Origin of the sequence: Acidisphaera sp. L21 (assembly GCF_009765685.1) — a bacterium.
Classification (GTDB): domain Bacteria; phylum Pseudomonadota; class Alphaproteobacteria; order Acetobacterales; family Acetobacteraceae; genus LMUY01.
The window spans coordinates 1-44673 of sequence record NZ_LMUY01000018.1 but is presented as its reverse complement, the minus strand read 5'-3'; the positions used below and the strand labels follow the sequence as shown (position 1 = coordinate 44673).

Below are 44673 nucleotides of genomic sequence, written 5' to 3'. Positions count from 1 at the left end.
TGACACGGGCGCCCTTTCGCTCTTTCGCCGGGCTGCCGGCCGGGGCGATCCTGGTTGCGGAGTGGCTGACCCCAGCGGATGCGGCCCTGATCGACCCGGCCCGCGTGGCTGGCGTGGCGACGGAGGAGGGCGGGGCCGACGGCCACACTGCCATCATGTTGCGCGCGCTAGGCATCCCGACCGTGCTGGGTGCGATGGGGTTGACGGCGCATATGCGCGCTGGCGGATTGGCCGTGATCGATGGGTCGGCCGGGCTGGTGATCCTGGACCCGACGCCCGCGACCGTGATCCAGGCGCGGCGCGGCGTGCTGGCCTTTGCCCGTCGCCGCCAGCGCTGGGGCCGGCTGAGGCGGCTGCCAGCCGTCACGCTGTGCGGCACGCCGGTGGAACTGCAGGCCAATCTGGAAATTCCGGCAGAATTGCCGCTGATCGCGCAATCGGGCGCCCATGGCGTCGGTCTACTCCGCAGCGAGTTCCTGTTCATGAACCGGGACGAACTACCGGACGAGGATGCCCAGGCCGAGATCTACACTACGGCGGTAGAGGCGATGGCCGGTGACCCCGTCACGATCCGGGTGCTGGACTGGGGCGGCGAGAAGGAGATCGAGGCACTGTCCAGCGCCGGGGCGGTGCCCGACGCTGCCGACTCCAACCCGGCGCTGGGCATGCGCGGCATTCGTATGCTGCTGCGCTACCCGGCGTTGTTGGAGACCCAATTGGCGGCAATCCTGCGCTCCGCCACGGCTGGCCCGGTGCGTGTGATGCTGCCGATGGTGACCAATGTGGCGGAGGTGCTGCAGGCCCGGGCGATCTATCACCGGGTGGCAGACCGGTTGCGTAGCCGGGGCATGAAGCTGCCGGAAGTGCTGCCGCCCCTCGGCGTGATGATCGAGGTGCCAGCGGCGGCGCTGTGCGCGGATGCATTGGCGCGGGTGGCCGATTTCTTCGCCATCGGCAGCAACGACTTGACGATGTACACTCTGGCCGCCGATCGGGCGGAATCCAGTGCCACCGACATCTACAACTCGCTGCACCCGGCCGTGCTGCGCCTGGTGCGAATGACGGTGATCGAGGCGAACCGCGCCGGCATCTCTGTTTCGGTGTGCGGGGAGATGGCGGCGCATGCCCGCAATATCCCGCTGCTGCTGGGGTTGGGCCTGCGCTCCTTCTCGATCGTGGCGACCGCGGTGCCGCGGGTGAAACAGGCGGTGCGGACCGCCAACATCGCGGAGTGCGATGCGTTTGCCACCGAGATCATGGCGCAGAGCGACCCAGACGCCGTGACCCGGCTGATCACCGCGCATCACGCGCGGCTCTAGTCGACCCACAAGGCCAATAACTCAATTGGCCTACCAATATGTGGGATGGACGCTGCGGATGCGCGTCGTTAGAGATAATTCAAAGACAATGCCTTGAGGAGTTCGTCCCCGTGAGCCACCCGACACAAGCGCCGCTTGCCGGCACCGGTGTGACCGCCCTGCATCAGGTTCACGCGAACCTTGCGCCGCCCGCTTTGGTGGCAGCATCCATGCGTCGCAGCGAAGGCCGCCTGTCGGCCGATGGTGCGCTGATGGCGATGACCGGCGTGCACACTGGCCGATCCGTGCAGGACAAGTTCGTCGTCGACGAGCCAGAGACCACCAACGACATCTGGTGGGGCAAGATCAATCAGAAGCTGCCCGGCGAGAAGTTCGAGGGGCTGCGTGGCCATGTCGCCAGCTATCTGGGCGCGCAGCAGGAGCTGTTTACGCAGGACCTCTACGCCGGTGCCGACCCAGCGCATCGTGTGCGGGTGCGGCTGGTTACCTCCTCCGCCTGGCACGCGCTGTTCGCCCGCAACATGTTCATCCGCCCGCCTGCGGCCGAACTGGCCGGGTTCGAGCCGGATTACGTCATCCTACATGCCCCGCATTATCAGGCCGAGCCGTCGCGCGATGGCGTGCGGACCTCGACCGCCGTCGCGCTGTCGTTCAGCCGCAAGCTGATCGTGATTGCCGGGACCGAGTATGCGGGGGAGATCAAGAAGTCGATCTTTACCGTGATGAATTACAAGCTGCCGGCCGAGGGCGTGCTGCCCATGCACTGCAGCGCCAATATGAACGACAAGGACGAAGTCGCCCTGTTCTTCGGCCTGTCCGGCACGGGGAAGACGACGCTGTCCTCCGACCCGCATCGCCCGTTGATCGGCGATGACGAGCATGGTTGGGGCGAGAACGGCGTCTTCAACTTCGAAGGCGGCTGCTACGCCAAGGTCATTGACCTGAGCAAGAAGGCCGAGCCGGTGATCTGGGCCGCGACCCATCGCTTTGGCACGGTGCTGGAGAACGTGGCCGCGGACAAGGCGGGGCATCTGGACTTGACCGATGGCACCGCCACCCAGAACACACGCGCCTGCTACCCGATCGACTTCGTGTCCAATGCCAGCAAGACCGGACGTGGCGGGCAGCCGAAGCACGTGGTGATGCTGACATGCGACGCGTTCGGCGTGTTGCCGCCGATCGCCAAACTGTCTGCCGGGCAGGCGATGTATCACTTCCTGTCCGGCTATACCGCCCGCGTCGCCGGGACGGAGAAGGGACTGGGTGGGGAGCCGCAGGCGACGTTCTCCACCTGCTTCGGCGCGCCGTTCCTGCCGCGACGGCCGGATGTGTATGGCAAGATGCTGGCCGAGTTGATCAAGCGATACGGCTCAGATTGCTGGCTGGTGAACACGGGCTGGTCTGGCGGCGCCTATGGCGTGGGCCAGCGCATGCCGATCCAGCACACCCGGGCGCTGCTGAACGCCGTGCTGGATGGCACCTTGGCGCAGGTCAAGTTCGTGAAGGACCCGGTGTTCGGCCTGATGATGCCGACCGGCGTGCCGGGCATCCCGGATGAGGTGCTGAACCCCCGCGCCGCCTGGGACGACAAGGCAGGCTACGACAAGGCGGCCCATCACCTGGCCGCCTTGTTCGAGAAGAACTTCGCCACGTTCCAAGACGGGGCAAGCGAGGACGTGAAGAACAGCGCCATCCGCGCTGCCGCCTAATTCGACCAGGCGCTCCTTCGTGGACAACGGGGGAGCGCGGCTTCGTTCGGCAATGGGCTTATAGCTGCCACAATCAAAGCCCGGCGAAGACGCAATTGAGTGGCCTCTTGTCGCTGCAATCAAGTTGCACAGCGATTAATTCGAGGCCATCCATGTTCCATCCGATCTCGCCCGCCTCGGAGGGCGCCCCTGTTCCAGCATCCGCCATGCAGCGTTGGCTGCGGCGGATCTACTTGTTCGGCCCGGTGGCGCTGTGTATGGCCGCTGCGTTGGTTCTGGCGCTGCGAGCGCTGCCGCTTGCAGGCGGTGCGCGGCTGATCTTTGCCGCAGCGGTTGCGCTCAACGTCGGCTTGCTGGCCCTGTCATCCTGGAGCAGCGTTCTTGGCGTGGCTGCTGTCATGTGGGGCAAACGCCCGGCGGGGCACTGATCGTTAACGGTGTGTCTCACGTCTTGATAAGGACGCCAGAAATACGCACCACCTCCACCGATCATTAACCGCCTTGCCGCATCCTCAGGGCGATCTTATCGACCTTGTGGAGGCGTTCATGGCCGATGCACCTGCCACTTACGCGAATTTACCCGTCCGGAACCATCGTTTGGCAGCGAGCACGTTGGCGATCGGGATGATTGGCGTAGCGCTGTTTGCGGTGCCTTTCGGCCGTCTCGCGCTAGGCGCCAACCCTAGCTTCCTACCAGCGTTCGGCGCCATGACGCTGCTCAGCGACCTGCTCACTGGCTGTTTGCTGCTGTCCCAGGCGCGGTTGGCCAAGACGCGGCCGCCGCTGCAGCTTGCCGTCGCCTACCTCTTCTCGGCCATGATGATCGTTCCGCATTTGCTCTCCTTCCCAGGCGTGTTCGCTGCCGAGCCGGTCATCGGTGGCAGCGCCAGTGCGGTTTGGCTCTGGGCCGCGTGGCATGGCGGCTTCGCGGTGCTTGTGCTCACCTTCGCCATCAGCCGCCCCAGCCCGCTCCGCCGCGCCGACATCGCTCGCATCCTGGGCGGACTGGCCCTGGTGGTGTCTGGCACGAGTGTGCTGGCGACGGTGGGGCTGCCCCTACTGCCGACCATCCTGGTGAATGGCAATTACGACCGGCTGACCACGCTGGGCATCGGCCCCGCCATTCTGGGCGTGACCGCGCTGGCAACGATCCTGGTGGCGGTTCGCCACCGGTTTCGCGATCCGTTGTCGGTTTGGCTCGCGGTGGCGATGCTGGCAGCCACGCTGGATGTGACGCTGACGCTGTTTGGCGGCGGCCGGTTTACCCTGGGCTGGTATGCGGCGCGATCGCTCAGCCTGGTCACCGGCGTCACGGTATTGGCCGCGCTGTTGTCGGACTTCGTCGGCCAGGCCGGCCGCGTGGCGCAAGTCAACAAGCAGCTGGAGCTGATGCTGCGCACGGATGTGCTGACGGGCGTGGCCAACCGCCGGGCCTTCGAGTCTACGTTGAGCGCCGAGTGGCGCCGTGGCCGGCGGGAACAGACGGAAGTGTCGCTGTTGATGATCGATATCGATCTCTTCAAGGGCTTCAACGACCGCTACGGCCACCCGGCGGGTGACGTGTGCCTGCGCCAGGTTGCCGCCGCGTTGGAGGGGCAGGTGCAACGCCCGGCCGACCTGGCGGCGCGGCTGGGTGGGGAGGAGTTCGTGCTATTGCTGCCCAACACCGACGAGATCGGCGCCGCACGCGTGGCCGAACGGGTGCGCGCCTGTGTCGTCGCCCTGGGATTGACCCATGGCGGGTCTGCATTGGGCTACGTCACCATCAGCATTGGCGTTGCCACCAGCCGGCCGTTCGACTGGTCGGACAGCCCGGACGCGCTGATCGAGGCGGCGGACCAGGCGCTGTACCGGGCGAAAGCCGCCGGCCGCAACACCGTCTGCACCGCGGGGCTGTCGGTTCCGGTGCTCATCGCTGCCTGAACCGCTTACTTCCACGTCGCCAGGAAGAACCGGGGCAACTCGTCCGGGAATGGTTTGAAATTCAGCTGGCGCGAAAACGCGTAGGTCGTCACGTAGGTGTTCAGCGGCAACCAGTACATCTGGTCCGAAATTCGTCGCAGGGCGGCAGTGTAGTCCTTCCGCCGCTCATCCGCGTCGGTGGTGGCGCCACCGGCTTGCACCAGCTTCTGCACGTCGACGTCGCGGCTATAATCATTGCCGCCGCCGTCGAAGAACACTGGCAGGATGGCGGACACGTCGTTGACCGAGTAGCTGCCCCAACTGCCGGAGGTGATCGGGTTTTCGCCATTCAGCGCCCGTTGCACCACGACGCCCGTCGGCAATTGGCTCAACCGCGCGTTGATTCCGACCGCCTTCAGGTAGCCCAACACCGCGTCGCTATATTGCGGCAGGACGTAGCTGACCAATTCGGTGTCGAAGCCGTCGGGATAGCCTGCCTCTGTCAGCAGTTTTTTCGCCAGCGCCGGGTCGTAGTCGTAGTGCGTGGCCACGGCCTGGTCGCAGCCGAATTGGGTGGGGTAGCACGCGGCCTCCAACACCCGGCTGCCGCCCTGGACCAATTGCCGGGCGATGGTGGCGCGGTCGATCGCGTGGGCGATGGCCTGGCGCACCTTCAGCTTGGTCATGGGATTGTCGGGCCCGGTTCGGCCGGCGGCATCGAAACTCAGGTAGCCGATGCGCATGCTCTCGGCGCGGATCGCCTGCAGGCTGGGCACGCGGGCAATATTCTCGAACTGGTCCGGGTTGAACTGCCAGATCCAATCAACCCGTCCAGCCAGGATCTCGGTAATCTCGGTCGTTGCGTCCGACACTTCGTGGATGACGATGTTGGCGATCGCTGGATGCCCCTTCGGGCCGTCGAAATAGGCGTCGTTGCGCTCCAGATCGATTTCCGACGCGCCGTCGATCTGGGTGATGCGGTAGGGGCCAGTGCCGACGGGCGCCTTGCTATACCGCCCCGGCCCTACGCGCTCGCGATAGGCTTTCGGCCAGATCGGCAGCGTCATCGCCATGTATTCCAGTGCGGCCGGGAAAACCCGCTTCAGCTTCACGCGCACGTGGAGCTCGTCGATCTTCTCCGCCCCGGCGAGGTAGGCGAAGTTGGAGGGCACCGCGACCTTCGGGTCCGCCAGCACGGTGTTGATGGTGTAGACAACGTCGTCCGCCGTGAACGGGCTGCCGTCGTGGAAGGTAACGCCCTGGCGCAGGGTGAATTCCCACGTCGTGTCATCCGTCTGTTTCCAGGCGGTCGCCAGCAGCGGCTTGATCTGGAACGTGTCGGGGTCACGATAGACCAGCGTGTCCCAGGCCTGGTGCGCCAGGACCAACCCGGTGCGGAGTTGGTTGTAGTACGGGTCCACATTGTCGATCGCGTCGCGCCAGGCGATCCGCAATGTATTGGCCGATTTTTGCGCGTGCGCCGGGGAGGCCGCGATGAAAATCACGACCATCACGCCGATAAGCCACCGCCACGCACGCATCGATATCCCCCTACACGGGCAGAAGCCTAGAAGTGGGACTGACCGACAACAAGCGCCTGAAGCGGATTCTTGTGCATTGCGGTGGCAACATTCCTGCTCACGTCGCGTTGACCTGGCGAACGGCGATCCATGCCGCACACGGGAGTCACAGACATGCTTCGTTACGCCCTCGTATTTGCCGTGATATCCCTGATCGCCGGCTTCTTTGGCTTCAGCGGCCTGTCCGCCGCCACGGCAGGCATCGCCAAGATTTGCTTCTTCATCGCCATCGTGATTTTCCTGATCTTCCTGGTGATGGCGCTTCTCGGGATCAGCCTGTTTACCTAGCGGCTTAGGCAAAGCCTGGCGGGGGGGTGAATCCCCGCCAGGCGCGTTCCAGCAGGGCGGCGACCGCGATGGTGGTGCGATCGCCGAATAGCGGCCCGGCAATCTGCACGCCGAAGGGCAGGCCAGACGTGGTTTGACCCAGTGGGGCGACGCTGGCCGGCAGGTGCATGACCCCGGTCAGCAGCGGCCAGAACAACAGATCGTTGTAGGAAATGTCCTGCCCGTTCACGACGAGCCGGCGACGCCATACTTCGCCCTCGTTCATGTGCCCCCAGGTGGGTGCGCCGAGCGCGGGGCACAGCAGCACGTCCCAGTCGTGGAAGAATGCGCCCCAGGTCCGGCGCATGCGGTGCCGCTGCTCGTTGAGGCCGAGCCATTCGGCGTGGGTCATGTCCACTGCGCCGAACAGGACGGAATTGGCGGTCTTGTCATCGGGGCCGAGTTCTTTCGACCGGGCACGGGTCACCACCCGGTCCGCCTCGGTCGCCCGGCCGCTCAGGGCCGCGGCCAGCAGCCTCAGCGACGTGTTATAGGCAGCGTCGACGTCGATTGCCGGGCGCGCGGTGCGGTCCACGATAGCGCCCTCCCGTTCCAGCATGTTGGCCAGGCCCAGCAGGGCGGTGGTGATTGCCGGGTCAGTGGACTGGCCGGGCTGATCCGCCCATACCGCCACGCGCAATCCGCGTAGCCCGGCGGTGCGTGGCGGCGGTAGTTGGAACTGAAGCGCCGTTTCTACCGCATCCGGCCCGGCCATGACGTCCAGCGCCAAACCCAGATCCTCCGCCGATCGCGCCAGCGGCCCGATGCAGGAGATGTCGGTGGTGGACGCGTTCTCTGCCAGCGCATGGCCATACAGCGGCAGCAGCCCATGCGTCGGCTTGTGCCCGAAGATGCCGCAGGCATGCGCCGGCTGGCGGATCGAACCGCCGATGTCGCTGCCGGCCTCCAGCCCGCAGAACCCGGCCGCGATCGCCGCCGCCCCGCCGCCGGAGGAGCCTCCGGGCGTCGTGTCCAAATTCCACGGGTTGTTGGTGCGGCCGTAATTGGCGTTGAAGCTCTGCCATTCGCCAAGCATGCGCGGGATGTTGGTCTTGCCGAATACGACGGCCCCGGCTTGCATCAGCCGATCTACCGCCAGTGCGTTGCTGGTGGCGATCTTGCCGTGATTCTCCGGCACGCCCCAGCTGGTCGGCAGGCCGGCGACGTTGAAGCTTTCCTTCAGCGTCATCGGCACGCCGTGCAGCTTGCCGGTGATCGGGCCGTTGTCCAATGCCCGCGCCCGGTCCCGTGCCCGGTCGAAATCGCGCACCACAACGGCGTTTACTGCCCCGTCCAATCGCTCCACCCGGGCCAGGAAATAGTCCAGCAATTCCAGGCAGCCGATCTGGCGGTTGCGCACCGCGGCGGCCAGGAAACTGGCGGAGGCGACGGACAGGTCCATGGCGATTACCCCAGCATCGAGTTGAAGGCGCCGCCATCCAGCAGCAAGTTCTGCCCGACGATGAAGCCGGAGGACGCGGCGCACAGGAACACGCAAGCGTCGCCGAACTCCGCCGGGTCACCCACGCGGCCGGCTGGGCTGTTGGTGGCGCGGGCGGCGATCTCCTCCTCCACGCTGCGGCCTGCCTTGGCGGCGGCGGCGGCGTTGGTGGTGCGCAGTCGGTCGGTCAAAAACGGGCCGGGCAGCAGGCCATTGATGGTGACATTGTGCCGCGCCACCTGCCGCGCCAACCCGGCGACGAAGCCCGTCAGCCCGGCGCGGGCGCCGTTGCTCATGCCCAGGGTCGGGATCGGCGACTTCACGCTGCCCGACGTGATGTTGACGATGCGGCCGAATTTCCGCTCGATCATGCCATCCACCGTCGCCTTGATCAGCGCGATTGGGGTCAGCATGTTGGCATCGAGTGCCTTGATCCAATCGTCCCGTTCCCAGTTGCGGAAGTCGCCGGGGGGCGGCCCGCCGGCGTTATTCACCAGGATGTCCGGGTTGGGGCAGGCGGCCAGGGCGGCGGCGCGACCTGCCTCGGTCGTGATGTCTCCGGCAACGATCGTGACGGTGGCGCCGGTCTGGTTGCGAATGTCGGCGGCGGTCTGCTCCAGCGCCTCCGCCCCACGGGCGGTGATTGTGACGGCAACGCCCTCACGCGCCAGGGCCATGGCGCAGGCGCGGCCCAACCCCTTGCTGGCGGCGCAGACGAGGGCCGTGCGGCCGGTGAGTCCGGTATCCATCGAGCGTCTCCTAAATTTGCATCGTCGCCAGGATCTCGCGGATCGAGTCTGGCACCGGCGTTGGCCGCCGGGTCTGTCGGTTCATGTGCACGTGGACGAAATGGCCCTCGGCCGACGCCTCGTCCGCCTCGCCGCGGAACACTGCCAGTTCCCAGCGGACGGAGGAATTGCCCAGCTTGCCCAGGCGCAGCCCAATCGTCAGCACGTCGGGGAAAGCGACCTCGCTGAGGTAGCGACAACTGGTTTCCGCCACCATCCACATCGTGCCGTCGTGGAGCCCGATCAGATCGCGCTCGATCAGCCAGCCGGTCACAGTGGTGTCGAAGAACGAGTAGTAGAGCGCGTTGTTCACGTGCCCCAAGACGTCGTTGTCCATCCAACGGGTAGTGATGAGGCGGAAGGCCCGGTAATCGGCACGGCGGCTGATGGGCGCGCGGGGGCGGGGCGTGTCGGGAGCAATCATGGCACCAATCATGGACAGCAAGCACTTGGCGCGCTAGATGCCCCGCGCCATGACGAAAACACTGACTGCCCTGCTGGTCGCCCTCTCGCTCCCCGGCGTGGCAAGCGCGCATGCGATTTTGATCGACAGCACCCCCGCCATCCGCGCCAGCATACCGGCTGGGCACGAGGCGGTGACGCTGAAATTCAACTCCCGCATCGACCGCGAGCGCTCGCGCCTGACGCTGATCGGGCCCGACAAGTCCGAGACCCGGCTACCCGTAGGTCCCAATGGTCCGCCGGACGTGATGACGACGTCGAGCGACCTGGCGCCGGGCGCCTACACGGTGCGCTGGCAGGTGCTGGCGGTGGATGGCCACATCACCCGGGGCGACGTGCCCTTCACCGTGGTCGCGCCCTAGCCCGTGTCGCTTCTCGTCGATCTGTTCGGTTACCTGGAAATCATCATCCATGGGCTGACGATCCTCAGCCAGTCCATGGCGCTGGGCGGTGTGCTGTTCCTGCTATTGCTAGCCCGGCCGCTCGCGGCCGAATTGCCCGGCGGGGGAGTCATTCCGCGCTGGACAGCCAATATCGCCGGCTGGGCGGCGCTGGCCCTGGTGGTGTGCGAGGGACTGACCATCGGGTTGCAGGTCTCGGTCCTGATGGACACGGTGGATCTGTCGTTCCTGGAGGTGATGGGCGCCCACTTCGCCATCGCCGGGTTGGTGAAATGTGCCGCGGCACTCCTGCTGAGCTTGTGCCTGCTACTGTGGCGCAAAACGCCGGCCGCGCTGCTGCTGGCACTCGGTCTGGTGGAGTTGGCGGCCGCGACGCTGTCCACCCATGCCGCAGCGCGGATGACCGACAGTTCGGCGCTGCTGTTCGTCGAGGGGCTGCACCAATTGGGCGCCGCGATCTGGGTCGGCGGGATTCCCTGCTTCATCATGGCGCTGGCACGGGTGCATGACGGCATCGCCTGGCGCCGGGTCAGCGAGCGGTTCTCCCGCATGTCGATGTTCGGCGTGGCCTGTATCCTCGTCTCCGGCATCGCCATGAGCATCGCCTATATCGGGTCGTGGGAGGCGGTGTACGGCACCGCGTTCGGCGTGATGGTGGTGGCGAAGGTGTCGATGTTCGGCGCTCTGCTGGTGCTGGGGCTGGGCAATTTCCTGACCACGGCGAAGCTGCGCGGTAATCCGAACGCTCCGGTTCTGCGTATGAAGCGGTTTGCCGAGGTGGAACTGGGCATCGGCATCTCAATCTTCTTCGCCGCTGCCTCGCTCACCTCCGTACCCCCCGGCATCGATCTGACGCAAGACCGGGTGACCTGGGCGGAGGTGGTGGAACGCAACACCCCGGTGTGGCCACGGCTGCACTCTCCCGGCTACGACGATCTGGCGCTGCCGCAATTGCAGGCGCAGTTGGACACGGAATACGCCAAGCGGCAGCAGGCCGCGCCGCCCGCCTCCATCCCCGGTGATGGCGAGTTGCCGCCGCGCAACGCCGCGGACATTGCGTGGAGCGAGTACAACCACCACTGGGCCGGCCTGTTCGTGGTGCTGATCGGCGTATTGGCGCTGCTGTATCAGGGCGGCGTGCGCTGGGCGAAGCATTGGCCGCTGGCGATGCTGGGGCTGGCGGCGTTTCTGGCCATCCGGTCGGACCCCGAAGTCTGGCCGATGGGCTATGTTGGCATCTTTGAGTCGCTGCGCGACGTGGAGGTGCTGCAGCACCGCATGTTCGTGCTGCTGATCATCGTCTTCGCCGTGTTCGAGTGGAGCGTGCGGACGGGGCGGCTGAAATCGCCCAAGGCCGCGATGGTATTTCCGCTGTTGACCGCAGCCGGCGGCGCGCTGCTGCTGACCCACAGCCACGCCATCTCCAACGTAAAGGACCAGCTGCTGATCGAGCTGACGCACACGCCGTTGGCCTTGGCCGGCATCGGTGCCGGTTGGGCGCGGTGGCTGGAGCTGCGGCTGACGGGACGCCCGGCGCGGATTGCCGGCTGGGTGTGGCCGATCTGCTTCCTGATTTGCGGCGCGGTGCTGTTGATCTATCGCGAGGCCTGATACGCTCGGGCCGGCATGGCCCATGCCTCATCCCCCATCGCGATCTACGCCGCCGTTGCCGGCAACCTACTGGTCGCTGCCACCAAGTTCGCCGCGGCGTTCTACACCGGCAGTTCCGCCATGCTCAGCGAGGCGATCCACTCGGTGGTGGACACCGGCAATGGCGGCTTCCTGCTGCTGGGCCGTCACCTGTCAACCCGGCCGGCGACGCGTGACCACCCGTTCGGCCACGGGCTGCAACTGTATTTCTGGACCTTCGTCGTTGCGGTGATGATCTTCGGCGTGGGTGGCGGCGTGTCGATCATCGAGGGGATCGAAAAAATCCGAACCCCGCATCCGGTCGAGAATTCATTCGTCAATTACATCGTGCTCGCCCTGTCGATCGTGTTCGAAGGCGCAAGCTGGGTGGTGGCGCTGCGTGAATATACCGCCACCCGCAGCAAGAGCGACCAGCGTCGAAATTCGCTGCTCGGCTCCGTGGTGGAGAGCAAGGACCCAACCAATTTCAGCGTCCTGCTGGAAGACAGCGCCGCTCTGCTGGGGCTGGTGGTGGCACTTGGTGGCCTGTTGGGCGCCGAGTTCCTGCAGGCCCCCCGGCTGGACGGGGTCGCCTCCGTCGCCATCGGATTGATCCTGTGCGGCACGGCCTGCTTCCTCGGCTACCAATGCCAATCCTTGCTGACGGGCGAGGCCGTGGCGCCAGAGGTGCGTGACGGGATCGAGCGGATCGCCTTGGCCGAACCCGGCGTGATGAGCGCCAACGACGTGTTGACCATGCATTTCGGCCCCAACGACGTGCTGGTGGCGCTGAGTCTGGATTTCGCCGACCACCTCAGCGCCGGGCACGTCGAGGGTGCCGTGTCGCAGATCGAGCGGCGGATTAAGGCAGCGCATCCGGAGGTCAGCCGGGTGTTCGTGGAGATGCAGACACTCGACGCCCACCGCAAAGCGGGCGCCCTAGAGACGCCGGAACACCAGCAGTAGGTTATTTGACGGCATCGGTGTGACGCCGGGCGGTCCGAAACCGGCAGCGCTGGACACCGCCGCAACATCTTCCAACAGGCGCAGGCCCCATCCTGGATTGCGCTGGCGGAGATCGGCGTCGAAGGCGGCGTTGCCGGGTTCCATCGCTTGGCCAGCACGGCGATAGGGGCCGTAGAGCGCCAGCAGCCCGCCGGGCGGCAGAATACGTGCGGCACCGGCAACCAAGCCCTGTGTTGCCACCCACGGAGCGATGTGGACCATGTTGATGCACAGCACGGCGTCTGCATGGCCGACGGGCCAGTTCGGGGCCGTTGCGTCCAACTCGATCGCGGGGCGGATGTTGGGCAGATCGCTGGCCCATGAATCGACGCTTGCGCGGCGTTCCGACCCCAGATCGGTTGGCTGCCAATCCAGGCTGGGTAGGGCGGCGCCGAAATGGGCGACGTGTTCGCCCGTGCCGCTCGCCACCTCCAGCACCAAGCCGGTCGTGGGCAGATGCGGCCGCAATGCGTCCAGGATGGGCTCGCGATTGCGCAGGGCGGAGGGGGCACTCAGCCTGGCGCTATCGGACATTCAGAACGGCTCCGCTGCTCCCTCGGGAACGGGCACGTTGAAGGCCTTGATCGTCATCGAGATCAGCCCGTAATAGCCCAGCACGCCCACCAGCTCGACCGTGGCCGCCGGTCCGAGCAAGGTTTCCACCGTCTTGTAGGTGGCGTCCGGCACCTCCCGATCGTGCAGCAGGTGATGGGCAAAGCGCCACACCGCCTGCTCGTCCTCCTCGACGAAATGTGGGGTGCCGCCGGTGCGCACTGCTTCGACCGCTGCCGGATCCAGCCCGGCCGCAATGGCGATTGGCGCATGGACGTGCCACTCGAACCCGGCCTTCCAGAACGCTCCCGTGGTGATGATCGCCAATTCCGACAGGCGCGGCGGCAGAGAGGTGTGATAGCGGCAGAACGCACCCAGCGCCTGCGCCCGGTCGGCCAGCGCCGGGCTGTGCAACCAGGCGAGCAACGGCCCCTGCACCGTGCCGCGCGGGCTGGCCTTGATGGCGTCGTAGGCCTGCTGCTGCTCGGCCGTCATGCTGCCGGGCGCGAGGTCCGGGAGGCGATAGCTGGTCATATTGCGGTCTTGTCCCCGCCCTTGAGTGACAGGATCTCCCGCGCCTCATCTGGCGAGGCGATGCTGAGGCCCAGCCCTTCGATGATCTGCCGGGCCAGCTTCACCTGCACGGCGGAACTGGTGGCGAGCTTGCCGGGGCCGGCCCACAAACTATCCTCCAGCCCGACGCGTACATTGCCGCCCATGGCCGCGGCGATCGCCGCCACGCGCATCTGCGACGCCCCGGCACCCAGCACAGACCAGCGATACTGATCGCCGAACAGCCGGTCGGCGGTGCGCTTCATGTGCGCAATGTCTTCCGGATGGGTGCCGATGCCACCGAGGATCCCGAACACCGACTGCACGAAGAGCGGCGGCTTCACCAGGCCCCGGTCCAGAAAGTGTTTCAGGTTGTATAGATGCGCGATGTCGTAGCACTCGAACTCGAATCTTGTGCCGTTCTCGCTGCAGGTTGACAGGATGTATTCTATGTCGGCGAAGCTGTTGCGAAACACCAGGTCCCGTGTTGCCTCCAGCGCTGGCTTTTCCCAGTCGTGCTTGAACTCGGTATAGCGGTCCAGCAAGTGATACAGGCCGAAATTGATCGAGCCCATGTTCAGGCTGGCGACTTCCGGCTTGAAGGTAGCGGCGGGCTTCACCCGCTCCTCCACCTTCATGAACGGACTGCCGCCGCTGGTGATGTTGATGACGGCGTTGGTCGACTGCTTCACCCGGGGCAGGAACCGGGCAAATGCCTCGGGCGTCTGGTCAGGCTTACCGGTGATGGGGTCGCGGGCGTGCAAATGGATAATGGCGGCGCCGGCCTCGGCCGCCCCCACCGCGTCGGCAGTGATCTGGTCGGGCGTGATCGGCAGATAGGGCGACATGGACGGAGTGTGGATCGCACCCGTCACGGCGCATGTGATGATGACCTTGCGGGTGGCAGCCATTCGTTCGTTCCCCTGCTTGCTTGCCCAACCCATAACCCGGGGGGCAAGCACATGCCAGGGACTGCCGGGTTAGGCGTGGTGATGCAGTCGGTCGAGCCCTTTGACGAACGCGATCTTGCCCATGTCGCGCCAGGGCGAGATGCCGGGGGCTGCGGGCGAAAGGCCGAACCGGCGGAGGCGATGGTTGGCCCGCAACACCCGCGCGCGCTGCGCGTTCGACCGCAAATCGTAGTTGATGCTGATCGAGACCGATACAGATTCGCCGTTCTTCACCCAGTGCGGCCATTCCACCGGAACGTGCACGCCGATGCCCGGGCGGAAATCGACTGCCCGCGCACTATCCTGATGCTCCGCCCGATACCGCGCGGCATTGAGTTCGCCGGCGTAGAACGCCTCTACCTCCGGTTGCGGAAGGATGTCGCGGTCGGTGCCGTCGAATACATACACCGTCTTGTCCCCGCGAAGCTGCAGCAGGAAGTTGGCGTCCGCATCGATGTGGTAGGCGGTGATACGGCGTGGCGAACTGATCAGCATCGTGGCGCGGCCATGCAGATTGTCGCGCTGCAGTGTGGGGCCGACGCGGGCGGCCATGTCGTCGACGACCTTGCCGAAGATCGGGCCGAATACCGGATCCCGCTCCATATTCTTCAGTATGACGAGCGTGTCCGAGTGTTCGATCCCAGCGATCGCTTCTTCCAGCGACTGCTCGTGCGCCTTGTTGTCCTCCCATCCATCCGCGACGTCGGCAGCGTGGGTGGACCAATACGCGCTGGCTGGCCCCAGCCGGCGGGCGAGGCCCACCAGGTTGTCGAGCTCGTAGAGCCGATGATGATGAAGCCCATGGTCGAAGACAAACGAGTCGCAATTGAACTTCTGCGCGAAGCGGGCGTCGGTGGTCTGTGCGATTGAGTCGGGCATGGTGGCACCCAATGGATTGACCATTAACTTACATTAACCATCCGCTCAAAACAATAAGACAGTCCCGATAACTAATCAGAATCCGTATAATGAAACACTTTGATACACCGCACCCTGAAGCCTGGCTTCGTGTTCTTCCCGATGGGTTGTTCTGTGAACCGGGCGGGTTCTACGTCGATCCCGTGCGCCCGGTTGATCGCGCGGTGATCACCCATGCCCATGCCGACCATGCCCGGCCTGGCCACGCCCATGTGTTGGCAAGCGCGGAAACGCTGGCCATCATGCGGGTGCGGATGGGTGTGGATCGTGCCGGCACTGTTCAGCAGGAACAGCCATACGGGCAGGTGCTGACCATTGGCGAGGTGCGCGTGTGGCTGCAACCGGCCGGGCACGTGCTGGGTGCGGCGCAAGTGGCGATGGAATGGCGGGGCAGCCGGGCCGTTGTGTCCGGCGACTACAAGCGCGCGCCCGACCCCACCTGCGCCCCGTTCGAGCCGATCCCTTGCGACGTGTTCGTGACAGAGGCGACGTTTGCGCTGCCGGTCTTCCGCCACCCGCCGCCTGAGGCAGAAATCGCCAAATTGCTGGCCAGCGTCGCCCTGTTTCCGGAGCGGACCCACGTTGTCGGGGCCTACGCGCTGGGCAAGTGCCAACGTGTGATCGCGCTACTGCGCCGGGCCGGATGGGATCGGCCGATCTATTTGCACGGGGCGCAAATGCCACTTTGTGCGGAGTACGAGCGGTTGGGCGTGCCCCTCGGCGATCTGCGCCCGGCCACGGTCGCCAACAAGGCGGACCTGGCGGGCGCCATCGTCATCGCCCCACCTGGCGCCATCGCCGACCGATGGGCCAGGCGCCTGGCGGAGCCAGTGGTCTGCCTCGCCTCTGGCTGGATGCGCGTGCGGCAGCGCGCCCGGTCGCGTGGGGTGGAGTTGCCCCTGGTCATCAGCGACCACGCCGATTGGGATGAGTTGAACGCCACGGTGGATGAGGTGGGCGCGCCGGAGATCTGGGTGACGCATGGGCGGGAGGAAGCGTTGATCCACGAGGTCGCCAAGCGCGGCGTGCGCGGTCGTGCCCTGCGCCTGCTGGGCTACGGCGACGAAGAAGAGGACCTGCCAGCCCAGGGAGAAGCGGCGTGATGAGGCCGGTCCTAAGGCGCCGCCGATGATCGCGTTTGCCGAGCTGCTGGAGCGACTGGTGTTGACGCCGGGTCGGTTAGCCAAGATTGCACTGCTGCGACGGTATTTCGCGACCGAGCCGGATCCCGATCGTGGCTTCGCCCTGGCAGCGTTGACTGGGGAACTGGCGTTCCAGGCCGCCAAGCCAATGCTGATCCGCGGCCTGGCGGAGGCGCGCACCGACCCGACGCTGTTTGCCTGGTCCTACGATTACGTCGGCGACCTGGCGGATACCGTGGCGCTGATGTGGCCCGCGAAGCCCACCAACCAGCCTGCGCCCGGGATGACGGAGGTGATCCAGACGCTGATCGCCACGCCGAAAACCGATCTGCCAGATATCGTCGCGGGATGGCTGGATGCATCCGACGCCTCCGGCCGTTACGCGCTGTTGAAGCTGATTACGGGCAGCCTACGCGTGGGCGCATCTGCCCGGTTGGCGAAGGTGGCGTTGGCCGAGCTTGCCGGGGGCCGCATCGCACCCGACGAGATCGAGGAGATTTGGCACGGCCTAACCCCGCCCTATCTGCCGCTGTTCGAGTGGCTGGAAGGAACGGCGGAACGACCAGATCCGGCAGGCGCCCCCGTGTTTCGCCCGCTGATGTTGGCGCAACCGCTGGAGCCGCCGGATTTCGCCGCGCTAGACCCCGCAGCGTTTCGCGCGGAGTGGAAGTGGGACGGCATTCGCGCCCAATTGGTGGCGATGCCGGGCGGCCGCCGGGTCTACTCCCGTGGGGCGGAGGACATTTCCAACAGCTTCCCTGAATTGATCGAGGCGATGGATTTCCACGCCGTCCTGGATGGCGAGATATTGGTGTTGCGCGACGGCGTCGTCGCCCCGTTCGCCGATCTGCAGCAACGGTTGGGGCGCAAAGTAGTCGGCGGCAAAATGCTGCGTGACTATCCGGTGCATGTGCGCCTGTACGACATGCTGTTCGATGGTGCGGAGGACCTGCGTGCGTTAACGTTTGATGAACGCCGCGTGCGCCTGGAAGCATGGTTCGCCCGCACGCAACCGGCCCGGATGGATCTGTCCGCGATGATACCGTTCCAGACCATTGCCGAATTGTCGGAGATACGCGACGGCACCCGGGCTGCCTCGATTGAAGGCCTCATGCTGAAGCGCGCCAATAGCCCGTACGTGCCGGGGCGGCCGAAGGGGCAATGGTGGAAGTGGAAGCGCGATCCGCTGAGCATCGATGCGGTGATGATGTATGCGCAGCGTGGCCACGGCAAGCGGAGCTCGTTCTACTCCGATTATACGTTTGGCCTGTGGCGTGAGGACGGGGAGTTGGTCCCAGTAGGCAAGGCCTATAGCGGATTCACGGATGCGGAACTGGTGCAGCTGGATAGGTGGGTGCGTAACCACACCACCAACCGTTACGGCCCCGTGCGGGAGGTGGAGCGCGGCATGGTAATGGAAATCGCCTTCGACGCTGCACAACGCTCGAACCGGCATAAATCCGGCGTGGCGTTACGCTTCCCTCGCGTCGCGCGGCTCCGCTGGGACAAGCCGGCGGCTGAGGCCGACAAACTGGAAACCCTGATGAACACCATCGAAAATCTGAGCCACTGACGTTTCATCAGCCCACCATCGTGTTCACGATGTTGCGACCAAGCCACACGAGGTTTGAAACCGCCAGACTCGTGCATGCTTAACCTCGACGGTGCATCCAACGGTAGTCACGCTGCGTGCAAGGAGAGTGCGAGTTCTCGGGCTAACCGCAAGGGTGTTTGATGCAGGGTTGTGCCGTACTGCGAGCCTTTAACTTGGTTGGTGCGCCAATCGACTTGGGCGATTGTTTTGGAACGTCCGGAACCAACGATAATGCATCCTTCACCAGCGAGGTCCGGGTCGGCTATGTCCGGCACGTAAGCCCCGACTGCCCCGGCGATTGGTGGTCTCGCGAAATCAACATTTCCGAATACCAACTCTACCGATGGCTACGCGACCACGGGGCGGACGAGGGCGAGACCGTGCTGGTGTGCTGGGCGGGCGGGGCCAGCTAGGCCCCACCTGGCGATCTACCCGGCAGAGGTTTTCCAGTCGGCGACATCGATGCGCGGGATCTCGAACTGGTCACGCGTGCGGGAATACCATCCGCCGCTATGCATCCGGCCCACCAGGTCCAATTTCGGCGTGTCGATGTAACAGCGGGCGGCATCCATGACTGCCTCGTCCACGACGTGCATCATCACCACGTGGCCGAGCACGAGATCCCGGTTGCCGGGAAGTTCCACGGTCTGGAAGATCTCGCATTCGAATGCGACAGGGCTCGCGGTGATCCGTGGCGGTGCGATTTTGATAGACGGCGTGGTGGCCAGCTTGGCCTCGGTGGTTTCGCTGACCGTAGGGTCGAAGTCGATGGCGGTGACGACCATGTCGTGCGACATCGCGTCGTTCACCAGGTTGACGACGAACTGGCCGGAATGGCGGATGTTGACCGCCGTATCCTTCCGCTCCCCATCGCGACCGTCGATGCTGATCGCCAGTAAGGGCGGCGACCCGGCGATGGCGTTGAAGAACGAGTAGGGGGCTGCGTTGACCACGCCCGATGCGGATTGGGTTACGACCCAGGCAATGGGGCGCGGCACGACAGTGGCCACCAGAAGCTTGTAGCGGTCCTTGCCGGAGAGCGTCTGAAAGTCGAATTCCATATTGGATCACCTGAGTTCGCAGGGGCGTAGTCTCGCGGCGCCGCAGCATGCTGTCCACCACGGGATGAGAGTCTTGCCAGTCCCCTGCATCGCGCCCATGTTCGAGGTCTTCGCAACTTACTGAAAGGAGGTGATCCAGTGTCTCATTGTCCGATCGCTCAGTCCGCCGCCGTGACCTGGGGTTTCGCCTTGGTACAGAGCCTGGCTTGACACCTCTCGTCTGACGGTGTGACCGTCCGGCACAATGGGAAGGCCTCGGCGTAAGCCGGGGCCTTCTGTGTTTTTGGTGCGTGAACCAAGCAACTTCGACCCTCGGCCCGGCGTCATTCGGGCATGCAAGACAAAGCCGCCCTTGGACCAGTCGTGGTCGCCATTCCCGCCAAGGACGAGGTCGAGCGAATTGCGGCGTGCCTCGACGCGTTGAACGCCCAGATCGGGGCACGGGTGGATCACATCGTGTTGCTGGTCAATAATTCGACCGATGCCACCGCGGCAATCGCCCGCGCCTTCATTCCCGATCCCCAAACCCGCGTGCACGTGATCGAGCGGGACTTCCCGCCCGGCGAGGCCAATGCCGGCCATGCCCGCAGCCTGGCGATGGACCTGGCCGCCGAATTGGCCGGACCGGACGGTGTGCTGATGACGACCGATGCGGACGGGGTGGTCGATCCGGACTGGGTCGCCGCTGCGCTGGACGAGTTGCGCGCCGGGGCGGATGTCGTGGCTGGTTGGGTTGATCTACATCCGATCGAGTGGGGCCAGATCCCCATCGCCTTGCACGAGGATGACGCGCGGGAATGCGCTTATGACGCCCTATCCGATGAGATCCACGCGCGGCTCGATGTTGATCCGGCCGATCCGATGCCGCGACACACCCAGCATTCTGGCGCCAGCATCGCCGTGACCGCCGCTGCTTTCGCCAGATGTGGCGGAGTGCCACTTGTGCCATCGGGCGAAGATCGTGCGCTGATCGCGGCGTTGCGTCGGGTCGATGCCAGGGTGCGTCACTCGCCTGCGGTGCATGTCAGCGTTTCCGGGCGTATCACGGGGCGCAGCCCCGGCGGGATGGCGGACACGATCCAGCGTCGCATGGGCAAACCCGACCCATTTCTGGACGATCGCCTGGAACCCGCCACCGACTGCGTGCGGCGTGCGCTCTGCCGCGCCGAACTGCGCCAGGCCTATCTGGATCCTGCACGGGACCGCTCCGCCCTGGCAGCGCGCCTGGATTTGCCCGCGATGGAACTGACGGCGATGTTGCATACGCGACATTTCGGCCAGGCATGGGACCGGGTCGAAGCGGCATCCCCCGCGTTGCGACGCAACCTGGTTCCGGTGTGGGATCTGCCGACCCAGATGCTGGTTGCCGAGTCGATCCTGCGGCCTAGCCCGGGTGGTCTAGCCGATCCAGCCGGTAATCTGTCTCTCGAATCTGAAGGGCTGGCGTAAGGCCCGTCATTTCGATGAACAACTCGGCCGCCTCGTCCCCGGTACACGGGAAAGACATGGCGCCGAGGTAATTGACCAGAAGGATGACTCCGCCGGGCTGCAAATCGGTTAGGGCTAGTTTGGCGGTGGCGCTGATGGCTGCCCGGTCGAGGAAGTAGAGGATCTCGGAAAACATGATCAGGTCATAGCGGCCCTGTGGCCACTCGCCCGGGATAAAACGACGTTCGAACTGGACTCCAGGGCAATGCTCGCGCGCCTTCACCAGCGCAGCTTCGGAGGCATCGATCGCCCGAAGCGTGCCGCACCGCTCCGCCAACTGGCGGGTGAACACGCCAATTGAGCAGCCGATTTCCAGTGCGTTGGCAAATTTACCCGGTGGAAGGGCGCCGAGAGTGGCGGCGTATTTTGCACGCTCGTAGTCGCTATTGGTAAAATTCCATGGGTCCGGGTCTGCCGTATACAGCTGTTCCAGCCAGGTTTGCGAAACCGGTTCTGTCCAACGGCTCATCGGGGGATGTTCTCCATGCCGAAGATGGCGGCCTCGGTCAGCACCATGTCGGCGGCAGGTTGACGGAGGTAGGTGGAGAGGTCGCGGCAAATCCGCTCCACCGGGTTGGACCGCAGAAAGGCCGCCACACCGAGGGATCGCTGGCTCAATTCCATCACTTCCAGGCAGGCGCGTTCCACCGCCAGACGCGCTTGTCCGACATAGCTGATGGCAGCCGGGATATCATTCGGTTCGGATTCGGCCTGGACCGCGGCCTCCGCCATCCAAAGGCGTGCGGTTTCGGTGGCGATCATGGCCTGGCCGACCCGGGCCTGCTGGTGCGGGTCGCCGTGACGATGGCGGGAGACCAACTGGCTACGCAGTTGCTGGGACAGCGCCTCCAGCCCGCCGAGTGTCACGGCCGAAGTGCGCCAGGCGCCGCAGGAGAAATCCGGTTCGGCCAGATAGTCGTCCGGCTTGCCGAACACGGTGCCGGCGGCACTGTCGAAGGCGACCTGGCCTGTCGTTGCCGCCCGCATGCCGGACAGGCCGCCAGTGAGCGGGCTAGCCGTGAGGCCGGTGCCGATGGGCACATAGACCAGACGGGCACCGCCGGCCTCGTCCAGCGCTGTCACGACGGCGGCGTCGATATGGCCGGCACCGGAGCAAAATTGCTTATGCCCGTTGAGCATCCCGTCGGCGCTGATCCGTAGACCATCGCCCGGCGGGTCGGTGACCCACAGGCCGACCAGTTTGCCGTCCTTCGCGTCCTGCGCCACACGCTGCTGCAACGCCGGGTCAGCCAAGCGGAAGACCAGGCGCAACGCGTTGATATGCGCCTCCACCAGCCGTCCAAGCGCTAAGTTTGCGCGGCCTAACAGGCGCAGTAACGCCAGTGCCCCTAAGGCGCCGTCCGGCTCTGTGCCCAGGCCCAATCCGCCCAGATGTGCAGGGACGATCGCTTGCAACAGCCCAGCCGCCCGAAGATCTTCGATGTCGTCGGCGGGGAAGGTGGCTGAAAGGTCCCACATCGTGGCCCGGTCTTGCAGCGGCACGACGAGTGCTTCCATCCGGGAGAGAAGCGAAACAGTAAGTTGGTTCACCGCCCCCATACGCAAAGCCCCGCCCGGGGTTCCAGGACGGGGCTTACGGATCCGATAGAAAGTGGCGTTAGTCCGCCGTAGCACCCATCTTTTCGGCCAGGCTCGGCATGTTGCTGCGGCGGCGCGGGGCTAGCCAACGCTGCAGCTTGTCCAGGTATAGATAGATCACCGGGGTGGTGTAGAGCGTCAGTATCTGGCTCAGCAGCAATCCGCCCACCATGGCGTAGCCCAGCGGCTTGCGCAGTTCGGACCCGGCGCCGCCCTCCAGCATCAGCGGCAAGCCGCCCAGCATGGCAGCCATCGTCGTCATCAGAATGGGCCGGAACCGCAGCAGGCAAGCCTGGCGAATGGCGTTCAACGGCGTCTCACCATCGCGACGCTCGGCAGAGATGGCGAAATCCACCATCATGATGCCGTTCTTCTTCACGATGCCGATCAGCAGGATCACGCCGATCAGCGCGATGATCGACAGGTCGTAATGGGCGATCATCAGCATCATCAGCGCACCGACGCCGGCCGAAGGCAGGGTCGACAGGATGGTGAGCGGCAGAATGTAGCTCTCGTACAGGATGCCGAGGATGATGTAGACGGTGATAAGCGCCGCCGCGATCAGGTAAGGCTGGCTACTGAGCGAGGACTGGAACGCCTGCGCCGTGCCCTGGAAGGTACCGCGCAACGTTGCTGGCGAGCCCATAGCGGCCATTGCGCCCTGGATCTCGTTCACCGCATCACCCAGCGCCGCGTTCGGTGCCAGGTTGAACGACAGCGTGACCGCCGGAAACTGGCTTTGATGCGACAGTGACAGGGATGACACCGGATTGGTGTCAATCTTCACGAACGAGCTTAGCGGAACAGCCACGCCCGAGGCGGATTTCACATACAGCTTGCCCAGCGTGTCGACCCGGCCCTGCATGTCTGGCGGGACCTCCAGAATCAAATGGTATGAGTTGATCTGGGTAAAGTATTGGGTGATCTGCCGCTGACCGAACGCATCATACAGTGTGTCGTCGATCAGCTGCGGGGTGATGCCGAAGCGGGAGGCCGCATCGCGGTCGATCGTCAACGTCGCGGTGGTGCCGGACATCTGCTGGTCCGTCGCCAGATCCCGGAGGGTCCCCAAGCCGCGCAGCTTGTCCAGCACCTTCGGCGCCCACTGATACAGCTCCGAAAGGTCGGCATCCTGCAGGGTGAATTGATACTGGGTGCGGGACAGCCGGCCGCCGATGTTGATGTCCTGCGCCGGCTGCATGAATGCCTGCGCACCCTCGACCACCCGGGTTTTATCCCGGAGGCGTGCGATGATCTGCTGGGCGCTCGCCGTGCGCTCACTGAACGGCTTCAGCGCGATATATAGACGGCCATTATTGCCGGTCTGCCCCCCAAGGCCCGCACCGATCGAGGACGAATAGGACTGCACGTCCGGATCCGCACCGATGATGGCGCCCAGGGCCTGCTGGCGGCGGGACATTTCCTGGAAGGAGATGTCCTGCGCCCCTTCGGTGATGCCGATGATGACGCCGGTATCCTGTTGCGGGAAGAAGCCCTTGGGGATCTGGACATACAAGTAGCCGGTGATGCCCAGGGTGCAGAAGAACACCATCAGCGTGACGAAGCGGAAGCGCAGGGCGATGTCCAGCGTCCGGCGGTAGCCACCGATCAGCGCATCGAACATCCCTTCGATGATACGATACATCCGCCCGTGCTCGCCGCTGTGATGCTTGAGGAAGCGCGAGCACATCATCGGCGTCAATGTCAGTGAAATGATGCCCGATACCACCACGGCGATGGCCACCGTCATGGCGAACTCGCGGAATAGGCGGCCGACGATGCCGCCCATCAGCAGCAGCGGAATGAACACGGCGATCAGCGAGATGCTGATGGAGATGATGGTGAAGCCGATTTCCCCGGCGCCGCGCAGCGCCGCCTCCATCGGGTTCATGCCTTCTTCGACGTAGCGGTAGATGTTCTCCAGCATGACGATGGCGTCGTCGACCACGAAGCCAACCGCGATGGTGAGCGCCATAAGCGACAGGTTATCCAGGCTGTAGCCCATCACGTACATCACGGCGAAGGTGCCGACCAAGGCCAGCGGCACGGTGATGCTGGGGATGACGGTCGCCCAGAAATTGCGCAGGAACACGAAGATCACCATCACCACCAGGGCGATGGATAGCAGCAGCGTAAACTGCACGTCCTCGACCGAGGCCTTGATGGTCTGCGTGCGGTCGATGATGGTTTCCACACGCACGCTGGGGGGAATGGCGGCCTGCAGGCGCGGCAGCTCATCGCGGATCTTGTTGACGGTATCGATGACGTTGGCGCCGGGCTGCTTGAAGATCAGCAACTGGATGCCGCGCTTGCCGTTCTGCCAGCCGGCGAGTTTGGCGTTCTCCGGCCCGTCGATCGCGCGGCCGATATCGCGAACGCGCACCGGGGCGCCGTTGCGATAGGCGATGATGGCGCCCTCGTAGTGGTCGGCCTTGGTCAACTGGTCGTTGTCGTAGATGGCGAAGGCCTGCCGATCCCCGTCGATGCTGCCCTTGGCGGTGTTGACCGTGACGTTGGTCAGGGTCTGCCGCACGTCCTCCAATGTCATGCCCATGGCGGCCAGCCGCGCAGGGTCGACCTGGACGCGGACGGCGCGCTTCTGCTCGCCACCGATGGAGACCTGGGACACGCCGGAAATCTGGGAGATCTGCTGGCTGAGGATGTTGTCGGCCCAGTCATCCACCTCGATCAGCGGTAGGGTGTCGGACTGGACGGACAAGATGAGGATCGGGCTGTCCGCCGGGTTGACCTTGCGATAGGTCGGCGGGCTGGGCAGGTTCTTCGGCAACTGGCCGCCGGCGGCGTTGATGGCGGCCTGGATATCACCGGCGGCGGCATCGATGTTCCGGTCCAGGTCGAACTGCACCGTCACCTGGGTATTGCCCTGCACGCTGATCGAGGTCAGCTGCGACACGCCGGAGATCTGGGCGAATTGCCGCTCTAGCGGCTGGGCCACGGTCGATGCCATCGTTTCGGGACTGGCCCCGGGTAGGCTGCCGGACACGGCGATGGTGGGAAAGTCCACGCGCGGCAATGGCGCCACTGGCAGCAGCGGGTAGGCGGCGATGCCCACCAGCAGCAGGGCCGCCATCAGCAGCGATGTTGCAATGGGCTTGCGGATGAAGGGCGATGAGATGCTCATAGAATGGTCTAGCCGCCTGCTTTTGCTGGTGTCGCCGAACTTGATGGCGCGCTCAAGGCAAGACGTGTGCCATCGGTGAGCCGGGATTGGCCGCCGGTCACGACCTTCTCCGTGCCTGTCAAGCCTTTGGTGACGATCGTCACCCGGCCGTCATCCTGCCCGGCCTCAATCGGCACCAGCCCCGCGACGTCACCCGACTTCACGACATAGACGTACAGCCCGTTCACCCCGCGCTGCACCGCGGTGGACGGAACGGTGATGACGTTCTTGGCGATGCTGAGCTGTAGATGGGCGTTGATGAATTGGCCGGGCCATAGCCGGTCGTCCCGGTTGTGGAACTGGGCCTTCAGCTTGATTGTGCCGGTGCTAGTGTCGATGGCGTTGTCCATCGTCAGCAGCGTCCCCTCGCTCAGCTTCTCCTTATCGTCGGAGCTGTAGGCGATCACCTTCAGCGGCTCGGTCGACGCGCGCATCGAATCCTGCACGGTGGGGAACACATCCTGCGGCAGGGTGAACAGCATCGAAATCGGATGGATCTGGTTGACCGTCACGATCCCGGCGGAGTCGTTGGCGTGGATCAGGTTGCCCTGGTCCACCAGGCGCAGGCCGACCCGGCCGTCGATCGGGGACACGATCCGACTGAAATCGAGGTTCAGCTTGGCCATCGCGATCTGGGCGTCGTCGGCCTGGGTGGTGGCCGTGGTCTGCGAGACGGAGGCCTGTTGGGTGTCCACGCTCTGGCGGGAGGCGAATTCGCTTTTAGCGAGGTCGGAATAGCGGACCAGATCTCGCTTCGCGTTGCCAAGCTGCGCCATGTCGGCAGATTTCTTAGCGACTGCCTGGTCGTAGGCGGCCTGGTAGGGGCGGGGATCGATGATCGCGAGCAGATCGCCGGGCTTGACGTCCTGGCCCTCGGTGAAGGCGATCTTCTCGACCGTGCCATCGACTCGGGCGCGCACCAGCACGGATTGCAGGGCCTGCACGGTGCCGATACCGCGGGTGATGATCGGCACATCGGCCCGCTGGGCGTTGGCGGTGCTGACTGGGACTCCGGAGGCTTGCTGCGCAAACGCAGGCGCTGCGATGGCGAGTGATAGAACCCCTGCGACAACACCGAGTCTCACCATAGATCACCCCCGCGATACTGTTTGTGCAGCGCAGCACATATCAGTTTGATCTGTGCTCTACATCAATCGTTACATGGAAAAATGTTCACGATCTGAAACGCCTGCAAATTGGGGCAATCTGCGGCGAAAAGCGACTCCTGTTCGGGTCGAAAATCGCTAAAAACGGCCTGTCGGGCGGGCGGCGAAGCTGATTGGCATAGCCCTGTATGCATCCAGTCCGCGCATTGCCATGACCGGCATGGCGCCGCGTCCAGCCGGGATGTTGCCACCGAGCGCCATCGTGCGCGGGGCTTCGTGGCCCATGGGCAGCATCACTGCCACACGGCCACCGGCGCCGCCTGCAATACTGCCGGGCATTCCCGCCCCAGCCTGCGCCATCTGCATGGGTGCGGGCACTCCGGGGGCGCGCGCCGTCCCGGCGGTCACAGCTTGTGCGCCCACCGGCAATTGCGGCACGCCCCAGGCTGCTAGGACCTTGCGGGCATAATCCGCACCGACATCCGGCGTAAAGGAGTGATACGCTGCCGCAGCCAGCGGCCAGGCATTGGTCTGGTTGAACAATTGCTGCAGGAATTTCGCAGCGTACGCCGCATTGATCATCGGATCGAACGCGGCATCCAGGCTGGAAAACGCGTCCGCGTGATGCATCAGGTTCACCTGCATGCACCCGACGTCGATCGAGCGAACGCCGCGCGCCTGCAAGGCCTGCACAGCTGCAATCGCCTCGGCCTTGCTATCATACCAATGGCCCACGCCCTCGGCATTGATGGTCCAGGGCCAGGGATACACGGCGCCGCTGACGGGGTCGCGCTTGCCACTTTCCACCACAGCGATCGCGTCCAGCAAACGATCGGGCACATGGCCGCCGCGCTCGGCTTGCAGAATAGCGGCGCGGCATAGGGCGGACGGGGCGGGAATGCTGGCGGCAGGCTGCGCTAAAGCGCGCGCATCTGCGCCGTTGAAAGGGACGGCTGCCAGCAGCGCGCCGACGATCAGGACAAACCGCTTCATAGGCGCAGGATGGTGCAGAATGGTTTCTGGATCCTTGATGATTTCACGGGTGCTGGGCACGCGTGCGGGAAAGAAATGCTGCACTGCAAAAAAGTGCTTGCGAGGACGGGGCGGCTTGGCTAACTTCCTACTCGCAGTGAGGCTTCGGTCTCGCTGCTTCTTGGACGTTTCCTCCCTAAACTTGGCGGTGCCGTGAGGCACCGCCTTCTTTTTTGGCGGGGGCCATGATCCCGGCGCAGGCGGCGGCGACATGCTGCATCAAAATATCCAGCTGGGCCCGTAATGGGTTGAACCCGCCCGATCGCTCCAGCACCGATTCGTCCATGTAGAGACGTCGAGCAACCTCGATCTGCAGGGCGTGCACGCCGTAGCGGGGCCGGCCGTAATGCCGGGTGACGTAGCCGCCGGCATACGGGTCATTCCGCCGTACCTCGTAGCCGAATTCGCGGAGCACCCGTTCCACCAGGGCGGTGATCTGCGGCATGCAGGCGGTGCCGTGTGCGTCCCCCAGCACGAAATCTGGGCCGCCAAACCGGCCACTGCCCACGGGCATGGAATGGCAGTCGATCAGCAGGCAGCAATCGAACTCCAGCTGCGTGTCCGCGATCAGTCCGGCCAGGGCGTCGTGATAGGGTTGCCAGCACGTCGCCACCCGGGCCTGTGCGTCGGCAAACTGCAACTTGCCGCGGTAGATCGACTCGCCCGACGTCACCACCCGCGCGATCGTGCCCAGCCCGGCGCCGACGCGGGGGCTGGTGGTATTCACCCAGGGCGGCAGCGCGTCGGCGAACATGGTCGGATCCAACTCCCACGCCTCCCGGTTCGGGTCGCAGAAGGCGCGAGGGAATTGGGCGCATAGCAAGGGGGCGCCGTGGGTGACGGCCGACTGAAACAACTCCTCAACGAAGGAGTCCTCACTGCGGCGCAGGTCCAAGGGGCCGAGCCGGGCGGCGCTGAGGAATTCCGGCGCGTAGTAACGGCCCGAGTGCGGGGAGGCGACGACCAGCGGCGCAAGCTGCACCGGGGGGCGCAGGATGATGTAGGGGGCGGGGGATTCGAGGGTGGGGTCAGGCGCGGGCGTGGCGAGGTCCATCAGTATATAGAAGCCTTCCTTCCGGTCCGTGTCATCCGACGATCACACCCCTATGACTTTGTCATGCCAAGCGATAGCGCCAGTGGGAACCATGGCCGATCCGGCCAGGTCCAGCAGCCATCCGCATCCCTCACCAGGCACGCGAAGGCCTTCCAGGCGATGCGGGGGTGTTCGCTCAGCCGATCCAGTCGCAGCCCGGCGGCCAGCAGGGCGGTGACGATGCTGGCCAGCGGGTGCAGCCATTGGATCGTGCGTGGGTTCTGAAGCCGGGCGTCCGGGTCGGCGTAGTCGGTGTGATCGTCGATCACCAGCGGGTTCGGGTCGAAATACGGCGCGAACCAGGCTGGCCGGCCGTCTGGCGGCGACGCAGAATCGTCCAGCACGGTGGCGGCGGGATGGAAGTCGGCGAAATACAGCCGGCCGCCGGGTCGCAGGAAGTAGGCGATGATGCGCGCCCACTCGACTACGTCGGGCAGCCAGCAGATCGTGCCCCAGGTGATATAGACCAGGTCGAACGATGCCGGCTCGGGGATCGCCTCGCGTGCGGCGTAGAGGTCGGACAGGACGAAGCGGGCGTCCAGCCCAAGATCCCGGGCGTTCTGCTGCGCGGCCTCGATCGCGGCCGGGGAGAAGTCCAGCCCGGTGACAGAGGCGCCGCGGCTGGCCAGGATGAGGCTGTCATTGCCGAAATGGCATTGCAAATGCAGCACGCGCAGCCCGGCGACTGGGCCCAGCTCCGCTTCCTCGATCGCGTTCATCTTGGCATTGCCGGCGCGAAGTGGCTGAAGGTCGTAGAATGGGACGGCCCGGTGCACCGGCACCCGCTCGTCCCAGTTGGCCTGGTTGAGCGAGCGCCACTCGGCGGCGGCAGAATCAGGCCCTGGAACAGTCATGGGGGGTATTCCCTTTTCGTCGGGCTGCTCGCTTGCGCATGGGCGGGCGCCACGATAGACAGAGCGCCTGCGTGGGCGCGTAGCTCAGCGGTAGAGCATCGCCTTGACATGGCGGTGGCCACAGGTTCAATCCCTGTCGCGCCCACCACGCAATTTTACCTCGCAAATGTCCTGAATCGTCGCGTTATTCGCGAACAGCCTCGACCGCATGTCCGCGCGTCGGCAGGCGGATGATGACGCGGTCGGACTTGGGCAGGCGGTCGAGGAAGATCTCGGCCACATCCTCGAACGTACGGGCGCGGATGGTTTCTTCCAGCATGCCCTCGATCTCGGCCGCCACGGCGGTGACGGCGCGGCGCCAATCGTCCAGATCCACAGCGGCGGCGGTCCAGACCTCAGCCGTCAGGCTATGGCCGTGCAACACGCCATCGACCCCACGATGCGCGATTTCCAACGGTACTGTGGCCGCGCGCCGGGTGATCACGGGATATTCCACGACTTGTGCGCCTGGATGTTCAGCCGCCAGACCGGGTGTGCCTTGCAGTAGTCGGAGGCGGCGGCGGTGTTGGCCACGATTTCCGGCCCGTCCATCGGCGACAGCCAACGCTCGGTGGCGGTGAACGCAGTAAAGCGCTCCGGTTCGGCGCCGGGCTGGGGGTAGACGAGTTTCAATTCGTCGCCGCCCGCCAGCGTCAACGGCGCGCCGGCCTTCGGGCTGACGCACAGCCAGTCCACCGGGCCGGGCAGCGCCTGGGTGCCGTTGGTTTCCACTGCGATCCAGAAGCCGCGTGCCTTTAGTGCCGCAAGCAGCGCGGGATCCACCTGCATCAGCGGTTCCCCACCCGTCAGCACCAAGCGGCGGCCGGGTTGCCCGGCGGGCCAATGCGCGGCAATCGCGTCCGCCAACTCGTCGGCCGAGCGGTATTTCGCGCCACCAACGAACTCGGTATCGCAGAACCGGCAGACCGCTGCGGCGCGATCCTGCTCCCGGCCGGACCACAGGTTGCACCCGGCGAACCGGACGAACACGCAGGTGCGGCCCAGATTGACCCCCTCGCCCTGTTGGGTCAGGAAAATCTCGTGGACGGTATAGGTCACCACCAACTCCTTACGGGCGGTGTTCTGCTGCCGATGAAGGGCCAAAGCAACTTGAAGCGCACATGATGAAGCTGCCGAGACTGTTCAACCTCCGTGCGGCACTCAAGCAACCGGTGCCGGGGCGGCGCTTTGCGGTGGATCGGACACGCATTTTCGACCGGGGGAAGACGCAGGTCTTGCGCACCCTGCTGGACCTGCCACGCGGCCGGCGCGATGCCGCGTGGACCGAGGCATTCTTCGACGCCGCCTGGAACGCCGCGCTGCTGGTGGCAGACCCGGCCGTCATCACCGGGACCGACGGCTTCCCCTATCTTCGGATCAATGTTCCCGAGACGAAGCGGTTCAAGGAGACGTCGATCGCCAACGTGGCCGCGATCTGCCTGGAACGCGCCACCGGCATCGCCCTGTTCGCCTCCGCCAGCGACCCGGTGGATGCCGCGCAATACGTGTTGCCGCCGGGCATGCTGGACTGCCTGCTGCGCTATGATACTTGGCTGGGCGACCCGATGGACCAGCGGGAGGCGCCGGACGCGGCCGAATCGCTGGAGGACGGCTGGGGCCGCACCGAAACGGTGAGGGATGCGCGCCAGGTCCTGCTCGGCTCTCCATCCGTGCACTATCTGCCCGTCTACAGCGCCCGCGCCTTGCTGAACCACATGCGCGGCGCTTGGGGCATTGCCGACCCGCGGGTGCGGCTGATGGTGGATCCGGGGTTGCGCCCCAGCCGCAACCTGGTGGTCGGCCGCAAGCGCAGCGACTTGGAGGCCAGCGCCAACTGGTCCGTCCAATGCAGCCGGCTCCTATGGTATCTGCCGAAAGGTCGCTCCATCATGCTGATGCCGGAGGACTGGCGGGTAGAGGATATGGTCTCGTTGGAACAGCTTGCGGGGCAGGTGCCCGGGCCCGCCCGCTAGCAAACCGCGCCCGGCGGGGCTAACAAGCCCGCTTTGCCGCCCCAACCATCGGACGACGCGCCATGCACGCCTACCGCACCCATACCTGCGACCAGTTGCGCGCCAGCGACGCCGGCGCCACCGCCCGCATCTCTGGCTGGGTGCACAGCAAGCGCGACCATGGCGGTCTGCTGTTCATCGACCTGCGGGACCATCATGGGCTGACCCAGGTGGTGTTTCCCAATGGCTCCGCCGTGTTTGCCGAGGCCGACGCGCTGCGGGTGGAAAGCGTCGTCACCATCACCGGCACCGTGGTCAAGCGCGAGGGTGGAACGATCAACCCGAAGCTGCCGACGGGCGAGATCGAGGTCCGGGCCGAGGCGCTGACGGTGCAATCCGTCGCCGCCGTGCTGCCCTTCCCGGTGGCGGGCGAGGCCGCGACGTCCGAGGAGTTGCGGCTGCGCTACCGCTACCTGGATCTGCGGCGGGACAAGATCCATCGCAACATGATGCTACGGGCGGGCGTGATCGCCTATCTGCGCAAGCAAATGCTCGCCGCCGGGTTCACCGAGTTCCAGACCCCGATCCTGACAGCGTCCTCGCCGGAGGGCGCGCGCGACTTCCTGGTGCCGTCGCGCATTCATCCGGGCGCGTTCTACGCCCTGCCGCAGGCGCCGCAGCAGTTCAAGCAATTGGCGATGGTCGCCGGGTTCGACCGGTATTTCCAGATCGCTCCCTGCTTCCGCGACGAAGCCGGGCGGGCCGATCGGTCGCCCGGCGAGTTCTACCAGCTCGATTTCGAGATGAGCTTCGTGACGCAGGAAGACGTGTTCACCACGCTGGAGCCGATCATCGGCGGGGTTTTCAAGGAGTTTGGTGGTGGCCATGTGGTGACGGAGGGCGCGTTCCCGCGCATCCCGTACGATACGGCGCTGCTGGAATACGGCTCCGACAAGCCGGATCTGCGCAACCCGCTGAAGATCACCGACGTGACCGAGCATTTCGCCGGGTCGGGATTTGGACTGTTCGCGAAGATCGCGGCGGCCGGCGGGGTGGTGCGGGCGATCCCGGCGCCGGGTGCAGGGCCGAAGCCGCGCGGATTCTTCGACAAGCTGAACGAATGGGCGCGCGAGCAGGGCGCCGGCGGGCTCGGCTACATCCAGTTCGAGGCCGAGGGCGGCAAGGGCCCGATCGCCAAGAATCTGGAGCCGGCGCGGGTGGAGGCGATTCGCGTCGCCTGTGGGCTGCAGGCGGGGGATGCGGTGTTCTTCGCGGCCGGCGAGAAGCTGGAGGCGGCGAAGTTCAGCGGTGCCGTGCGTAACCGCATCGGCACCGAGCTGGACCTATTCGAGAAGAACGCCTTCCGCCTGGCCTGGATCACCGACTTCCCGATGTATGAGATCGAGGAGGAGAGTGGGAAGATCGATTTCAGCCACAACCCGTTCTCGATGCCGCAGGGTGGGTTGGAGGCGCTGAACACGCAGGATCCGCTGACGATAAAGGCGTTCCAATATGACATCGTCTGCAACGGCGTGGAATTGTCGTCCGGCGCGATCCGCAACCATCGCCCCGACATCATGATCCGCGCGTTCGAGATCGCCGGATATGGCGCCGACGAGGTGGAGGCGCGGTTTGGCGGCATGCTGAACGCCTTCCGCTACGGCGCACCGCCGCATGGTGGCTCGGCACCCGGTATCGACCGCATCGTGATGCTGCTGGCCGACGAGCCGAACATCCGCGAGGTGATCCTGTTCCCGCTGAACCAGCAGGGCCAGGATCTGATGATGGGCGCGCCATCGATGCAGACCCCGGCGCGACTGAAGGAACTGCACCTGAAGCTGGATCTGCCGCCGGTGAAGAAGGCGTAGACTACAAGATGGAGAGGGCGGCGCACTCGGCGAGTTGTTCGGTGGCCCCGAACACATCGCCCGAGTAGCCGCCGATCTGCCGCCGGGCCAGCGCCGTGAGTGCCAGCCCGGCGAGCAACGCGGCTAGTCCGGCGGTGGGTGCGAACCAGGATGCGGCGGCGGCGATCAGCAGACCGGCGCCGATTGCGGTGCGGCTGGGGGTTTCCAGGGTGGCGGCCAGGCCATCCGGTCGGGCCGCGCGCAGTAGTAATAGGGGCAGCAGCATCGCGCCGCGCCCCAACACCCCGGCGAGGATCAGTGCGACCGCGGGGTGCGTTGAAAGCGCGAGGGCGACCAGGCGCAGCGCCAGGCTGAACCCCAACGCCAACGCGCCGTAGCTGCCGATGCGGCTGTCGCGCATGATGGCCAATTTCCGCTCGACGGTGCGGCCACCGCCGAAGCCGTCGGCCGTATCGGCCAACCCGTCTTCATGCAAGCCGCCGGTCGCGAGCACGATGGCTGCCAGCGCCCAAATCGCCGCGACCGGTTGGGACAAGCCCAACCGTAACCCTATCGCCAACACCGCCGCGCCGATGCCCCCGACCAGAGCACCCACCACCGGGTAGGCCCAGACGCAGGCGGCGGCGGATGGATGCGTGGCGACCAAGCCGCCGACAGGAAGCCGGGTGAGCAAGGTTGTGGCGCCAACAAGTTCGGCCCACCGCTTCATGCCCACCACCTCATGCCCACCACTTCACGCGGGGCGGTTGGCGACGGCGGCCTCTGCAAACGTGGCCATCCCGGTATGGCACGCCAGCGCTGCCCGCAGCAGTGGCACGGCCAGGGCGGCGCCGGATGCCTCGCCCAGCCGCATACCGAAATCCAGCAAAGGCGGCAGGCCTAGTCGGTCCAGCAAGCGACGATGCGCTGCCTCGGCCGAGACATGGGCGGCGATGCAATGGTCGAGCGCACCTGGCTGCGCCACGGCCAGCGGCGCGACGGCAGCGGTGCAGACGAATCCGTCCAGCAGCACGGGGATGCCGAGTTGCCGGGCTGCAATCACCGCACCCGCAATCGCCGCCAATTCCCGACCGCCAAGGCAGCGCGCCAGTTCCAGTGCGTCGTGCCCGGCGTGGCGGGCGGCGGCGGCGGTGACAGCGGCGCGTTTGCGATCCAGCCCGGCGTCGTCCACGCCGGTGCCACGGCCGGTCCAGTCTTCGCCCCCGAACAGCCCGGTGCAGAGGGCCGCTGCGGCGGTGGTGTTGCCGATGCCCATTTCGCCTAGGCACAGCAGGTCTGTGCCGGGCGCCACCGTGGCGTGGCCGATGCTGAAGGCGGTGGCGAATTCGGCCGGAGTCATGGCCGGGGCGGTCGCCATGTCGGCGGTGGGGCTGTCCAGTTCCAGCGGCACGACGCGCAGGGTGGCGCCGGCGATCTTGGCCAGTTGGTTGATGGCGGCGCCCCCGGCCGCGTAGTTCGCCACCATCTGCGCCGTCACCTCCGCCGGGTAGGGCGACACGCCGCGGGCCACCACGCCGTGATTGCCGGCGAACACGATGATCTCCACCTGATCCAGACGCGGCACCGCCCGCCCTTGCCAGCGGGCGAGCCAGGCGGCCAGCGTCTCCAACCGGCCGAGGCTGCCGGGCGGTTTGGTGAGCGTATCCTGCCGGGCCGCGACGGTGGCGGCCGCGGCGTCATCGCCGGCCGGCAGGGTGGTGAGGGCGAGGCGGAGTTCGTCGGAGGTCATGCGGTCTCGCGGGCAATGGCGTGGAAGAAGGAGCCGGTGACGTATCCCCGCCGCCCGCCCGTGGGGCCGAGCGACGCGCCGGCAGCGTCCTCCACGGTGGCGTAGGGGGCGTCGTCGCCGGGTTGGGTGACGGTGGCGTAGTGGAATTCGTGGCCGCGCAGCACAGTGCCGTCCGGCAGGGTGGCGCGGCGGTAGCCGAGATGCAGGCCGCGCTGGGCGAAGCTGGTGATGTGGCCCAGCAACCCGGTCATGGGATGCGTCGACCCGTCCGCGGCAGTGAGTGCAGCGCCCAGTACCATGTGACCGCCGCACTCGCCGTGCACCGGGCGGGTTTCGGCAAAGCGGCGCAACTCGGCGTGGAAGCGATCGGCCACGGCTAGCGCCGGCGCGTGCAGTTCGGGGTAGCCGCCGGGCAGCCAGCAAATGTCGGCGCTGTCGGGTGGCGGCTCGTTGGCCAACGGCGAGAAGCGGAGCAATTCGGCCCCAGCCTCCCGCCACGCACGCAGCAAATGCGGATAGGTAAAGGAGAACGCGGCGTCGCTGGCGATGGCAATGCGCTGGCCAGGCGGGGACAGCAGATTGGTATTGCCTGGCTGGCCCGGCATGGCCGGGAACGGGGATACGTCCAGCAGCGCGTCCAAATCCAGGCAACGCTCCGCCATGTCGGCCAGCCGTTCCAATTGGGCGGCGAGCGCTGGGTGTTCTGCGGCCTGCACCAGGCCCAGATGGCGTTCCGGCAGCGCCAGCCCGGCGTCACGTGGCACCACGCCCAGCACAGGCAGGCGCATTGCGGCCTCCACCGACCGGCGGTGTTTGTCGCTGCCGACGCGGTTGAGGATGACGCCACCGACGCGCACTGCCGGGTCGAAGCGGGCGATGCCTTGGGCGACGGCCGCGGCGGTTTGTGCCTGGCCGGTCACGTCCAGCACCAGCAACACGGGCAGGCCATAGCGTGCTGCCAGGTCGGCGGCGTTGCCGGTGCGGCCGGTTGGCCCGGCGACGCCATCGAACAGGCCCATCGCGCTTTCCACCACGAGCAACTCGGCACCTTCGGCGGCCTGGGTGAACAGCCGGTCCAGCAATGGCGGCGGCATCGCCCAACTATCCAGATTCACGCCGGGCGCGCCGGAGGCGGCTGCGTGAAAAGCCGGGTCGATATAATCCGGCCCGGATTTCGCCGTGCGCACCCGAACGCCCCGGCGACGCAGCGCCGCCACCAGCGCCAGCGTCACCGTCGTCTTGCCGCCACCGGAACGTGGGGCCGCCACCAGCCAGCCGCGCGTGGTCATGCTATGCTGCCGGGGTGGAGAACGGGACGAATCTGCGGCGCGGTTGGACCACCGGCGCCTGTGCGGCGGCGGCGGCGAAGGCGGCATTCACCGCGCTCCGCACCGGCATGTTCCCCGACCCGGTGGAGATCCCGCTGCCCCGCGGCGGCCGCGTCGCGTTTGCGCTGGCCGAAACCCGGCTCGATCACGACGGCGCCCACGCCGCCATCGTGAAGGACGCCGGGGACGACCCGGACGTCACCCACGGCGCGCTGATCCGTGTGCGTGTGTCCGCCGCTGGCCCCGGCATCAGTTTTCGCGCCGGCGCTGGGGTTGGCACGGTCACCCGGGCCGGCCTGCCGCTGCCGCCGGGGGAGCCGGCGATCAACCCCATGCCCCGCCAGATGATCCGCGACGCGTTGGCGGAAGTGGGGCGGGCCGACGTGGAGGTGGAAATCGGCGTCGAAAACGGCGCTCGCCTGGCGGAGCGGACGCTGAATGGCCGGCTGGGCATCGTCGGCGGCCTGTCCATCCTGGGCACGACCGGCATCGTGGTGCCGTATTCCTGCGCCGCCTGGATCGACTCCATCCATCGCGGCATCGATGTCGCGCGGGCTGCCGGGATCGGCCACATCGCCGGCGCCACCGGCAGCACCAGCGAGGCCGCAATCGCAGCTCTGCACGGGTTGCCAGAGATCGCGCTGATCGAGATGGGCGATTTCGTCGGCGGCCTGCTGCGTTATCTGCGGCGCCATCCAGTGCCGAAGCTGACCATCGCCGGCGGTGTCGCGAAAATGGCGAAGCTGGCCCAGGGCCGGCTGGATCTGCACAGCAAACGCGGCGCGGTCGACATGGCCGAACTGGCGGCCCTTGCCGGCGTGCCCGGCGTGGCCGAAGCCAACACGGTGGCGGAGGCGTTCATGCTTGCGCCAAGCCTGGGCGAGGCGGTGGCGCAAGGCGCGTGGCACACCGCCAACACCGCGCTGGAGGGCGCACCCGTGGCATTGGAAATCGTGGTGTTCGATCGGGCAGGCCGCCTTGTCGGGCGTCACGAGCGGTAGCGCCGGACGTAATCCGGGCTGTACAGCGCGCTCTCGCGGAAATCCGCCGGCTCTAACGCCCGGCCGACCAGAAGCAGCGCCGTGCGATCCACGCCCGTCGCGTCCAGCGTGCCGAGCGTGGCGCGGACAATTCGTTCCTCCGGCCAGGTGGCGCGCACCACGAGGGCGGCCGGGCAATCGGCCCCGTAATGCGGCACGAGCGCGGCAAGCGTTTGGCCCAGCAGGGCGGCCGCGAGATGGATCGCCAGTGTCGCCCCCGTCGCGGCATAGGCGGCGAGCGCCTCGCCCGGCGGCATGGCGGACGCGCGGCCCGACACGCGGGTGAGCACGATGGTTTGCGCCACGCCTGGCACCGTCAATTCGCGCCCCAGCACGGAAGCGGCGGCCGCGAAGGCGGGGACGCCAGGCGTGAGCGTGTAGAGAATGCCGCGCCGATCCAGCCGGCGAAGTTGCTCCGCCACGGCGCTGTAAAGCGAGAGGTCGCCCGAATGCAGCCGTGCCACGTCCTGCCCGGCGGAATCGGCGGTGACGAATTCCTGCTCGATCGCGTCGAGATCCATAGACGCAGTGTCGACGAGGCGGGTGCCGGGTGCGCAATGCGCCAGCATCTCCGGTGGCACGATCGACCCGGCGTAGAGGCAGACGGGGCAGGCGGCGAGCAGCCGGGCGCCGCGAAGGGTGATGAGGTCGGCTGCGCCCGGGCCAGCGCCAATGAAATGGATGGTCATGGATGCTCCGCCAGGGCGCAGGTCGCCAAACCGCCGGCGATCCGCGCCAGCACCAGCCGCCCGCCGCCGGCCAGGGCTGCGGCTTCCGCGACCGAGGCATGGCCGGTTGCCCGAGCAACGGCAGCCGATCGCGTCGGGCACTGGTCCTGCACCGCAGCCAGGGCGGCGTCGTCAATGAAGCGCAGGTTCAGGTCCAGCAGGCGCGCGGCTTCGGCAATCCCCGCCTCGCCGTGCTTCCACGCGGGGGCGGCCAGTGCGTCGGCGCCGCCGGCCTGGCGCACCAGGGCCACGATATCCTCGGCCGGGCAGCCACGCCGGCACCCGATGCCAGCGACGATCACGGCTTCACCGCCGCCCATTGGGTGACGGTCATGGCCGGACGGAAGGCGTGCATCGTGCCGACACTGTCCATCCGCTCCAGGCTCAGACGTAGCAATGTGCCGCCGAGCCGCGACTGGGCAGCCATGACCGTCATTTCCGTCTCGATCGTCACGGCGTTGGCGACGATACGGCCTTGAGGGGGTAAGGCGCCCCAGGCCGTGTCGATGACACCGGGCCGATGTGCGCCGCCGCCGAGGAATATTGCATCGGGCGGCGGCAACCCGGCCAGGGCGCCGGGCGCGCCGCCTTCCACCACCACCAGTCCGGGCACCCCCAGCGTGGTTGCGTTCTGCGCGATGCGGGCGACACGCGCGAGGTCCGGCTCGATCGCGATGGCGCGGTTGGCCGGGTGGCGCAGCATCCACTCGATGCCGATCGATCCGGCGCCCCCGCCGACATCCCACAGCAATTCGCCACGGCGCGGCGCCAGGCTGGACAAGGTGACGGCCCGGATTTCGCGTCGGGTCAGTTGGCCATCGTGCTCGAACAGACTGTCCGACAGGCCTGTAGCAAGATGTTGGGTTACCGGGCCTTTCACGGTGATTGCCACTGTGTTCAGCGCGTGCACATCTTCTAGGTCGAACCCCTGGGCGGTCGCGTGACGCATGCGCTCGGCCAAGCCGCCCATCGCCTCCAGCACGATGATCTCCGACTCGCCGAGGCCGCGTGCCTGCAGCAGGGCGGCCAACGCGCCCGGGCTGGAGGCGTCGGCGGATAGCACCAGGAGTCGCGCGCCAGGTTGCAGATGCGGCACGATGGCGGTGAGCGGGCGGCCGCAGACCGACAACTCCTCCACCGTCGACCAACCGAGTCGCGCCCTTGCCAGGGCAAACGCGGAGGGTGCGGGATGGCAGATGATCTCCGCCATCGGTACGAGCCGGGCGAGGGCGGTTCCAACCCCGAAACAGAACGGATCGCCGGAGGCCAGCACCGCCACCGGTCCCGGGCGCCTGGCAAGGATCGTGGCGTAGGCCCCGTCCATTGGACTCGGCCACGGCAGTTTTTCCCCGGTGATTGCGGCTTCTGCCAAGGCCAGGTGCCGCCGCCCACCAACAACCAGCGCGGCCCGTGCGACTGCGTCGTGGGCTGCGGGCGGCAGATGCCCGTCCTCTCCAATGCCGACGATGGCGAGCCAGCGGGTGGTCATGCCACAACCCGCCCATGCGAGTACTGATTCTGGGTGGAACGACGGAGGCCTCGGCGATCGCCCGGGCATTGGCGGATGATCGCCGGTTCAACCCGGTGTTGTCCTTGGCCGGTCGCACCCGATCCCCCGCGAAGCCGCCAATCCCGTGGCGCGTCGGCGGGTTCGGTGGCGTCGCCGGGCTGACGGACTATCTGCAACGGGAGGGCATGCAGGCGTTGATAGACGCAACCCACCCTTTCGCCGCCCGGATGAAAGCGAACGCGGCGCAGGTCGCTATTCCCCGCGTCGTCGTCTTGCGCCCCGCCTGGCTCGCGCAGCCCGGTGATGACTGGAGTTTGGTGCCCAACATGCAGGCCGCCGCGGAAGCACTCGGGCATCGGCCGCGGCAGGTGTTCCTGACGGTGGGGCAGGGTGAATTGGCCGTGTTCGGGCCACCGCATCGCTATCTGGTCCGCTCCGTCGATCCGCCGCCCGATGCACCGGTGGGCGCCACGATCATCACCGCGCGTGGCCCGTTTACCGAGGGGGATGACCGCGCCCTGATGCAGTCCCATGCGATCGACACGCTGGTGACGAAGAATTCCGGCGGTTCTGCTGTCGCAAGTAAACTGGCAGCTGCCCGGGCACTCGGCGTGCGCGTGATAATGGTCGACCGGCCGCCGCCCCCCGCCGGTGTGGTGGTGCGCGACGCGGCTGGGGCGCTGGCGTGGCTGCATGCTCAGGCGGCGCTGCGCGGGGTGTAGAGCCACGCGCCCCCACCCGGCCGCGCAATACTGCGAGTGGCGGCGGTCCCCACCATGACCAGCGTGCGCATGTCCGCGCGCAACGGGTCAGCGTCGGCAAGCGACAGGATCTCCACCCGCTCATCCGCCCGGCTGATCGCGGTGGCGAAGGCGACCGGCGTTTGCCCTGGCAGCACCGCCCGCAACGCCTCGAACGCGGCGCCAAGCTGCCAGGGGCGGGCGCGCGAGATGGGATTGTACAATGCCATGACGAACCCTGCTTCCGCCACGGCGCGTAGCCGGGCAAGCACGGTGGGCCACGGCTTCAGATTGTCGGACAGGGAAATGGCACAGAAATCATGTCCCAGCGGGGCACCCAATCGGGCGGCGGCGGCAAGCAAGGCGGAAATGCCGGGAATGACCTCGATCTCCAGCCCGGCGTGCTGCGGGTCGGCGTCCACAGCCTCGAATACGGCGGCCGCCATGCCGAATACGCCGGCATCCCCGGCGGACACTACTGCTACGCGATGTCCGGATGCGGCCAGGTGTAGAGCCAGGCGGGCGCGATCCAGTTCCACGCGGTTGTCGGAGGCATGGCGGGTTTGCCCAGTACGCTCCGGGATGCGGTCCAGATAAGGCCCGTAACCGATCAGATCCGTCGCATCCGCCAATGCCGCGGCGGCGCGGGGCGCGAGCAGCCCCGGGTCGCCAGGCCCGGTCCCGATGATGGCGAGGTGGCCGCTCACCGAGGCCCTCGCCGGCCCGGCACCAGCACCAGGGAGAAATACGGCGCCGGGCCGTCGGCGATGGAGTCTAGCTTGGCAATCCGCTCCTCCGCCATGGTGCCGCGCTCGACGTAGATCGCCTGGTCGCTGCGACCCGACTCGGCCAAGGCGGCGCGGATTTTTGGCAGGTTGCGGCCGACCTTCATGATGACGGCGGCGTCGGTGGTGCGCAGCTTCGCCGCCAAGGTCGCGCCGTCGAGCGTACCGGGCAGCACCGTCAGCACGTCGTCGCCATGCGTCATCGGCCGGCAGGCGCGGGCCCAGGCGCCGGACATGCCGGTGATGCCCGGCACGACCTCGTGCGCGAACCGAGGGGACAGCCGGTCGAACACATACATGGCCGAGCCGTAGAAGAACGGGTCGCCCTCGCACAGTAGCGCTACCGAAACACCTTCCTCCAGCTTTGCGCCGATGGTGGCGGAGGCGGCTTCGTAGAACGCGGTCATCCCCATGGCATAGCGCGGGTCGGTGACCGGGATTTCGGTGGTGAATGGGTAGTCGAACCGCAGCGCCTGCGCATCCGGACGCAGATGCCCGGCGGCGATGGCGTGGGCATGGCTGGGCCGGCCGCGCTTGGCGAAATAGGCGTAGGCGGGTGCGGCGGCCAGGATGCGCGCGGCCTTCAGCGTCAGCAATTCCGGGTCGCCAGGGCCGACGCCGACGCTGTACAGCGTGCCAAAGGGTGAGCCAGAGGGCGCATCAGTCATTCGATGTCGCTGGCCAGGGCGTTGATCGCGGCCACGGTCATCGCACTGCCGCCGCGACGGCCGGGCAGCACCAGGCAGGGCACACGGCCGTCGTCCCAAAGGGCCGCCTTCGACTCGGCGGCGCCGACGAATCCGACGGGCAGGCCGATGATGGCGGCGGGGGGCGGGGCACCGGCGTCCAGCAACTCCAGCAGGTGGAACAGCGCGGTGGGCGCATTTCCGATTGCGACGACGGCGCCGCCCAGCCGGTCACCCCAAAGATCCAGCGCCGCGGCGGATCGGGTGTTACCGATGCGCTTGGCCAATGCGGGAGTCTCGGGGTGGTCCAGGGTGCAGATTACCTCGTTCTGCGATGGTAGGCGGCTGCGGGTGATGCCGTGCGCGACCATTTTCGCGTCGCAAAGGATTGGGGCGCCGGCGCGCAATGCGGCTTGGGCGGCAGCGGCGAACCCCGGGGAAAAGCGTAGATCCGGCGCTATCTCCGTCATGCCTGCGGCGTGAACGATGCGGACGGCGATCCGTGCCTCGACCTCGGACCGGCCGCCCAGATCGGTTTCGGCGCGGATGGTGGCGAAGGATTGCGTGTAGATCGCGGCGCCGTCGCGGATATAGTCGCGGGTCATAGGGCTGTCATGGCCTGGTCCAGGGTGAGGGCGCGAAGGTCCGGTGCATCGCTGGCGCGGCCGTGGCGGATGAGGTCGTATAACCCATTTCGGCCAACCAGCGTGGTGGCGGCGCGCGGGTGGGCGCAGCCTTTGGCGCAGCCGGACACGTGCAGCGGCCCGAACCCAGCGGCAGCAAGCCGTTCTGCATCCACCCGTGTGGCAACGGTGGCGCTGGCGCAGGCCGGGCCGCCGGGGCAAGCGGTGATGCTGCCCGGCGTGGGAAAGAAACCGGCGCACGGGACGGGCGACAGAAAGGCCCGCCAGGGCGTGGTCCGCAGTTCCACGCCCAACGCCGCGAGTCGTCCCAGCCCGCAGGGATCGGTTTGGCCAAATGCAGGATGCAGCAGGTGACCCGGGCCAGGGGAAAGGCCAGGGGGCAGGATGAAGCGGCCCGCTCCGGTCATGGCGCGCAAGGATGACAGAGCGAGCCCGTCCAGGAACACGGCATCATCAGCGACGACGACGCAGAATTTGGGGGCTAGTCCTGACGTGTCGGCCAGTATGGCCTCTGCCTCGGCCACCAGCGCATCGTTGCAGGGCGGCACGGCGATGACGTTGCGCCGGGCTTCGCGCGCCGGGTCGGCATCGGCCAGTCCGGCGTCGACCATGGCACGGGCGAAGGCGGGGGCGTTCCGAATACCCCGGATCTGCAGATTGCCTCGCCCCGTCAGTTCTACCGCGCCGTTGCCGTATTCCGCGACTGCCGAGGCCAAGGCGCGCAACGCTGCGGAGGGTAACCGGCCGCCGAACGGCTTCACCCGCGTCAGCAGCCCGTCGCCGGACGGCATCGGTGCGTGCACTGTCGGGCACCAGCCGCGGATCATGCCGCCACCGTGTTGCGGCGCGGATGCCACAGCCCGGCGTCGCGCATGGCGCCGAACCGGGCGGCGATGGCGGCGTGGGCGTCCGGGTTCTCCCGCCGCAGAAACGCGTCTACCGCGGTGGCGCCAAGCGTAGCGTCGTGCAACAGGTCGAATTGACGGTCGAAGCGCTGGGGCAGCGTCGTAGCAAAGGCGGCGAGGGCGTCCACGGCCCGGGCGATCTCCGCTGCGCCGGCGTAGCCATGCCGCATCATGCCCGCGATCCACACCGGGTTGGCCGCCCGGCCGCGCACCACGCGCACCACCTGCTCCGCCACGGTTCGCACCCCGCCGTCCTGGTGATACAGCGCCGGGGACGCACCCAGCGCCGCGGCCGCCGCTGCGAAGCCGCCGAGATGGGCGGCATATTCCGGGCCGTCCAGCAGATCGGTTTCTGCATGGTCCTGGATGTGCAGGAACGCGTCGGCACCACGCACCCGCGCGGCCAGCGCCGCCGCATCGGCGACACCTTCCAGCTTGCCGTAGCCGGAAACGGAGGCAGCGAACCAATCCGTGCCCGCGCCATACTGTCCCAGCGCCGGGCCGAACACGCGCGGGCCAGTTTGCCCGGCCAGCGGGTTCCAATCTGCCGCCTCGTCCCGCGCCGCAACTGCGGTAGCAGCGGCGTCGAACAACGTCACTTGTGCGGCGAAGGCGTCGCGGAACAGGCCGGAAATCCGCAGCGTCACATCCACCCGCGGCCGATCCATCTCCGCGATCGGCGTGATGCTATAGCCATTCACCCGGCCCGAGCCCTCGTCCCACACCGGCCGCACACCCAGCAGCAGCAGCGCGAGCGCAATATCCTCCCCGCCGGTGCGCATGGCGGAGCTACCCCACACATTCAGCACGATGGACCGGGGCCAGTCGCCATGGTCCTGCCGGTGTCGACGCAGCAAATCGGTCGCCGCCCGTTCCGCCAGGGTGAGGGCAGATCGGGTGGGCAGCATGCGCGGGTCTACCCCAGCCAGGTTGCGCCCGGTCGGCAGCACGTCGGTTCGGCCGGCCGAGGGTGCGCCTGCTGGGCCGGGCTGCACGAACCGCCCGTCCAGAGCCGCCAGCAGGGCGGCGCGCTC

Annotated in this window: 44 protein-coding genes and 1 tRNA gene; 16 read left to right on the top strand and 29 right to left on the bottom strand. The window is 66.6% G+C overall.

Annotated features, from left to right (window positions below; all coding sequences use genetic code 11):
- The 4 genes from ptsP to GSQ76_RS05080 form a co-directional block, all read left to right on the top strand.
- Nucleotides 1-1319 (top strand): phosphoenolpyruvate--protein phosphotransferase (ptsP, locus tag GSQ76_RS05095; RefSeq protein ID WP_158742834.1); only part of this gene is annotated, 1319 nt, incomplete at its 5' end.
- A 38-nt stretch (nucleotides 1320-1357) separates the two neighbouring features.
- Nucleotides 1358-3028, top strand: coding sequence for a phosphoenolpyruvate carboxykinase (ATP) (gene pckA, locus GSQ76_RS05090; protein ID WP_158742833.1), 1671 nt, complete (start codon nucleotides 1358-1360; stop codon nucleotides 3026-3028).
- Between the two features lie 152 nt (nucleotides 3029-3180).
- Nucleotides 3181-3456, top strand: a complete 276-nt coding sequence (locus GSQ76_RS05085; protein WP_158742832.1) for a hypothetical protein — start codon at nucleotides 3181-3183, stop codon at nucleotides 3454-3456.
- A gap of 169 nt (nucleotides 3457-3625) precedes the next feature.
- On the top strand, nucleotides 3626-4951 hold the full coding sequence (locus tag GSQ76_RS05080) for a sensor domain-containing diguanylate cyclase (RefSeq protein WP_158742831.1): 1326 nt from the start codon (nucleotides 3626-3628) through the stop codon (nucleotides 4949-4951).
- Nucleotides 4952-4956: 5 nt separating this feature from the next.
- On the opposite strand, the gene GSQ76_RS05075 is transcribed toward GSQ76_RS05080, so the two are convergent.
- The gene (locus GSQ76_RS05075) at nucleotides 4957-6441 is read right to left on the bottom strand and encodes an ABC transporter substrate-binding protein (protein ID WP_254070250.1); all 1485 of its coding nucleotides are present in this window, start codon (nucleotides 6439-6441) and stop codon (nucleotides 4957-4959) included.
- A gap of 183 nt (nucleotides 6442-6624) precedes the next feature.
- On the opposite strand from GSQ76_RS05075, the gene GSQ76_RS05070 reads away from it, so the two are divergent.
- A complete protein-coding gene (locus GSQ76_RS05070; protein ID WP_158742829.1) occupies nucleotides 6625-6798 on the top strand; it encodes a DUF1328 domain-containing protein in 174 nt (57 codons plus the stop codon).
- Nucleotides 6799-6802: 4 nt separating this feature from the next.
- Here the strand turns inward: GSQ76_RS05070 and GSQ76_RS05065 are convergent, their stop codons facing one another.
- From GSQ76_RS05065 to GSQ76_RS05055, 3 genes are read right to left on the bottom strand one after another with little or no spacing between them, the layout of a single operon-like run.
- A complete protein-coding gene (locus tag GSQ76_RS05065) occupies nucleotides 6803-8239 on the bottom strand; it encodes an amidase (RefSeq protein ID WP_158742828.1) in 1437 nt (478 codons plus the stop codon).
- Nucleotides 8240-8244: 5 nt separating this feature from the next.
- Nucleotides 8245-9027, bottom strand: a complete 783-nt coding sequence (locus tag GSQ76_RS05060) for an SDR family oxidoreductase (protein WP_158742827.1) — start codon at nucleotides 9025-9027, stop codon at nucleotides 8245-8247.
- Nucleotides 9028-9037: 10 nt separating this feature from the next.
- Nucleotides 9038-9490 carry a thioesterase family protein gene (locus GSQ76_RS05055; protein ID WP_158742826.1) on the bottom strand — a complete coding sequence of 151 codons (453 nt, stop codon included), beginning with the start codon at nucleotides 9488-9490 and terminating at the stop codon, nucleotides 9038-9040.
- A 49-nt stretch (nucleotides 9491-9539) separates the two neighbouring features.
- On the opposite strand from GSQ76_RS05055, the gene GSQ76_RS05050 reads away from it, so the two are divergent.
- From GSQ76_RS05050 to GSQ76_RS05040, 3 genes are read left to right on the top strand one after another with little or no spacing between them, the layout of a single operon-like run.
- Nucleotides 9540-9890, top strand: a complete 351-nt coding sequence (locus tag GSQ76_RS05050) for a copper resistance CopC family protein (RefSeq protein WP_158742825.1) — start codon at nucleotides 9540-9542, stop codon at nucleotides 9888-9890.
- 3 nt (nucleotides 9891-9893) lie between these two features.
- On the top strand, nucleotides 9894-11540 hold the full coding sequence (locus tag GSQ76_RS05045; RefSeq protein WP_158742824.1) for a copper resistance D family protein: 1647 nt from the start codon (nucleotides 9894-9896) through the stop codon (nucleotides 11538-11540).
- A 15-nt stretch (nucleotides 11541-11555) separates the two neighbouring features.
- Nucleotides 11556-12524: a cation diffusion facilitator family transporter gene (locus GSQ76_RS05040; RefSeq protein ID WP_158742823.1), complete on the top strand. Its 969-nt coding sequence runs from the start codon at nucleotides 11556-11558 to the stop codon at nucleotides 12522-12524.
- Here GSQ76_RS05040 and GSQ76_RS05035 read toward each other — a convergent pair.
- From GSQ76_RS05035 to GSQ76_RS05020, 4 genes are all read right to left on the bottom strand, one after another.
- Nucleotides 12498-13097 (bottom strand): DUF938 domain-containing protein, encoded by a 600-nt coding sequence (locus tag GSQ76_RS05035; RefSeq protein ID WP_158742822.1) that lies wholly within the window; start codon nucleotides 13095-13097, stop codon nucleotides 12498-12500. The genes GSQ76_RS05040 and GSQ76_RS05035 overlap by 27 nt on opposite strands.
- The gene (locus GSQ76_RS05030) at nucleotides 13098-13649 is read right to left on the bottom strand and encodes a carboxymuconolactone decarboxylase family protein (RefSeq protein ID WP_158742821.1); all 552 of its coding nucleotides are present in this window, start codon (nucleotides 13647-13649) and stop codon (nucleotides 13098-13100) included.
- On the bottom strand, nucleotides 13646-14578 hold the full coding sequence (locus GSQ76_RS05025; RefSeq protein ID WP_158742820.1) for a 3-keto-5-aminohexanoate cleavage protein: 933 nt from the start codon (nucleotides 14576-14578) through the stop codon (nucleotides 13646-13648). Before GSQ76_RS05025 ends, GSQ76_RS05030 begins: the two co-directional genes overlap by 4 nt.
- 69 nt (nucleotides 14579-14647) lie before the next feature.
- Entirely contained in the window at nucleotides 14648-15496 is an 849-nt protein-coding gene (locus GSQ76_RS05020; protein WP_158742819.1) for a hypothetical protein, read from the bottom strand.
- Nucleotides 15497-15585: 89 nt separating this feature from the next.
- On the opposite strand from GSQ76_RS05020, the gene GSQ76_RS05015 reads away from it, so the two are divergent.
- Both GSQ76_RS05015 and GSQ76_RS05010 read left to right on the top strand, forming a co-directional pair.
- The gene (locus GSQ76_RS05015) at nucleotides 15586-16638 is read left to right on the top strand and encodes a ligase-associated DNA damage response exonuclease (protein WP_158742818.1); all 1053 of its coding nucleotides are present in this window, start codon (nucleotides 15586-15588) and stop codon (nucleotides 16636-16638) included.
- A 25-nt stretch (nucleotides 16639-16663) separates the two neighbouring features.
- Entirely contained in the window at nucleotides 16664-18250 is a 1587-nt protein-coding gene (locus GSQ76_RS05010; RefSeq protein WP_158742817.1) for a cisplatin damage response ATP-dependent DNA ligase, read from the top strand.
- 449 nt (nucleotides 18251-18699) lie between these two features.
- Here the strand turns inward: GSQ76_RS05010 and GSQ76_RS05005 are convergent, their stop codons facing one another.
- Complete coding sequence (locus GSQ76_RS05005) at nucleotides 18700-19332, bottom strand: flavin reductase family protein (RefSeq protein ID WP_158742816.1); 633 nt, start codon at nucleotides 19330-19332, stop codon at nucleotides 18700-18702.
- Nucleotides 19333-19665: 333 nt separating this feature from the next.
- On the opposite strand from GSQ76_RS05005, the gene GSQ76_RS05000 reads away from it, so the two are divergent.
- Nucleotides 19666-20781 (top strand): glycosyltransferase family 2 protein, encoded by a 1116-nt coding sequence (locus GSQ76_RS05000; protein WP_158742815.1) that lies wholly within the window; start codon nucleotides 19666-19668, stop codon nucleotides 20779-20781.
- On the opposite strand, the gene GSQ76_RS04995 is transcribed toward GSQ76_RS05000, so the two are convergent.
- From GSQ76_RS04995 to GSQ76_RS04965, 7 genes are all read right to left on the bottom strand, one after another.
- On the bottom strand, nucleotides 20717-21289 hold the full coding sequence (locus GSQ76_RS04995; RefSeq protein ID WP_158742814.1) for a class I SAM-dependent methyltransferase: 573 nt from the start codon (nucleotides 21287-21289) through the stop codon (nucleotides 20717-20719). The genes GSQ76_RS05000 and GSQ76_RS04995 overlap by 65 nt on opposite strands.
- Nucleotides 21286-22323 carry an acyl-CoA dehydrogenase family protein gene (locus GSQ76_RS04990; protein ID WP_254070247.1) on the bottom strand — a complete coding sequence of 346 codons (1038 nt, stop codon included), beginning with the start codon at nucleotides 22321-22323 and terminating at the stop codon, nucleotides 21286-21288. Before GSQ76_RS04990 ends, GSQ76_RS04995 begins: the two co-directional genes overlap by 4 nt.
- A 115-nt stretch (nucleotides 22324-22438) precedes the next feature.
- Nucleotides 22439-25561 carry a multidrug efflux RND transporter permease subunit gene (locus tag GSQ76_RS04985; RefSeq protein WP_158742812.1) on the bottom strand — a complete coding sequence of 1041 codons (3123 nt, stop codon included), beginning with the start codon at nucleotides 25559-25561 and terminating at the stop codon, nucleotides 22439-22441.
- An 8-nt stretch (nucleotides 25562-25569) separates the two neighbouring features.
- Nucleotides 25570-26688 carry an efflux RND transporter periplasmic adaptor subunit gene (locus tag GSQ76_RS04980; RefSeq protein WP_158742811.1) on the bottom strand — a complete coding sequence of 373 codons (1119 nt, stop codon included), beginning with the start codon at nucleotides 26686-26688 and terminating at the stop codon, nucleotides 25570-25572.
- 156 nt (nucleotides 26689-26844) lie between these two features.
- A complete protein-coding gene (locus GSQ76_RS04975; RefSeq protein WP_158742810.1) occupies nucleotides 26845-27699 on the bottom strand; it encodes a lytic transglycosylase domain-containing protein in 855 nt (284 codons plus the stop codon).
- Nucleotides 27700-27874: 175 nt separating this feature from the next.
- Nucleotides 27875-28792, bottom strand: a complete 918-nt coding sequence (locus GSQ76_RS04970; protein ID WP_158742809.1) for an N-formylglutamate amidohydrolase — start codon at nucleotides 28790-28792, stop codon at nucleotides 27875-27877.
- A gap of 50 nt (nucleotides 28793-28842) precedes the next feature.
- Nucleotides 28843-29685: a class I SAM-dependent methyltransferase gene (locus GSQ76_RS04965; protein ID WP_158742808.1), complete on the bottom strand. Its 843-nt coding sequence runs from the start codon at nucleotides 29683-29685 to the stop codon at nucleotides 28843-28845.
- Nucleotides 29686-29758: 73 nt separating this feature from the next.
- Between GSQ76_RS04965 and GSQ76_RS04960 the strand changes: the two genes are divergently transcribed.
- Nucleotides 29759-29833: transfer RNA gene (locus GSQ76_RS04960), tRNA-Val, on the top strand.
- 36 nt (nucleotides 29834-29869) lie between these two features.
- On the opposite strand, the gene GSQ76_RS04955 is transcribed toward GSQ76_RS04960, so the two are convergent.
- Both GSQ76_RS04955 and queE read right to left on the bottom strand, forming a co-directional pair.
- Entirely contained in the window at nucleotides 29870-30181 is a 312-nt protein-coding gene (locus GSQ76_RS04955; protein ID WP_158742807.1) for a hypothetical protein, read from the bottom strand.
- A complete protein-coding gene (queE, locus tag GSQ76_RS04950) occupies nucleotides 30166-30783 on the bottom strand; it encodes a 7-carboxy-7-deazaguanine synthase (RefSeq protein WP_158742806.1) in 618 nt (205 codons plus the stop codon). The genes GSQ76_RS04955 and queE overlap by 16 nt, the downstream gene beginning before the upstream one ends.
- A 62-nt stretch (nucleotides 30784-30845) precedes the next feature.
- Between queE and GSQ76_RS04945 the strand changes: the two genes are divergently transcribed.
- Nucleotides 30846-31697, top strand: coding sequence for a hypothetical protein (locus GSQ76_RS04945; protein WP_158742805.1), 852 nt, complete (start codon nucleotides 30846-30848; stop codon nucleotides 31695-31697).
- A gap of 62 nt (nucleotides 31698-31759) precedes the next feature.
- Nucleotides 31760-33544, top strand: a complete 1785-nt coding sequence (aspS, locus tag GSQ76_RS04940; protein ID WP_158742804.1) for an aspartate--tRNA ligase — start codon at nucleotides 31760-31762, stop codon at nucleotides 33542-33544.
- Between the two features lies 1 nt (nucleotide 33545).
- On the opposite strand, the gene GSQ76_RS04935 is transcribed toward aspS, so the two are convergent.
- Genes GSQ76_RS04935 through GSQ76_RS04925 form a run of 3 tightly spaced genes read right to left on the bottom strand, consistent with a single transcriptional unit; the run spans nucleotide 33546 to nucleotide 36562 of the window.
- On the bottom strand, nucleotides 33546-34253 hold the full coding sequence (locus GSQ76_RS04935) for an adenosylcobinamide-GDP ribazoletransferase (RefSeq protein ID WP_158742803.1): 708 nt from the start codon (nucleotides 34251-34253) through the stop codon (nucleotides 33546-33548).
- A 24-nt stretch (nucleotides 34254-34277) separates the two neighbouring features.
- Complete coding sequence (gene cobT, locus GSQ76_RS04930; RefSeq protein WP_158742802.1) at nucleotides 34278-35273, bottom strand: nicotinate-nucleotide--dimethylbenzimidazole phosphoribosyltransferase; 996 nt, start codon at nucleotides 35271-35273, stop codon at nucleotides 34278-34280.
- On the bottom strand, nucleotides 35270-36562 hold the full coding sequence (locus GSQ76_RS04925) for a cobyrinate a,c-diamide synthase (RefSeq protein WP_158742801.1): 1293 nt from the start codon (nucleotides 36560-36562) through the stop codon (nucleotides 35270-35272). Before GSQ76_RS04925 ends, cobT begins: the two co-directional genes overlap by 4 nt.
- 14 nt (nucleotides 36563-36576) lie before the next feature.
- On the opposite strand from GSQ76_RS04925, the gene GSQ76_RS04920 reads away from it, so the two are divergent.
- A complete protein-coding gene (locus GSQ76_RS04920; protein WP_216850906.1) occupies nucleotides 36577-37602 on the top strand; it encodes a cobalt-precorrin-5B (C(1))-methyltransferase in 1026 nt (341 codons plus the stop codon).
- Here the strand turns inward: GSQ76_RS04920 and cobM are convergent.
- Genes cobM through cbiE form a run of 3 tightly spaced genes read right to left on the bottom strand, consistent with a single transcriptional unit; the run spans nucleotide 37590 to nucleotide 39858 of the window.
- A complete protein-coding gene (cobM, locus tag GSQ76_RS04915; RefSeq protein WP_158742799.1) occupies nucleotides 37590-38330 on the bottom strand; it encodes a precorrin-4 C(11)-methyltransferase in 741 nt (246 codons plus the stop codon). The genes GSQ76_RS04920 and cobM overlap by 13 nt on opposite strands.
- Nucleotides 38327-38671 (bottom strand): cobalamin biosynthesis protein, encoded by a 345-nt coding sequence (locus GSQ76_RS04910; protein ID WP_254070246.1) that lies wholly within the window; start codon nucleotides 38669-38671, stop codon nucleotides 38327-38329. The genes cobM and GSQ76_RS04910 overlap by 4 nt, the downstream gene beginning before the upstream one ends.
- The gene (cbiE, locus tag GSQ76_RS04905) at nucleotides 38668-39858 is read right to left on the bottom strand and encodes a precorrin-6y C5,15-methyltransferase (decarboxylating) subunit CbiE (protein ID WP_158742797.1); all 1191 of its coding nucleotides are present in this window, start codon (nucleotides 39856-39858) and stop codon (nucleotides 38668-38670) included. The genes GSQ76_RS04910 and cbiE overlap by 4 nt, the downstream gene beginning before the upstream one ends.
- Nucleotides 39859-39872: 14 nt before the next feature.
- On the opposite strand from cbiE, the gene GSQ76_RS04900 reads away from it, so the two are divergent.
- A complete protein-coding gene (locus GSQ76_RS04900; RefSeq protein WP_158742796.1) occupies nucleotides 39873-40601 on the top strand; it encodes a cobalt-precorrin-6A reductase in 729 nt (242 codons plus the stop codon).
- Here the strand turns inward: GSQ76_RS04900 and cobJ are convergent.
- The 5 genes from cobJ to GSQ76_RS04875 form a co-directional block, all read right to left on the bottom strand.
- Nucleotides 40577-41326, bottom strand: coding sequence for a precorrin-3B C(17)-methyltransferase (gene cobJ, locus GSQ76_RS04895; protein WP_158742795.1), 750 nt, complete (start codon nucleotides 41324-41326; stop codon nucleotides 40577-40579). The genes GSQ76_RS04900 and cobJ overlap by 25 nt on opposite strands.
- Nucleotides 41323-42072, bottom strand: coding sequence for a precorrin-2 C(20)-methyltransferase (locus GSQ76_RS04890; protein WP_158742794.1), 750 nt, complete (start codon nucleotides 42070-42072; stop codon nucleotides 41323-41325). Before GSQ76_RS04890 ends, cobJ begins: the two co-directional genes overlap by 4 nt.
- The gene (locus GSQ76_RS04885) at nucleotides 42069-42695 is read right to left on the bottom strand and encodes a precorrin-8X methylmutase (RefSeq protein ID WP_158742793.1); all 627 of its coding nucleotides are present in this window, start codon (nucleotides 42693-42695) and stop codon (nucleotides 42069-42071) included. The genes GSQ76_RS04890 and GSQ76_RS04885 overlap by 4 nt, the downstream gene beginning before the upstream one ends.
- Nucleotides 42692-43561, bottom strand: coding sequence for a hypothetical protein (locus GSQ76_RS04880; RefSeq protein WP_158742792.1), 870 nt, complete (start codon nucleotides 43559-43561; stop codon nucleotides 42692-42694). The genes GSQ76_RS04885 and GSQ76_RS04880 overlap by 4 nt, the downstream gene beginning before the upstream one ends.
- On the bottom strand, nucleotides 43558-44673 hold a 1116-nt coding region (locus GSQ76_RS04875), incomplete at its 5' end, for a cobaltochelatase subunit CobN (RefSeq protein WP_174247291.1). The genes GSQ76_RS04880 and GSQ76_RS04875, both read right to left, overlap by 4 nt.

Coding starts and splice junctions, on each gene's coding strand:
- GSQ76_RS04925 (WP_158742801.1), bottom strand. CDS start 36,562: ATGACCACGCGCGGCTGGCTGGTGGCGGCCCCACGTTCCGGTGGCGGC.
- GSQ76_RS05015 (WP_158742818.1), top strand. CDS start 15,586: ATGAAACACTTTGATACACCGCACCCTGAAGCCTGGCTTCGTGTTCTT.
- cbiE (WP_158742797.1), bottom strand. CDS start 39,858: ATGACCACCCGCTGGCTCGCCATCGTCGGCATTGGAGAGGACGGGCAT.
- GSQ76_RS05025 (WP_158742820.1), bottom strand. CDS start 14,578: ATGGCTGCCACCCGCAAGGTCATCATCACATGCGCCGTGACGGGTGCG.
- GSQ76_RS05000 (WP_158742815.1), top strand. CDS start 19,666: ATGCAAGACAAAGCCGCCCTTGGACCAGTCGTGGTCGCCATTCCCGCC.
- GSQ76_RS05005 (WP_158742816.1), bottom strand. CDS start 19,332: ATGGAATTCGACTTTCAGACGCTCTCCGGCAAGGACCGCTACAAGCTT.
- GSQ76_RS05055 (WP_158742826.1), bottom strand. CDS start 9,490: ATGATTGCTCCCGACACGCCCCGCCCCCGCGCGCCCATCAGCCGCCGT.
- GSQ76_RS05065 (WP_158742828.1), bottom strand. CDS start 8,239: ATGGACCTGTCCGTCGCCTCCGCCAGTTTCCTGGCCGCCGCGGTGCGC.
- GSQ76_RS04945 (WP_158742805.1), top strand. CDS start 30,846: ATGATGAAGCTGCCGAGACTGTTCAACCTCCGTGCGGCACTCAAGCAA.
- GSQ76_RS04880 (WP_158742792.1), bottom strand. CDS start 43,561: ATGATCCGCGGCTGGTGCCCGACAGTGCACGCACCGATGCCGTCCGGC.
- GSQ76_RS05070 (WP_158742829.1), top strand. CDS start 6,625: ATGCTTCGTTACGCCCTCGTATTTGCCGTGATATCCCTGATCGCCGGC.
- GSQ76_RS04965 (WP_158742808.1), bottom strand. CDS start 29,685: ATGACTGTTCCAGGGCCTGATTCTGCCGCCGCCGAGTGGCGCTCGCTC.
- aspS (WP_158742804.1), top strand. CDS start 31,760: ATGCACGCCTACCGCACCCATACCTGCGACCAGTTGCGCGCCAGCGAC.
- pckA (WP_158742833.1), top strand. CDS start 1,358: ATGTGGGATGGACGCTGCGGATGCGCGTCGTTAGAGATAATTCAAAGA.
- GSQ76_RS04890 (WP_158742794.1), bottom strand. CDS start 42,072: ATGACTGATGCGCCCTCTGGCTCACCCTTTGGCACGCTGTACAGCGTC.
- GSQ76_RS05010 (WP_158742817.1), top strand. CDS start 16,664: ATGATCGCGTTTGCCGAGCTGCTGGAGCGACTGGTGTTGACGCCGGGT.
- GSQ76_RS04985 (WP_158742812.1), bottom strand. CDS start 25,561: ATGAGCATCTCATCGCCCTTCATCCGCAAGCCCATTGCAACATCGCTG.
- GSQ76_RS04935 (WP_158742803.1), bottom strand. CDS start 34,253: ATGAAGCGGTGGGCCGAACTTGTTGGCGCCACAACCTTGCTCACCCGG.
- GSQ76_RS05040 (WP_158742823.1), top strand. CDS start 11,556: ATGGCCCATGCCTCATCCCCCATCGCGATCTACGCCGCCGTTGCCGGC.
- GSQ76_RS05085 (WP_158742832.1), top strand. CDS start 3,181: ATGTTCCATCCGATCTCGCCCGCCTCGGAGGGCGCCCCTGTTCCAGCA.
- GSQ76_RS05020 (WP_158742819.1), bottom strand. CDS start 15,496: ATGCCCGACTCAATCGCACAGACCACCGACGCCCGCTTCGCGCAGAAG.
- GSQ76_RS04995 (WP_158742814.1), bottom strand. CDS start 21,289: ATGAGCCGTTGGACAGAACCGGTTTCGCAAACCTGGCTGGAACAGCTG.
- GSQ76_RS04900 (WP_158742796.1), top strand. CDS start 39,873: ATGCGAGTACTGATTCTGGGTGGAACGACGGAGGCCTCGGCGATCGCC.
- GSQ76_RS05035 (WP_158742822.1), bottom strand. CDS start 13,097: ATGTCCGATAGCGCCAGGCTGAGTGCCCCCTCCGCCCTGCGCAATCGC.
- GSQ76_RS05075 (WP_254070250.1), bottom strand. CDS start 6,441: ATGGTCGTGATTTTCATCGCGGCCTCCCCGGCGCACGCGCAAAAATCG.
- GSQ76_RS05030 (WP_158742821.1), bottom strand. CDS start 13,649: ATGACCAGCTATCGCCTCCCGGACCTCGCGCCCGGCAGCATGACGGCC.
- GSQ76_RS05060 (WP_158742827.1), bottom strand. CDS start 9,027: ATGGATACCGGACTCACCGGCCGCACGGCCCTCGTCTGCGCCGCCAGC.
- GSQ76_RS04970 (WP_158742809.1), bottom strand. CDS start 28,792: ATGGACCTCGCCACGCCCGCGCCTGACCCCACCCTCGAATCCCCCGCC.
- GSQ76_RS05050 (WP_158742825.1), top strand. CDS start 9,540: ATGACGAAAACACTGACTGCCCTGCTGGTCGCCCTCTCGCTCCCCGGC.
- GSQ76_RS04885 (WP_158742793.1), bottom strand. CDS start 42,695: ATGACCCGCGACTATATCCGCGACGGCGCCGCGATCTACACGCAATCC.
- GSQ76_RS04980 (WP_158742811.1), bottom strand. CDS start 26,688: ATGGTGAGACTCGGTGTTGTCGCAGGGGTTCTATCACTCGCCATCGCA.
- cobT (WP_158742802.1), bottom strand. CDS start 35,273: ATGACCTCCGACGAACTCCGCCTCGCCCTCACCACCCTGCCGGCCGGC.
- cobM (WP_158742799.1), bottom strand. CDS start 38,330: ATGACCATCCATTTCATTGGCGCTGGCCCGGGCGCAGCCGACCTCATC.
- GSQ76_RS04975 (WP_158742810.1), bottom strand. CDS start 27,699: ATGAAGCGGTTTGTCCTGATCGTCGGCGCGCTGCTGGCAGCCGTCCCT.